The following is a 54,918-nucleotide window of genomic DNA, read 5'->3' as shown; positions in this document are numbered from 1 at the left end:
CGTCAGTGATAGAAGCTGGACTCAATATACTTAACAACTCAGCACTTCGTGCTTCGTTCGTTTCCGTCTATCTCGTCGGTATGGGGTGCATTCTAGTGGATTTCTAAAGCTTTGCAAGTGCTTTTAACTGGTTGTTTTATCGGGTGTTGTATTTTTACGCACTAAAAAGATTCAAAAATATACAACAACCAACCTAACTTAATAATTTTAAAGTAGAAATATAGATTTAATATTTCTACGTTCTTTTTTCATTACTTTTGCACTGTTGCTGCTTTAATATTCACACTGAGAATTTGAACAGGTTGTTTCGGTACATCTTGGTACGGTCCTGTACGTCCTGTCGGTACTTTAGTGATCTTATCCACCACATCCATACCTTTAGTGACCTGACCAAATACCGCATAACCTGCGTTATTGGTACTTTTATCTAAAAAGTTATTATCCACTACATTAATAAAGAACTGACTGGTTGCAGAATGCGGTAGGTTGGTTCGTGCCATCGCCAAAGTGCCACGTTTATTAGATAGACCATTACTTGATTCATTTTGAATGGCTGGTCGTGTTGATTTTTCTACAAGGTCAGCAGTCATGCCACCACCTTGCACCATGAACCCCGGAATGACGCGATGAAAAATTGTGCCGTTATAAAACTTAGCTTTCGTATAGTCTTCAAAGTTTTTTGCTGAGATTGGCGCTTTATCGTTAAACAGTTCAATCTCGATGTTGCCCATTGATGTTTTCATTTCAACAATCGTGTTATTTGCCATGACCACCATACTCATACATGTAGCCGTCACTGCAACTAAACTCTTCTTTAACATTTCGTTACTCACAGCATTCAGATGTTATTAGATTTCGGTATATTAATCGTTCAGTATAAATAAAACACTACTTCTTCTAAGAAAACGAGAATAACGATGAATGAAGCTCTAATCCTTTCTCAATTGAGTCAATTTCCACCTTGGCATTTACAAGGTGAAGCTTTTATTTTGAATTATTGGATCAGTCCGCAATTTATTCGACAATATAAAGCGTTTCGTATCGCCCCTTCACCTATTGGCCGTGTGGTTCAAGTCATGCTGGTTCGTTATCATCAATCCCCTGTTGGTCCTTATGATGAACTGCTTTTACTTGATCATCCCTTACTGAGTAAACGACGTTTAAGTTCAATTCCTAAAATTTATGTATCGACACAGATTTCGGTTGAACATGGTCAACACCTTTGGGGCATTCCGAAAGAGTTCGCTCAGTTTGATTGGCATACGCAACATGAAACAACACAATGCCAACTCAGCACTCAAAACCAAACGCTACGTTTAACCTTAACTCAATGTAAAAAGGCACGTCCGTTTTATATCAATAGTCATCACATTCCACGTTCCATGCTCAAAATACAGCAAGCATGGCAAGGTCAACGTTATGAGTTTTCTCCACAGTTTCGCGCAAAGCTAATGAAACTGAAAAAATTTGAGTGGGAAAACCATACCACCCTCTTTCCAGACTTTGGTCAAGCCAAGGCACTACAAAGTTTTTATGTCCCGAGCTTTCAACTTGTTTTTCCAGAAGCCAGAGTCCGCGTCAAATAGAAAAAATTGTTCCACGTGAAACATTATTTTTTTAACATTCATGCTTTTTTATTTAGCATTCTTATCCCAGAATTTTCTAAAGTTCTTTGCCATTTCTATGGTGATTTTTTTTGCCCGACGAGAAATGATGGTGAAGTTCACAAACCCATGGGGTTGATCGAGATAATTTTGATAATGCACCTTATTGCCCTGCTGTTTTAATTTGATGGCATAAATCTCACCTTCATCATGTAATAAATCATGACCCGCTGTAATGACATAGGCAGGAGCTAAACCTTTTAGCACTCCATAGGTAGGAGAAACTAGCGGATCATCTAAAGCCACTTGATGCTGGTCAGCATAAAAAGCAGTGACTATATCGACATCTTGCCCAGTTAAGGTGAGTCCGTCTTTATATGCAAAGAATGAAGGATGGCGACTTTTGAAATCAACCACAGGATAAATTAATAATTGCGCACTTGGCGCATAAGCTTTTGCCGCGCTTCGCTGTGCCACCACTGTACTGATATTGCCACCAGCACTATCACCTGCTACTGCAATTCGATCTTTCAAAATTTTAAGTTGACGTCGGTTTTGATACACCCAAGCTAAAGCGTCTTCACAAGATTGAATCAATAACTGCGGACTAGCTTCAGGAGCTAAAGGATAATCTATGCTTAACACTTGCACTTTGCCATGGACAGCCAAAAGTCGGCACACCTCGTCATGAGTATCTAAGCTACCCACCACAAAACCACCACCATGATAAAATACCAACATGGGAAGCTTTTTATTGGGTGCAGGATGGTAGTGTCTAGCAAAAACCGTCCCACTTTGCAGGGGTAGGCGTAAATCCTCTACCAATTTGACAGTGGTCGGCTTACTGGTCAACATTTGAATTTGATGGTCGAAGAGCTTACGAGAACGGTGAAAGTCCTCAAGAATAAAACCTGATTTACCTTGTTTATATTGTGCAGCCATCAGGCATTTTATGAATGGATCCAGTTGTTCAAAAGGATAAGGATAACCTAGCGCTTTCACTAGTCCTTCTTGGGCCGTACTTGGTAAATGATCAATTGCTCGCGCAACATGACCTTGTCCTTTTTCCATCCACTTTTGTAAAGTTTTATTCAATCCAACCATGTCAATCATATCCTTTTTTTTCGTTCTTCATATTCTCTACATGATCAGTAATTATGTGACCATTCTCTTATATAAGTCTTCACATCAAGATACATAGCAATATGCCCTATACGCTAATCTTCTTTTAAGAGCTTGTCATTGACAATTTTTATGCCGATTTAGGAGTGTTTTGCTATTCCGCTTTTGTAAGGAGACTCACCATGACTAAAAAAATAATATTGCTCTCACTCGTCAGCAGCCTATTTGTTGGTTGTGTGGCGTTTCCTGATGATGGCTATTATGACGGACGCTACGGTCACCGCTATGACTATGATGATCGAGGATATGATCGCCATGATGACCGATACGAACGTGATCACCAACGCTGGGAATATCAACAACGACAAAACCGTATTGAACGCGAACGTCGCGAGGTAGATCGAAATCGCCAGAGACATACTGAATGGGAACGCCAGAACCGCGAACAAGAACGACAACGCATTGAAGCTGAGCGCAAACAGATCGCCAATCAACGTCATCAAGACTGGCAACAGAAAAAGCGTGAGCAAGAGCGTCAACGGACTGAAGATCGACGTAAACACTCCAATAACGATCGTAAGCAACGTACCGATGATCAACGCCGCGATCAAAACAAAGGTTGGGATAACTCACGTCAAGAACGAGAAAATCGTAATCGTACATCAGACTAATGCAATAGCATGGCTGAGTAGCTTGAGTGATTTACCCTCTAAAAAAGACCTTCACGGCATCCAGTGAAGGTCTTTAACAAAGCGAATGTAAGAGAACGCTCTCTTTTAAGCTTTATTGTTGTGTTATCGCAGGTGTAGATTGGATCGGTTCAACCTGAGCAGCAGGATCCGCTTGAACCTCTACTCCAGTACTTCCCTCAACGGTTGCTGTTGCATCTGGTGCAGTGGTCACTTGAGCAGACTCAGGCGCTGTAGTAGTTTCATTTGAGCTACAACCAGCTATTGCAAATGCTGAACCTAAAAGCGCTAGAGACAATAATGCAGTTTTCTTCTTTAACATCTTTTGATTTCCTTTTACGTCATACAAAATAGCAAAGCCAAACTTTGCCCTGCCTATCTTTGTTAAATCCAAAAACTTTTACACACATCTTGAGTTGTAGTTTCTACAACTCCCAGTACAACTTGTGCAATTTTTTATTAACCTATAAAAATTGAAAACAACTCAAGTCTAGATCAAAAAGATTCGTTTAACTTTCTGATTCTGCATTCATTATATCGCTTGTATTTCATATTTCGGAGCAGCAAGACATCACTGCAAGTATTCCCCTTAATTGCAGAACTATCTTATGTTGATACACGATTAAATAATGTATTTAGCCCATTTCAAACCCAAAAGTTTAATCAAAGTAATCTTCAGGACTAAAATCAAGCAAGGATTTACATATACAGATTCAGCATTTTGAGTGCGAAAAAAGCGGATTTGAAATGTTCAATATAAAAAAGCCAAGGCTTGGGGCACTTGGCAAAAGTGTTACAAATTTAGATGCAGCCACCATGCTCTACTCTCTCTCCACAGAACATGATCACTGCGAACTATGACATTATGCGGCTACACTAAAAGCAAGTAAAACAGATAAATTTTATAAAAATTATTCAATTTAACGATCAAAAGAGCTAGAACCACCCCCCTCTCAATATCGCGTTAAATGCATCATTTATTTAAAACTGAGAACTACAGCACAACATTAAATCAATTTTTGCCCAAAATGAATGAATTAATCGCTCAATCCGCTTGAATTTTTGGCTGTTGCCCCGACCTTTTGTAGTAATCCTGAATTCAATAACGCATGGCAGTTCAGATTAACCCAGTTAACACTGATGCCTGAAGGACTGTACATGTTTAAGAACCCATTTAAACGGAGTAAATCAATGGCAACTGAGCAAAATCAAGACGCTCAAGATCTAGGGCAAGAGCAAGCGGATTCACAAACAGCGCAAACTCAAGCTGAAACGGAGCAAGCTGAAGTTTCAGTTGAGGATTTACAAGCTCAAATTACCAATCTTGAAGAAAGCTTAAAGCTTGAAAAAGCACGTACTGCAAACGCTGTATACGAAGCACAAAAAAGTGTAGAGCGTATTCAACGTGAATCTGATAAGCATAAAGACACCGTGCTAGAAAAATTCGCAAAAGAGTTACTTGACTCAGTGGATAATTTAGAACGTGCCATTAGCGCATCGGGTGAAGAGAAAACACCAATGTTTGAAGGTGTGGAACTGACGTTGAAATCGTTACTCACTGCACTGGAAAAATTTGGTGTGGTCGCAGTTGATACAGCAAATGGTTTCAATGCGGATTTGCATCAAGCAGTCGGGATTGATCCAAATGCGAAAGCCAACGAGATCGGAACGGTATTGCAAAAAGGTTATACCTTAAATGGTCGTTTGCTCCGTCCAGCAATGGTCATGGTTGGCGCATAAGCCTTATAAATTCGAGAGTTTGTGAAATTTTTTCGTCATTATCACTTGAAAAAAATTGAACGGCTCTCATATCGAATAACAAGCAAAAACATTGCAAAAATTTTTGAGGAATCATCCAAATGGCTAAAATCATTGGTATTGACTTAGGTACAACAAACTCTTGCGTCGCTGTACTTGAAGGTGACAAAGTTAAAGTTATCGACAACGCTGAAGGCGCACGTACAACACCATCTATTATTGCGTATAAAGATGGCGAAATCTTGGTGGGTCAGTCTGCAAAACGTCAGGCAGTGACTAATCCGAAAAACACATTATTCGCGATCAAACGTTTGATCGGTCGTAAGTACCAAGACCAAGCGGTTCAAAAGGACATCGGTCTTGTGCCTTACAAAATCATCAAAGCAGACAATGGCGATGCTTGGGTTGATGTAAACGATAAGAAACTAGCACCTCAACAAATCTCTGCTGAAATCTTGAAAAAGATGAAGAAAACAGCCGAAGACTACTTAGGTGAAACAGTGACTGAAGCGGTAATTACCGTTCCTGCTTACTTTAACGATGCACAGCGTCAAGCAACCAAAGATGCAGGTAAAATTGCAGGTCTTGATGTTAAACGTATCATTAACGAACCAACGGCTGCTGCACTTGCGTTCGGTATGGACAAAAAAGAAGGCGACCGTAAAATTGCAGTTTACGACTTAGGTGGTGGTACTTTTGACGTATCAATCATTGAAATTGCAGACCTTGATGGCGACCAACAAATCGAAGTGTTATCAACCAATGGTGATACTTTCCTTGGCGGTGAAGACTTTGATAACGCATTAATTGAATTCTTGGTTGAAGAATTTAAGAAAGAACAAAGTGTGAACTTGAAAAATGATCCACTTGCGTTACAACGTTTGAAAGAAGCTGCTGAGAAAGCAAAAATCGAGCTTTCTTCATCAAATGCAACTGAAATTAACTTGCCGTACATCACGGCGGACGCAACTGGTCCTAAACACTTAGTGATCAATGTAACGCGTGCAAAACTTGAAGGTTTAGTGGCTGATTTGGTTGAACGTACCATCGAACCTTGCCGTATTGCACTTAAAGATGCAGGTCTTTCAACTTCTGAGATTTCTGATGTGATCTTGGTGGGTGGTCAGTCTCGTATGCCACTTGTACAACAAAAAGTACAAGAGTTCTTCGGTCGTGAGCCACGTAAAGACGTGAACCCTGACGAAGCGGTAGCAATGGGTGCTGCGATTCAAGGTGCGGTATTGTCTGGTGACAAAACTGACGTACTTCTTCTTGACGTGACACCGTTGACCCTTGGTATCGAAACCATGGGTGGCGTGTTAACAGCAATTATTGAGAAAAACACCACGATTCCTGCGAAGAAATCTCAAGTGTTCTCAACTGCTGCGGACAACCAACCTGCTGTAGACATTTCTGTGTTCCAAGGTGAACGTAAAATGGCACAGCAAAACAAATTGTTGGGTAACTTCCAATTGGGCGACATTCCACCTGCTCCACGTGGTGTGCCACAAATTGAAGTATCGTTCGACATTAACGCTGACGGTATCTTAAAAGTATCGGCTAAAGATAAGAGCACTGGCAAAGAGCAATCTATCCAGATTAAAGCAAACTCAGGTTTGTCTGATGCTGAAATCGAAGCAATGATCAAAGACGCTGAAGCAAATGCTGAAGAAGATCGTAAGTTCGAAGAACTTGCGAAAGCACGTAACGAAGCGGATGCATTGGTATCTTCTGCTCAAAAAGCAGTGAAAGACCTAGGCGAGCAAGTAACAAGCGATGAAAAAACTGCTGTTGAAACTGCAGTCGCTGAGCTTGAAACTTCGACTAAAGAAAATGATGTAGAAGACATTAAAGCGAAAACTGAAGCTTTACAAAACATCATTATGCCGATCACACAACGTGCTTATGAAGCGGCGCAAGGTCAAGGCGGTGCTGAAGGTTTCGACCCAAATGCATTCGGCGGTGACGCTGGTCAACAACAAAAAGCGGACGATGGCGTTGTAGATGCTGAGTTCACTGAAGTGAAAGATGACAAAAAATAATTTGTCTCTTTAATAAAAAACCGCGCGAAAGCGCGGTTTTTTATTACCTAAATCACGTTGTGTCGTATTCCACTTTTACATTAGCCTGATAAAAAATTTAGAACTTAACCACCCATGAAAACTTTACAGTTGGGACTCATCGTCCTCATTACAACCTTCGGTTCTGCTTGTACCACAATAAACCCCTCCGTAGAAGCAGCTAAAAACCAGCAACAGCAAGGTACGCAACGGCAGATCCAACAAGCCTTCGATCAACTCCAAACCACGGGGGTGATTGTCATTAAGGATCAACATGGCTTACACAGCTACGGCAATGACCTAAGCCGCGCTCAGACACCGTATGTGCCCGCTTCTACCTTTAAAATGCTGAATGCCTTAATCGGACTAGAGCATGACAAGGCAACCATTAACGAGGTATTTAAATGGGATGGTCAAAAGCGTAGCTTTCCTGCATGGGAAAAAGACATGACTTTAGGACAAGCCATGCAAGCATCTGCCGTTCCAGTTTATCAGGAGCTAGCACGGCGCATTGGTCTAGACCTGATGCAAAAAGAAGTGCAACGCATTGGATATGGCAATCAACAGATTGGCACCGTTGTCGATAATTTTTGGTTAGTCGGCCCACTGCAAATTACGCCTGTCCAAGAAGTCCTTTTTGTCGAAAAGCTGGCAAATAAAAAGCTTGCATTTAAACCAGAAGTGCAACAGGCGGTACAAGACATGCTACTGATTGAACAGAAACCAAATTATAAACTTTATGCAAAATCAGGTTGGGGCATGGACATAGAACCGCAAGTTGGTTGGTGGACAGGCTGGGTAGAATATCCCGATCGTGAAAAGGTCTATTTCTCTTTAAATATGCACATGAAAACGGGAATTCCAGCCAGCGTACGTGAGCAACTGGTTAAACAAAGCTTGACTACATTGGGTCTAATTTAAAGCCCTTAATCTGACGCATTTTTATTTGGCAATCATCCTTTTTAAGCTAAAGTAGTTAAAAACAACGATCTATGAATAAAATATGCGTCTCATTGTATTGTTTGCTCTACTTGGCTTTTTAGGGATGATTTTTTATCAAAATCTGCAACATCCTCAACTTCGGCTCAATCCATTGTTAGATCGCATCACCCACCCTTTCGATCAACGTATTCGCTATCGGATTGCAGAAATTGACCCTCGTTTTAACCTAAGTGAAGTAGAACTGAAACAGATCAGCCAACAAGCCACTGATATTTGGAAACAAGGTCTCGGAAAAGATTATTTTGTTTATGACCCTGATGCTCGACTCAGTATTCATCTCATTTATGATCAAAGACAAGATGAATCACTACAACGCCGTGATCAACTGTCTAAACTCACGCAAAATGAAGCCAGTATCAGCCAAAAGAATAGTGAACTCAAAGCGATGCAAGAAAATCTCGCACGTCACGAAATCGCTTTAAATATGCAACAACGCAGTCTACAAGAACTCAACCAAAACTATAACGCCATGATCCACCAGTACAATCAATATGGTGGCGTGCCTGTCGCACAACAGCCTGCGGTACAACAAAGTTTAGCGCGACTTCGTGAACAGCAAAACTTTTTAGAACAACAAATTGCAAGCTTTAACACGCGTGTTAACGAATATAATCAAAGAGTGAATGAACTCAATCGCTTAGATCAAGGCCTTAATCTTGCGATTGATCAGTTTAATCAGCGTTTTCAACCCCGGCCATTTGATAAAGGTCTGTTTAATGGGCGAGAAATTCACATTTATGAGTTCGAGTCAGATGATGACCTACGCATGACCTTGGCACATGAATTTGGTCACGCCTTAGGCATGAAACATCATAATGACCCCAAGGCACTGATGTATCCCATGTTAGAAGAACAAGATATGCAGCATTTTCGTTTACAAAGTGCCGATATTGCGTTGTTTAATGCCCGTTGAAGTGGTGGTTTACTAAAAATCCCTAGTTTTAATGGGAGTATGAAATACAATCACAGCACATCTTGACTCGGGTTCGTGTTATTGTAAATAATTGAATATCCACTAGAAGCTTTGGAGACGAATGTGAGTTACTACCATATCTTAATCGAAGTAAATGACCACATCAGTACGATTGAAGAAACTCGTGATATCGAAATCTTTGATATTGTTGAGATTCAACCTTATCTCCATTCTATTCTATTGCCCTATTTCAACGAGCAACTGTTAGAACTTGAAGATGAGAATTTAGAGTTTAAGGATATTTTACATCTGGAAGTGAAACAGACGCTTTTGCCGATCAATGATTTGATTGAAGAAGAACAGAAACTGTTACCGAGTGACACCGATGTCACGATTACTGCCTATGAAGTTTTTAATAACCGAGACTTAAGCCAAGATGTCACCACGATTATTTTTGACTTACTCGATGCAATTAAACTCGATTGAAAGCGAATGATTGCACATAAAAAAGCCCTCATCATGATGAGGGCTTTTTTAATCCGGTCAGGTTTAGATCGAGAACGATGAACCACAACCACAGGTCGTTGTTGCATTTGGGTTTTGCACGACGAAACGTGAACCTTCCAAACCTTCAATATAATCCACCACTGAACCGACCAAATATTGATAACTCAATGAGTCAACCAACATTTTCACATCACCATTGATAAATTCTGCGTCGTCTTCATTTTGGTTTTCAGCAAAGTTAAAACCATAAGAAAAACCTGAACACCCACCGCCCGTAACATATACACGGAGCATTAAATCTTGATTCCCTTCACTGTCACGTAATTGACGTACTTTATTTGCGGCATTGTCGCTTAGTTCAAGTGCTTGGGCATTCATCTTAGATTCCTCAGTTCGGTTCAGCTGTCTTTCAAATCAAAAAGACCATATTTCGAGTATAGCATACTCAATATATGGTCCCTATTTGAATATTTAAAGTCAAATCAGACTAATTTTATCAAGATTGTTTGTAATTCTCATCTTGTAAGCCACATTCAAAGTTTTTCGCTGCTTGCTTACAACGGAATTGCCATAACAGTTTCATCATTCGCTTATCGTAAATACCGCGGTTGGTGAGATCAATCCGTGCTTCACGCATCATCTTTTGATAGCCAGGTTGATCGGCTGCAGGCACCTGCATCCAATATTTTTGTGGGATTTCGGCTTTCATTTTACCCAAAATACCAAATGCACGCGGTAACTGTCCTTTGACCCATTCCCGTGATTTTTGTCCATAACCTGCAGGGAATTTATCCGGGCGAATAATGATATTCCCTGTGACCTGTAAAATCGGATAATTCACAATCGCCCCTTTCGTTCCTAAACCTTTATGTAATTCCAAAGGTTTAAACACGGCAGCAGGTGCACCAATAATATCAACCTGACCATTATTAAACTTAGCCCCAAAGTTAGTGACATCAGCACTGACAGCTTGTGCACCAATTTGTTGAACCATGACTTTTTGTGCTTGATCATAGTCTAAAACCGCAATTTTCTTGCCTGCGGCTTTCGCTACGGTATTGATGCTACGGTCATTCACCAATAAAAAAGCGTCTCCAACGGGGATCACACCTGCGACCTCGTACTTACCATTGACCATATATTTAGCAAAAGCTGGGCTGGCCAAGCCTTGCATGACTTTTACTGCTAAATTGAGATCGGGAATCGCACCAATCGCGTCGAGTGAACCTGTAAACGCATTAAATTGACGCCCACGCATACCTGTGACACTAATGGCATCACATTTTCCTGCTTTAAAATCCTCAGCAATCACAGCTTCGTTTTGGCCTACACGCAGTTCAATATCCGCCCCCCAGTTTTTAGCCGCCAACTGATAATCTTTCATCAAGCTATAGACATCACCATTTTTTCCGACCAAGTCGAAGACACAAACCACTTGTTTGGCCTGTGCCATCGCTGTTGCAGAAATGACTAATGTCCCAACACTGAGGCTTTTCATCCACTGTTTCATACATCTTCCTTTAGACTTATTGTTGTTTATTGTGATGAGCCATTCACTTGTGCTCTTTGTTATTTTTTGATGCCTCGAATGAAACTTCACTCGGTTCACAACCACTCATTTCCTACACGCTATACAAATTAGCTGCGTCAAAACCATTTAAATCTGTCGATTAAAAACAAAAAAGAAAGCTCAATTTAAACTGAGCTTTCTTAGAACACATTGGGAAAATTATTCACCGCCCAGTGAGCATTCAAAGTTGGCTTTATCCACCGAGCAACGGGCTTTTTTCAAGACTGACATCATCGCTGGGTCATAAATGCCTCGTTTGGTCATATCCATCCGGCCATCACGCAACATTTTTTGATATTTGGTTTTGTCTTCTGCGCTGAGATTCATTTTGTATTTTGCAGGAATGCCTGCTTCTAAACGGCCTATCATCGCGATGCTTTTCGGTAGGTTTTTCACAAACCAATCTCGCGATTTTTGCCCAAAGCCTGCGGGAAATTGATCTGGGCGAATCACAAAATCAGCGGTCACTTGTAGTACAGGGAAGTTAAACATGGCACCATTTGTGCCTAAACCTTTATAAATTTCTAGGGGTTTATAAGCATAAGCAGGTGCGCCGACCATATCGACTTGACCATTATTAAACTTTGCCACAAAGTTAGACACATCGGAAATCACTGCTTGCGCACCGACGCGTTGTACCATGATTTTTTGCGCATCGTCATAGCCCAAAACCGCAAACTTTTTGCCCGCCGCTTTTTCAATGGAATTAATGCTTTTATCTCGTACAAAAATAAAAGCCGAACCTAAAGGTGCAATCCCAGCCACTTCGTATTTTTTACCTCCAAGATTGGTCACCATTTTTGCCGCATTACGTTGATCCAATGCAAAAGTAATCGCACGTTGTGCAATGGCATTGCTTGGAGCACCACCCAATGCATCAATAGAACCGACAAATTTATTGTACTGGCGCGCACGCATAGCGGTCATAAACACGCCATCACACTTACCTGCTTTAAAATCGTTGTCGGCAACGGCTTCATCTTGACGAGGGATTAAATTAATTTCAGCCCCCCAGCCTTTTGCAGCTAGAGCCCATTCTTGCGCCATTTGATAGGACTCACCTGATTTGCCAAGCAAGTCAAATACACAGATGTCCACTTTAGCCGCTTGTGCCGTCGACGCCACACCCAAAGCAGAAAAAGCAGCGAGTGCGAGGGTTAGTTTTTTCATTCTTATGTCCTTGTTCATTTTGTTGTTTGACAGGTGTCCATACACATGCAAAATATTAAGCAAGTTAAAATTAAAAAAATAGAGCATTTACTCAAAAATCACTGTCAATTGGGCAAATTTTTTTGCTTTTCTCAATCTCTTATTTTCGGATGATTTATAAACTACTTTAAATTCATCATTTTAGAATAAAAACCAGTATCATCCGCTTTACATGAATAATGCTTAATATTACAAAGAAATACAGCTTTTCGCCTTATTCACCACCCAATGAACATTCAAAGTTGGTGCGTTCAACCGTACAACGGGCTTTTTTCAGCACGCGCATCATGCCTGGGTCATAGACTCCTTGTTTGGTTAAATCAATGCGCCCTTCGCGTAGCATACGCTGATATTTTTCTTTATCTTCTTTACTCAGTTGCATTTTGATTTTGCTTGGAATGGCAGCTTCTAGTCGCTGCACCATGGCAAAGGATTGCGGGATTTTTTGTAAAAACCATTGCCGCGATTGCACGCCAAATTGAGCAGGAAAACGCTCGGGTCTGACAATTAAATCTGCAGTGACATTAACTACAGGAAAGTTAAGCATGGCCCCTTTAGAGCCTAGACCTTTTTCAATTTCTAGTGGTTTGTAGGCATAAGCAGGTGCGGCAACCACATCCACTTCACCTGTATTAAACTTTTTTATAAAGTTGGAGATATCCGACATCACAGGAACAGCGCCTACCCGCTCTACCATCACCCGTTGTGCACGGTCATAATGCAGGATGGCAAATTTTTTACCTTGCGCTTTCTCAATAGTGTTCAAACTTCGGTCTTTGACAAAAATATAAGCTGAACCAATTAAGCCAATGCCTGCCACTTCATAGTTTTCCCCTTGTAATGTGGTGGTCATGCGTTTGGTATTTCTAGGATCGAGTACATATTCCACGGCCTTTTGTGCAATTTTATTGCTCGGCACTCCGCCTAAGGCATCAATCGAACCGGCGAACTTGTTATAGGTGCGCGCGCGCATTGAGGTCATATACACCGCATCGCATTTATCATTTTGAAAGGCCTTATCGGCCAAGTCTTCGTCCTGAAACGAAATCAACTGTACCTGTGCGCCCCATTTTTTACTGACCAAAGCCCATTCTTCTAAGAATTTATAAGATTCACCTGCTTTACCCAGTAGGTCAAACACACAGACTTGTTGCTTCGCCTGCACCATACTGGAGAAAGCGCACAGTGCGAGTGTCGATAAAATAAAAATTCCTTTTCTTTTCATTATTATCCCTTCATGTTTTTTGTTTTACTGGGGAAATATATCTGTGTGCTATTTCTCAATATAGGTCAAAAAAGGTCAACTTTTAGCTTTCCGACCAAAGGTCAAAGGGTTTCATCCTCCCCTTAAAAGTAACTATTCAAGATTTCAGTTCAGATAAATTTTGAATGTTTAGTCTTTTGCTGACGCATCCATTAGAATAGGCGCACCTTTTTCTGATATTTGATAGTTCCATGATTCAGCTTGATCAAGTTTCATTGCGCCGTGGTGGACGAGTGTTATTTCAAAAAGCCTCCATGCAAATCCATCCGGGTTGGAAAGTTGGTCTCACCGGTGTCAATGGTGCTGGAAAATCAACTCTGTTTGCTGCGCTCTTAGGCTCAATCGGTCCTGATGATGGCACCCTAAGCCGCCCTGCTGTATGGACAGTGGCGCACATGGCGCAGGAAGTAAAAGCCTTAGATATGGCTGCGATTGATTTCGTCCTGACCGGTGATGAAGAGTATTGGAACATTCAACAACAGCTTAACCATCCTGAACAGTTAACTGACACTGAACTGGCTGATTTACATGGCCGATTCGATGAAATTAACGGTTATTCGGCACCTGCTAAAGCCGCTCAGCTTATGGCGGGTCTGGGTTTTATGGAACATCAAAACCAACTTTTGGTTTCGAGTTTCTCTGGTGGATGGCGGATGCGTTTAAACTTAGCGCGTACCCTAATGAGCCGTTCGGATCTATTATTACTCGATGAACCGACCAACCACTTAGATCTCGATGCTATTTTATGGTTAGAAGATTGGTTAAATGCCTATACGGGTACCCTGATTTTAATTTCGCATGACCGCGATTTCTTAGATGCCATTACCAACCGTATTTTGCATATCGAAAATCAAGAACTCACCCTCTATAGCGGCAACTATTCTACCTTTGAAACCACTCGTGCAGAACGTTTGGCACAACAACAACAAGCCTATGAAAAGCAGCTCGAAACACGGGCACATATTCAAAAATATATTGATCGCTTTAAAGCCCAAGCCACTAAAGCGCGTCAGGCACAAAGCCGAATTAAACAACTGGAACGGATGCAGTTACTTGCCCCTGCGCATGTCGATACCCCGTTTACCTTTAGCTTCCGTGAACCCACCAAAATGAGTTCGCCACTGCTCACTCTAGAGCAGGCTGATATTGGTTATGGCGATAAACTGATTGCCACCAATATCAACCTACAAATCACCCCGACGAGCCGAATTGGCTTATTGGGGATGAATGGTGCAGGTAAATCAACCTTAATCAAATCTTTGGTCGGTGATTTACCTTTACTCGCAGGACAACGCAAAGCTTCCGAACTGCTGAATATTGGCTATTTTGCACAGCATCAAATGGATTCACTAGATGAATCGGCTAGCCCAATGCTGCAATTGGCACGAATTGCAGATAAAAAAATCAGTGAAGCGACCTTACGTGCCTTTTTAGGCAGTTTCGGCTTTAGTGGCGAACGAATGGATACCCCTTGTGAGAGCTTTTCAGGTGGTGAACGTGCGCGTTTGGCATTGGCTTTAATCGTGTGGTTACGTCCCAATGTCTTGATTCTAGACGAACCGACCAACCATTTAGACTTAGATATGCGCCATGCCCTGACCATGGCTTTACAAGACTATGAAGGTGCAGTGGTCTTGGTTTCACACGAACGCCAACTGATTGCCAGTGTGTGCGATGACCTCATTTTAGTCCACGCTGGAAAATCCATAGAATTTGAAGGCGATCTTCACGATTATGCCAACTGGTTACGTCAAGCGCGCCTAGAGATGATTAAACAAGGTGGACAAATAGCACCTGTGGTGTCTAAAGTCAGTGAGCAAAAAACGCTCATTTCCAAAGTGGATAAAGAAGCGCAGCGTAAATTGGCTGCACAGCGCCGTGAACAAACGCGCCCGATTCGTAAAAATATCGAAAAATGTGAAAGCCTGCTGGCAAAGCACCAGCCACGCTTAGTCGACATTGAAAGTTTACTCGGTGATGCTGGCCTATATGACGCTGCACGCAAAGATGAACTCATGAAACTGATGAATGAGCAAACCGAACTTAAAAACCAAGTCAATGAAGCTGAAGAACAAATGCTAGAGCTGATGATGGAACTTGAAGAGCTCGAAAGTTCATTCGAAGACTAAAACATTCTATCTAACACAACTACTACTGCCCGTGATGCACAAGCATCGCGGGTTTTTTATGCTTTTTCGTTTTTATCGGCGGACTTTGGCTGAATGTTTTTCAAACACTCTCCAAACTGACCTCCTTGATATAAAAATCAATCCAGCTTCCCATCAAGAAAATTATATATTTTAAATAAAACATATACTTATAAAAAATAATAACTATTGTTTAGATATTTTTAAAAAGCAATTTTTCAATTATTTAATTCTGCTAAATTAATGGAATATTCAATCATGTAAACTCAAATAAACTTAATTATGCGTGTCCAAAGCACAATTTTCTGTAGCAAAACATCTCGGCCACTAAACAACAGCAACATTTCAAATTATTCAAAAACAGTTTGTTTTGAATTTAAAAGGACAAGGTAAACAGGAAAGCGGTTTTTAAATTCAAAAAATATCACAACTTTTAAATTTAGATTCTTCAGATCACATCCATTGTGGATAAAATTATACGTATTTTGACACCTAATATAAAGCGTATTTATATTTTGTCCACAGCTTGGTGATGCTTATTTATTCGATTCTTTTAGCTAAAGTTAACCCTTTTTCGCCGTTTTTCTTTAATTTAAAATGGCTCTTTTCGCCTTTAAAAAACGTAATTCTTGTATTTTCCAACCCCGATCGAAGATCCATGTTTCTTGGATTTGTTGGCGATTTTCAACCAAACCAATCAAAACCTGACAGCGTGTTTGGTCTCGGTTAAACTCAAATTCTTCAAATTCGACATCAGGTTTTTGAGGTTTCCAAACCCCATTTTTCACCGCATGTGCGATCTTTTCATAGCGTGTATAGTTGCTTTCTACACGATCGGCTTGCTCATAGACCACTTTAAAATGCTCATCTTCATATTGAGCTAAAACTTCATAATTACCGGTGAAAAATGCATTCACCCAAATGTCACGTACTTGTTCTAGTTGGTTATCCATCATAATGACCTCACATTTTGCACTGTGCAAAAAGACTTGATACTTACATCATGACATCGCTATAAGTCAGTTTAATAACATTGTACATTGCTTATATTTTATTCAAAAGCATAAAAAATGCTGTAAAAAAAAGCACTCTAACGAGTGCTTTTTTCTATGTATTTTGTAAAGCGTTTAAGCATCAATATCCGCATTCAGTGCATTCTCTTCAATAAATGCACGACGTGGTTCCACGTCATCACCCATCAAACAAGAGAACATACGATCAGCCTCAATCGCATCCTCAATCGTCACTTGCAGCATGTTGCGGTTTTCAGGATCCATTGTTGTTTCCCAAAGCTGATCCGCATTCATCTCACCCAAGCCTTTATAGCGCTGAATCATCATACCGCGACGTGAATCAGACAAAATATGCTGCCAAACTTGATGGAAATTGGTGACTGCAATTTTACGATCACCTTTTTGCAGGTAAGCACCGTCTTCAAGCAGCGTGAACCAGCTCTTAGAGTTTTTCAGCAAGCGTGCATATTCACCTGAACCCAATAAACCCGCATCTAGTAAATAACTATGCGGTAAATTGTGTACATAAATCGTGATACGAGGCAAATAAGTCTCGATCTTTTGACCATCTGCCAGCTCTTTTTCAAACATTTCTAAGCTCAGCTCAGGACGCAAGCTTGGCTGAATTTCTGCCACAGCGCTACGCACTTGCTCAGCCCACTGCTCGACATAAGCTCGGTCATGATTGTGATCAAGCTTAAAGCCTTCCACAGAAATCAACGCATCTAGAACACTGGCAGGATAACGAACTGTTAGACGCTGCAAGCTCTTCTGAGACGTTTGATAATCTGCAATCACATTCGCCAAAGCCTCACCACGAATTGCAGGTGCAGCTTCACTAACGTGTAATTCAAGCTCATCAATTGCGTTTGAAATTAAATAGGTTTCAAGCGCATCATTATCTTTAATATATTGCTCTTGTTTGCCTTTTTTCAGCTTGTATAACGGTGGCTGTGCAATATAGATATAACCACGTTCTACTAGCTCTGGCATTTGGCGGAAGAAGAAAGTCAACAATAAGGTACGAATGTGCGAACCATCCACGTCCGCATCGGTCATGATGATGATTTTATGATAACGAAGTTTATCTGGGTTGTACTCTTCACGACCAATACCACAACCTAATGCCGTAATCAGCGTGCCCACTTCTTGTGATGAAATCATCTTGTCAAAACGCGCACGTTCCACGTTTAGGATTTTACCTTTCAACGGTAAAATCGCTTGCATCTTACGGTTACGACCTTGTTTCGCACTACCACCCGCAGAGTCACCCTCGACCAGATACAATTCAGACAATGCAGGATCTTTCTCTTGGCAATCCGCCAATTTACCAGGTAAACCAGCAATATCTAAAGCACTTTTACGACGCGTCATTTCACGCGCTTTACGCGCCGCATCACGGGCACGAGCTGCATCAATAATTTTGCCTGCAATGGCTTTTGCCGCTTGTGGGTTTTCAAGCAAATATTCAGAGAATGATTTATTCATTGCCTGTTCAACCGCCGGTTTCACTTCACTTGAAACCAACTTTTCTTTGGTTTGTGAAGAGAACTTCGGATCAGGAACTTTCACTGAAACAATCGCAGTTAAACCTTCACGAGCATCATCCCCTGAAACGGCTACTTTCTCTTTTTTGAGTAAGTTTTCATTTTCCATGTAGCTGTTTAAGCCACGGGTTAAGGCTGCACGGAAACCTGCTAAATGCGTTCCGCCATCTTTTTGTGGAATGTTGTTGGTGAAGCAACGGACATTTTCTTGATAAGTATCATTCCACTGCAATGCCACTTCGACCCCAATGCCATTTTCCGCCTGTACGGTAAAATGAAAAATGTCATTTAGATGTGTTTTGCCTTGGTTAATATATTTCACAAACTCAGACAGACCGCCTTCGTAGTCAAACACATGTTCCGCATGAATACGCTCATCGCGCAAAACGATGCGCACGCCTGCGTTCAAGAAAGACAATTCACGTAAACGGCGTGCCAAAATATCGACATTGAAAATAGTCTGACTAAAAGTTTCAGCACTTGGCCAAAAACGTACAGTTGTTCCTGTCGTTTCGGTATCACCAATTACCGCTAAAGGATAAACAGGATCACCATGTTTGTATTCTTGTTGGTGAATATGGCCGGCACGGTGAATCGTCAATTCTAACTTACGTGACAATGCATTCACCACAGATACACCTACACCATGTAGTCCACCTGAAACCTTGTAACTATTGTCATCAAACTTACCGCCTGCGTGCAGAATAGTGAGAATAACTTCTGCTGCAGAAACCCCTTCTTCAGGGTGAATATCGGTCGGAATACCGCGCCCATTATCCGATACACTGACAGATTCATCTTCGTGAATCGTCACCAAGATTTCATCACAGTGACCTGCAAGCGCTTCGTCGATCGCATTATCCACCACCTCAAACACCATATGGTGTAAGCCTGAACCATCATCCGTATCACCAATATACATACCTGGACGTTTACGTACTGCGTCCAATCCACGTAATACTTTGATACTAGAGGAATCATAAGCTTTTTCTGTGGTTTGTTCCGTTTGAGAAGCAGCTTGTTGATCTTCTGAACTCATGGTTTCTCCCTAGCGAAAAATAGGTCTATCCCGTGATGGGTAAAATCTAAAATCATTGTGCGACAACTTGAACTTGACCATTTTCAACACAGAATAATTGATAAGAAATAGATAAATCATGTAAGTGATTTTTGACTGATTCATACTCTAAAGTGGTAATAAAAACTTGACTACCTAGTTGGCTCAATCGCTCAATTAAACGTTGTTGTGCTGTTAAATCTAATTCTGCTGTCAGATCATCTAATAATACCACAGTTTCCTTATTACAGGCATGCAGCATTGCAATCTGTGACAGTTTTAAAGCTATGATTAACAGCTTTTTTTGTCCCCGTGAAAGCACCACGTCTGCATCACCTAGGCTTGTTTTTAAACGTAAATCTGCCTTATGCGGCCCATATTCCGTATAGCGGCGGTCAAGGTCTTTTTGATGGTGACTTTGCAAGTCATGCAGTAACCCTACATCGGTGTGAAACCCTGGACTGTATTCCAAGTCAACCTGAATATGTGGCAAAAGTTGTTTTAAATCTTGCTCAAAAAAGTCCTTCCATTGCTCAACAATACTCACTCTTTGCGAATGTAGCATTTCTCCATAATCACTGAGCATTTTGTTCCACGGTTCCAAGTCTACCAAACTTAAATTTCGTCGTGTTTTAAGTAAACTGTTCCGTTGTTTTAAGGCACGCGAGTAATATTGCCATGCATGATAAAACTCTGGTTCCACGTGGAACATCAACCAATCGAGTAGCTGCCTTCTCGGCTTCGCACCATGATCAATAATATCGGTACTTTGTGGATCAATCAGTTGTAGGGGAAGAATTTTGGCTAACTGCCCTTGGGTGGCAATGTTGTCACCATTGACCTTAATCAACTGTTCACCTGACAACAGCTTTTGCATGCCAATCTTTTCTGTACTGGACTGCGCGAAAATTATGGCATCTTGGGTATCGGTTTGAATGTAGTTTTTAGGAATATGGGTACGGAAGGAGCGCCCTGTCGCCAGCAGATGGATGGCTTCCAAAATTGAGGTTTTGCCTGAACCATTTTGCCCATAAAAAACATTAAACGGTTGCAATCCATGGAGAGCAACCGTCTTTAAATTTCGAACACGTTCGATATTTAAACGCGTAATTTGCATGCGTCAACCTAAGTCTTAAACACGCATTGGCATAACAACATAAGTCTGATCTTGATGCGCAGGGTCTTGAACCAAAACCGACTGATTGGCTTCGGTCATGGTCATAGACACATCATCACCATCCAATGCGCCTAATACATCCAAGATATATTGTGCATTAAAAGACATTTCCATTGGTGCATTACTATATTGAATCGCCAAGTCTTCTACGGCTTCATCTTGTTCTGGGTTATTCGCACGAAGCTGTAGCGTATCGGCATCAAAATTTAAGAACACACCACGTAGTTTTTCATTACTTAAAATCGAAACACGTTGTAAAGATTGCTTAAAGACATCATGTGCAATTAAGACATTTTTATCACCACCACGTGGAATCACACGGCGATAGTCAGGGAATTTACCATCAATCAGTTTCGTCGTGAAACGAACAGTGGTTTCACCTTGTTCTTTGTCACGACTAGCAATTGAAATGGTCACATTCAACAGCTCACGACCAATCAACAATGCCAATTGCTCATCTTCAATGCTCAGTAGACGTTGTAATTCAGCTACAGCTTTACGTGGCACAATGGCTTGGATCAACTGGGTTGCATTTGAGCTGGCGACAGTTTCACACAGCGCCAAACGGTGACCATCAGTCGTGACTGCACGTAATTGATTGTTATCAATCTCAAGTAAAGTCCCTGTAAGGTAGAAACGTACGTCTTGTACCGCCATAGCAAAAGCAGTTTTTTCAAATAAACGCTTTAATTCACGCTGCGTCACCGCTACTTGGGTGCCTTGCGTGTTTTCTGTGCTTAAAAGTGGATAATCTTCAGCTGGTAAAGTCCCGAGAACAAAACGACTATTGCCTGACTTTAAAATACAGCGTTGATCTTCAGTAATCTGTAAGTCAATTAAGGCTGCTGTTGGCAAAGATTTACAAATATCCATCAACTTACGTGCAGGAACAGTTGTTTCACCCGCTTGTAAACATGCCCCATCAGCAAGTGTGGTACTGGCAACCAGCTCAACCTCTAAATCAGAGCCTGTAATGGTCAAAGACTCTTGATTTACTTGAACTTTGACATTTGAAAGAATGTTTAAAGTATGGCGACGTTCAACCGCTCCTACGACATGTGATAGAACATTAAGTAAGCTTTCTTTCGCGATTTTTAAACGCACGATACATTCCTCGAGAAACTGAAGATAAAAGAATAAATAAAAGTGTTTTTAGCAGTGTACTATGCGGCAGAACATGCCGCATTGCAAGAACAGAATTTGAACAACCACACTTAACTTTGTAGTAAGCGCTGTAAGTTTTTATAGTCCTCATTGAAGATCGGATCTTCATCTCTCAGACTGACCACTTTTTCACAGGCATGCATCACCGTACTATGATCACGCCCACCAAAAGCCATCCCAATTTCAGGGAAACTGTCGCCCGTTAACTCACGCGCCAAACCCATCGCCAATTGGCGTGGGCGTGCATAAATACGGGTACGTTTAGGTCCAACCAACTCTTTCAGTGGAATTCTAAAGTACTCACTCACCACACGTTGAATATTTTCAGTACTGATGGTTCGTGCACGAATCGCCAAGACGTCTTTTAAAGACTCACGCACGACATCTAAGTCAATCGCTGTGCCTTTAAAGCGGGAAATGGCCACCACTTTATTCAACGCACCTTCAAGCTCACGAACATTAGCAACGACTTGTTGTGCAATAAACAAGGCACAATTTCGCGGCAGTTCGACGTCATTGCTTTCTGCTTTTTTCAGCAAAATTTCAATTCGTGTTTCAATATCTGGTGGTTCAACCCCCACCGATAAGCCCCACGAAAAACGTGAAACCAAACGAGGGTCTAATTCAGTCAATTCTTTTGGATAGCGGTCAGAAGTCAAAATAATTTGCTTAGACTCATCTAAAAGTGCGTTAAATGTATAGAAAAACTCCACTAAACTTGCCTCTTTTCCTGCAAGTAAGTGAATATCATCGACCAATAATAGATCTAAAGATCGGCAATTTTTCTTAAATTCTTCCACTTTGCCCTGTTGCAAAGAGCTGACAAAATCCTGCACAAAACTTTCAGCCGTCATATACATGACGCGCGCATTAGGCTTGGCTTGCAATAAAGCATTACCAACCGCCTGCATTAAATGCGTTTTACCCAATCCAGTCGGACCATATAAAAATAATGGATTGTGCTGAGAAGCCCCCAACTGAGTCAAAACCTTACGACATGTTTCAGCAGCCATCTGGTTTGAACGCCCCTCAACAAAAAGTGAGAAACTAAATAAAGGGTTAAGCTGACGTTTACGATTATTTTTAGCAGGACTTTCGTCTTTTTCTTTTTTAGGGCGCTGCACAGGCGTAGGTGCTGACTCTAAAGCTGCAGTTGTGGTTGCAGGTTGTTCAGCCGCAGATAAAATCGCCCCAGGTCTTGAATCGACTAAAATTTCAACCTTACGCACACGTCCTTCAGAGAGTTGTTCAACTAAAATAGTAATCAACTCAAGATGGTGTTCTTGAATGTAACGTGTCCAATAGGGATTCGGCGCATACAGACGTAATGTGTCATTTAACTCTTCTGCAACTAAAGGGCGTATCCACATCGTAAAGACATTCCCAGATAGCTCTTGTCGCAAGCGAGTTAAGCAGTCCGTCCAAAGCATGTGAAACCCCTATTCATTCCATCGATAATTAATAAAAACACGAAGCACCCACCGAAGCGGGTCGCCATTCTAACCAAGTTATCCACATCTGTCATGGGAAATTCTGTCGATATTGCTCAAAAAGACTACTTATAAAAACAAATTTAAATTCAAATGCTATTGTGGATAAGTTTATCCTCAAGCTGTGGATAGAATATAGCATAAAGTTATCCACAAACTATTATTTTTATAAAAACAACTTTATCCACACCATATAATTATGTTTTTTAAATAGAAAAGTGCAATTTCCACAGAAAAACACAGCCCTAATAGTAATAAATTTAAATTTATAAATTTGAATTTATTTATAAGAGCGCTGTTTTTTGGGGATAACTTCGCTTGAGATATGAATTTAAATTTAAAACATTACAATGTAATTGAATTTAAACAACTGTGGATAATTATGTGAATAATCTTGCTGATAACTTATATCACTTTAATAAACAATAATCTAGCTTGTGTATAATAAAAAAACGCTGTGTATAAGAGATTTGAGCTTTTATTGCAGGGATACATTAAAAACAAGTTAATTTTGCAAGAAAATCTGTTTTTCATTGACAGCTCAAGCAATGAACACTAAAATCGCGAACCTTCATTGAATGATCATTTTTGGAGTTTCGATATGAAACGTACATTCCAACCATCTGAATTAAAGCGTAAGCGCGTTCATGGTTTCCGTGCTCGTATGGCTACTAAAGCTGGTCGCCAAGTATTAGCTCGTCGTCGTGCAAAAGGTCGTCACAGCTTAACTGTTTAATCAATAGTTAACGCTTAAAGCGATTTTGGGTGTTATGACTACACTTTATGGCTTCAGCACAGAGGTTCGTATTCGCTGTGCTGCCGATTATAAAAGTGTCTTCGATGGTGCGCTTTTTAAAGTGCATCAACCCCATTTCTTATTTCTAGCAAAACTGACCGAACAACCTCATAGTCGTTTGGGTATTGTTGTTGCTAAAAAGAAAGTGCGTCGTGCACACGAAAGAAATAGAGTAAAACGTTTGGCTCGCGAAAGCTTTCGCTTGCATCAACAGCAATTAACTTTAGATATTGTGGTTATGCCTAAAATGGGGATAGAAACAGTGCCTAATGCAGAGTTGCACCAGCAATTACAATTTGCTTGGCAAAAATTACAACGTCTTGCCAAAAAGCATCAAAAAATAGCTCCCTCCCTGCAAAAGTAGAGATGGCCAATGGTCCGGTTACTGCATTGGTTAATTCGATTTTATCAAATTGCGATTAGTCCTTTACTTGGACCGCGTTGTCGTTATATCCCTACATGTTCTCAATATTCATTGGAAGCAGTCCATACACATGGTGCTGTGCGTGGTGTGTGGTTGGCTACTAAACGTATTTGCCGTTGTCATCCTTGGGGTGGATCGGGGTATGACCCTGTTCCAGCTAAAAGGATTCGTTTTATCTCTTTTCAGCAAATAGATTCTCAAAAGCGTCTGCTTGCTGTACCCTTTCGTGATTGTTTCTTGAACCAAAATCACTCTAACCACTTGGGGTAATAGATATGCAACAATGGGCCAGGTTTGCCATTCTCGGGGCCATGTTTGTTGTCGCTTATTTGCTTATTTTGGCTTGGCAAAAAGATTATGGACATGCGGCAACTCAGCAACAGCCTCAACAGGCTGCTGTAGTTTCGCATGAAGTATCTGCAGATTTGCCAAATGCTCAAACGGCTTCAGCAGCGTCTGATATGCCACAAGCAAATATCGCGACTCAGCAACCAGTTACAGAAGCTAAAGCATCTGTAAATCAACAGCTTATTTCAGTACAAACTGACCTTTATCATCTTTGGATTAACCCTAAAGGTGGTGATATTGTTCGTATTGAATTGTTAAACCATGACAAGAGCAAAGACAGCAATGAAGCATTTGTCATGCTGGAAAGTGATGCGAAACGTACTTATGTGGCGCAGTCTGGTTTAATTGGTCTTAATGGTCCAGACAGTAATCGTAGCGGTCGCCCAATGTATGAGATTGAAAAATCTGCTTATACATTGAATGATGCCAAAGCGGTTCAAACGGAAGATGGTAAAAGCATCAAAGTGTTAACTGTACCGATGGTACTGAAAACAGCGGATGGTGTGGAAATCATTAAAACCTTTACCTTCAAGCAAGGTGACTATCCTATTGTTGTGAACCATAAAGTGGTGAACCGCAGTGGTCAAAACTGGCAGGGTCAAATGTTTGGTCAACTCAAACGTGACAACTCTGAAGATCCAGGTAAGTCAGACCAAGGTATTTTCACATTGGGCACTTTCTTAGGTGGTGCTTGGGGTTCGCCAGATGAACATTATAACAAGCTGAAATTTGCTAACTTCAATGAAGAAAAATTGAATGTTGAAGCGAAAGGTGGCTGGGTTGCTATGGTTCAGCACTATTTCGTCAGTGCTTGGATTCCAGGTGACTTAAAGCTTACGCAAGGTAACGGTCAACCGTATGTTGCAAAATTAGAATCGCGTAAGTCGACTGATGATATGAATATCATTGGTTTTACTTCACCAACAATTACTGTGCCTGCAGGAACAGTGGCTGAGATTGATGCGACTTTCTATTCAGGCCCTAAAGTTCAATCTGAGCTAAAAGAATTAGCAACAGGTTTGAACCAAACTGTTGATTATGGTTGGTTATGGCCAATTGCGAAATTGTTGTTCTTGGGTCTTGAGTTCTTCCACGGTTTAGTGGGTAACTGGGGCTGGGCAATTATTCTGTTAACGGTCTTGGTGAAACTGATTCTGTGGCCATTGTCGTCTAAGAGCTATCGCTCAATGGCGAAAATGCGTGTTATTGCACCTGAAATGCAACGTATGAAAGAAGAGTTCGGTGAAGACCGTATGCGCTTCTCTCAAGAAATGATGGCACTGTATAAACGAGAACAAGTCAATCCGCTTGCTGGTTGTTTGCCATTGTTATTACAAATGCCAATCTTCCTTGCATTGTACTGGGTATTGATGGAGTCTGTTGAACTTCGTCATGCACCATGGTTACTTTGGATTCAAGATTTGTCAGCAATGGATCCGTGGTTTATTTTACCGCTGTTGATGGGCGCAACCATGTTCATTCAGCAGTCTTTAAATCCACAGCCTGCAGACCCGATGCAAGCCAAAGTATTCCGCATCATGCCGATTGTTTTTACAGTCTTTATGCTGTTCTTCCCTTCGGGCTTGGTGTTGTACTGGATTGTCAACAACAGTATCACGATCATTCAACAAACGTTGATCAACAAATCTGTTGAAAAAGATCGCTTGAATAAGGAAAGTGCGTCGAGCTAATCGAGGCAACTTTTCGCGAAAAGCTGAATAAATCCGCTTAAGATGGTAATCTTAGGCGGATTTTTCTTTGCGCGTTTTTAAGATTTTTAGGTGAATGTTATGTACAACCGAACTACGATTGCTGCCATTGCAACACCACCTGGGCGTGGTGGTGTCGGGGTCATTCGCCTATCTGGTCCTAAATCGTACGAGATTGCACAGGCCTTGACTCAAAAGGACTTACCGAAAGCGCGTTTTGCAGGTTTTCGCCAGTTTTATGATGCATCTGGTGAAGTGATGGATGAAGGCTTAGCGATTTGTTTTCCGAACCCGAATTCGTTCACTGGTGAAGATGTGGTTGAGTTGCAAGGGCATGGTGGCCCTGTGATTCAAAATGCTTTACTGGGACGTTTGTTGGAGCTTGGTGCAATTGCTGCAAAAGCCGGTGAGTTTTCCATGCGGGCTTTTGAAAATGGCAAACTGGATTTGGTACAGGCGGAAGCGATCGCTGACTTGATTGATGCGACATCACAAGCGGCTGCACGTTCTGCAGTACGTTCATTACAAGGCGCATTTTCAACTAAAGTAAATCGCGTGCTGGAGCAATTGATTCATCTACGTTTGCATGTGGAGGCTGCAATTGATTTTCCTGAAGAAGAAATTGATTTTCTTGCGGACGGGAAAATTTTAAATCTTTTAGATGGTGTTACGGCTGCCGTGAACCAAGTACAACAGTCAGCGCGTCAGGGACAGTTGTTGCGTGAAGGTTTACAAGTAGTCATTGCAGGGAAACCGAATGCGGGTAAGTCATCACTACTCAATGCTTTAGCGGGCATTGAACGGGCCATTGTGACGGATATTGCAGGTACGACGCGGGATGTCTTACATGAAAAAATTACCCTGAATGGTTTACCTATAACACTAACCGATACCGCGGGTTTGCGTGAAACAGGTGATATTGTAGAAAAAGAAGGGATCCGCCGTGCCATTAAAGAAATTGAGCAAGCCGATCTGTTACTTTTGGTTTATGACTTAAGTCAAGGTGAAGACCCACTCAAACTGGCGCAAGCATATTTTGCTGAGCATATTGAACCGAAACGTTTAATGCTGATTGGCAATAAGTGTGATTTGACGGAAACAACATCACATATCGAAGATTTTAACGGCTTCCGTCATATTATGGTTTCGGCCAAGCAAGAAACTGGCATTCAAGCGCTCATAGAAGCGATTACAGCGCATGCAGGCTTCCAGCCAGAAGAAGATACCTTTATTGCGCGCACACGCCATTTAGACGCAATGAAACGCACTCAGCTCTATCTTGCTGAAGCCCGTGAACAATTGGTGGTGTATAACGCAGGTGAGTTAGTCGCAGAGTCGCTCCGTTTGGCGCAAAATGCCCTCGGTGAAATTACAGGGGACTTTAGTGCGGATGATTTACTTGGGAAAATTTTTGGATCGTTCTGTATTGGAAAATAATGCTGACATTTAGCATCGTGCCTATTTAGGTAGATGGATATAAAAAAGCACTCAGTTTTAAAGGCTGGGTGCTTTTTTATACATAGGATGGCTAGTGCTGCTATTGAGCTTCTCTTTGGCACAAAAGTTTATGAGATTCCTATGCTGTAAGAAGCCAATCAAAAGGTAATTCGGCGGTAATCTCGATATTCGGGTTTCCACACATGCGCCTCAATGGCTTTTTGCAAGCTAGCTTCATCCATCAATGGGGCAACCCCTTCCCGTATCGCGGCAAGCCCTACCTGCAAGGCGATAATTTTAGAGATGTCCTGAATGGCATCAATACTTGGCAGTAAATCATGGTCTGGGTTTTTCAGCATGGGTGAACAGCTGGCTAAAGCATTACTCGCGGCCATTAACATCAGGTCGGTCACGCTTTGTGCACCTGCGGCAATGACACCTAGACCAACCCCAGGAAAAATATAAGCATTATTGCACTGAGCAATGGGGTAAATATGGCCTTGATGATGTACTGGTGCAAATGGACTGCCTGTTGCGATTAAGGCTTTACCCTCTGTCCATTGAATAATATCTGTGGGGAGCGCTTCAACCTGAGAGGTGGGATTGGACAAGGGAAAGACGATCGGGCGTTCACAGTTTTCAGCCAGTGCGCGAATAATCTCTTCGCTAAATAAGCCAGTTTGTCCTGAAACTCCGATTAATACTGTGGGTTTGGCATGTTGAATGACTTCGAGCAGAGAAATCTCTGGCGCTACATTTGCCCATGTCTCAATGGCACGCAAAGGCTGAGCCAACTTCCTTTGAAAATCGAGTAAGTTGGGCTGCTGTTCAGTCATTAAACCAAAGCGATCCACCAAATAAAGACGTGAGCGTGCATCAAGGTCGCTGAGCCCTTCAACTTTCATTTGTGCAATAATTTGTTCCGCAATACCACAGCCTGCTGAACCTGCACCTAAAATAACAATCGTTTGATCTTTTACCTGCTTTTTCACCACATGAGATGCTGCAATCAGGCTAGCTAACGCTACAGCCGCCGTACCTTGAATATCATCATTAAAACAACAGATTTGTTCACGGTAGGTAGTTAGTAAAGGCATGGCATTTTGCTGAGCAAAATCTTCAAACTGAATCAGGGCCTTCGGCCAGCGTCGTTGAATGGCACGAATCACATCATCGATAAATTGATTGTATTCATCGCCACTAATACGGGGGTGGTTCCAACCCAAATACAGCGGATCGTTGCGTAACTGTTGGTTATTGGTCCCAACATCCAGCGTAATAGGCAAAGTATAGGCTGGACTGATGCCGCCACAGGCAGTATAGAGCGACAGTTTACCAATGGGAATCCCCATGCCGCCAATGCCTTGATCACCTAGACCTAAGATTCGCTCTCCATCAGTCATCACGATAACTTTGACATTTTTACGGTTGACGTTGTGTAGAATTTCATCAATATGCGCGCGATCTGGGTAGGAAATAAAAATGCCACGATGTCGGCGATAAATATCGGAAAAACGTTGGCAGGCCTCACCCACAGTTGGAGTGTAAATGATCGGCATCATTTCACTTAAGTGATGTTTGAGCAGATGGTAAAACAGAGTTTCGTTGGTATCTTGGATATTGCGTAAATAGATATGTTTGTTGATGTCATCATTAAAAGATAAATACTGCTGATAGGAGCGGCGACTTTGTTCCTCAATGGTTTCGATCACGTGTGGAATTAGGCCGTGTAAATTGAAGGTATTGCGTTCTTGTATTGAAAATGCAGCTCCTTTATTCAACAACGGCAGTTCTAAAAGTGAATGAGCTGCATAGGGAATATAGAGCGGTTTTTTTATGGTTACATGATCCATCATGAGCTTGATCTCGTTACATCGATTGCAATGTCCGTATTCTGCTGAAAGAAGTATGGATTAAACGTCGAGACGTTGTGGTGAATAGGGACACAAGTGAAGAGAAATGCCTGATTTGGCTGTGATGTGTCTGACCAAATGCAGGCTTAGAGTTAAAATAAAGAGAGATAGACAACACCAAACAGGATCGTTTGAGGTGCTGTCTGTAAAGCACTATTTAATAAAACTCAGTTCTTTACTAATTCGATCCAGCACTGGTTTCTTTTTGGCTTGGAACTGGGTTTTATTTTGCTGAATAAGATTATTGCCATGAGTATCAATCGAGATGATCAGCGGGCCAAATACCTTGACGCGGTTAATCCATAAGGTTTCAGGCATCCCGAGGTCTTGCCATTCAGCGCCTTCAATTTCCTCGACTTGAGTGGCTGCCAGTACCGCACATCCTCCAGGGAAAATCGCATGGACTGCTTTGTGCTCCTGACAGCCTGCGACAGTCTCAGGGCCCATGCCACCTTTACCCACAATCAGTTTCACCCCAGTTTGTTTGATAAATTCGCGTTCAAATTTTTCCATACGCATACTGGTGGTGGGCCCAATGGAGACCATTTCAAAACCGCCATCATCCTTTTTACGCACGATGGGGCCAGCATGGAAAATCGCACTGCCTTCTAAATTCACGGGAAGTTGTCGACCTTGTTCAATTAAGCGGCGATGTGCCACATCACGACAAGTAACTAAACGTCCAGTTAGATATACCACGTCACCAATTTTAAGATCGGCTAAGTCTTCATCACGTAATGGGGTGGTCAGTACTTTTTTCATAGCACAACTCCTTCGTGTGACAGAATTTCATAAGACATATCAGGGTTAATTTTAATTTTGCCACGGCGGTGTGCCCAGCAACCGGTGTTGACTGCCACGCCAATGGTGGATGGGTGACGAGCCGAAGACTCAATATTGACGCCCATGACGCTGTTATTGCCTGTTAAGCCCTGTGGGCCAATGCCAATTTCATTCAAGCCTTGTTCCAGCAAGTCTTCCATCAGTGCAGCACGAGGGTTATCACTTCTTGAGTCTACAGGGCGCATAATGGCCAGTTTGGACAAGCGTGCAGCGGTTTCAACTGAAGTGGACACCCCGACACCGACCAGTAACGGTGGACAGGCATTCACACCACGTTCGGTAATCACATCCATCACGAACTCAGCTACACCTTCGTAGCCTTGACCAGGCATCAAAACTTTAGCTGCACCTGGCAAGGTACACCCACCACCTGCCATATACACATCGATGGTACAGGTATCCTGTTCAGGGACGATGCGCCAGTCTAGCCACGGAATTTGGGTGCCCGTATTGGTGCCCGTGTTTTTCTCATCAAAGGTTTCAACTGCATTGTGGCGCAAAGGTCCTGTACGGGTCGCTTCTTCGGTCGCTTCACGTAAAATTTCCTGTAACTCACCCAACAGTGGGAAATGCGCACCCGCTTCAACAAAATATTGAATCACGCCAGTGTCTTGGCAGCTGGGACGGTTTAGTCGATCTGCTGCTTCTTGGTTTTCATCCATTGAATCATAAATTGATTTGGCCAATGGGTTGGTTTCCAATGTTTTCAGCTCAATCAGTTTGCTTTTGACATCTTTGGGTAAACGTTTGCCAATATAGGCTGTAAATTTGGCCATGGTGTCCGTGAGGGACTGTACGGCAAGTTCTTTGTCCATGGGAGGCTCCTTGTTAAGCGTTCAATTCGCTCGAATATCGAATAAGGTAAAAATGAAGATCATGAATTACTCAATTCAGCAGAATTGGCTTTATTTTTTTGAGTAAAACTTAAAACGAGGGTCAGGACGGTAGATAAAATCAGCAGACCTGCGACGAAATACAAACCGCCTGCAAAGCTTCCAGTTTGATCTTTAACCCAACCGATCATGGCTGGACCCGCAAAGCCGCCTAAGTTCCCAATCGAGTTAATGGTTGCGATGCCTGTCGCTGCTGCTGCACCCGATAGAAACATGGTTGGCATGCTCCACAGTGGTGGTTTAGAGCAACTGATGCCGACATTAACAATGGTGAGTGCTGCAATCAGGCCAAACATACTGCCAGTACTGGCTGCAATCGCGAGCCCCACAGCTGCGGTTAAACAAGCCAAAGCCACATGCCATGTGCGTTCATTGGTTTTGTCGGAGTGACGTGACCACAAAATCATGGCAACAACAGAGATAATAGGAGGAATGGCGTTCAATAGACCGACGGTCATTGAGCTGACACCCAGTTCTTTAATGATTTGAGGTGCCCAAATGCCAAGGGTATACAGCCCCGCTGAGGTACCGAAATAAATGAGTGCCAGAGCAAGCACACGTGGATTGGCGAGTCCGCGTAAAATACTGTGATGCTGTTGCCCCCCCTTATTGGCATCTTCTGCTTGCATGGTTTTAACCAACCATTCACGCTCATCGGGTTTTAACCACGCGGCTTTTTCAGGTCGATCTGTCATGTAGAAAAACACTACGACGCCTAGGATCACCGCAGGAATGGCTTCAATCAGGAACATCCATTGCCAACCTGCTAAGCCCATGATGCCGTGCATTTCCAGTAATGCTGCTGAAATAGGAGAACCAATCGCCGTGGCTATAGGGGCGGCAGCCATAAATAAGGCAATTACCCCTGCTCGGTTTCGTGCAGGGAACCAGTAGCTTAAATACAAAATAATGCCAGGGAAAAAGCCTGCTTCGGCGACACCGAGTAAAAATCGCATAACATAAAAGCTGGTTGAACTTTCGACAAAGGCCATCCCGCCAGCAATAATGCCCCAAGTCACCATGACCCGTGCAATCCAAATACGAGCGCCGACTTTGTGCAAAATAATGTTGGAGGGAACTTCAAAGAGGAAATAGCCCAAAAAGAAAATTCCTGCGCCAAAACCGAGAATCGAAGCGGTAAAGCCCAAATCTTCTTTCATGGTAATGGCAGCAAAACCAATATTGACTCGATCAATATAGGCAATTAAATATAAAATCATGATAAACGGCACAATACGCCAAGTGATTTTGCGTAGCGTCCGTTTCTCGATATCCATGTCCATGGCTTATCTCCATATCAGTAGCGATTACCTCCCGATTCGGTCGAAGTCACACCGCAATCGAGTTTGGCGAAAAAGCTCCCCGTTTGTGCACCGTTGTCCTTACACGGTGGACTTTATGACTCACTCAAGTTTCCTTGCTTGGGTGAGATATGTTGTTTGGGGGGTAACGTGATAGCGATATTAGAGGCTTTGCAAAACCGATGAATCGATATAAAGTTAAATCACTCTTGCAAAAAACTGAATAATCATGAGCTCAGATACCGAATTAGCATTTTTTTGTTTACTAATAAAACAGGGCAGTCTGGTTGCAACAGCGCGTGAGTTGAATTTAACACCCCCTGCTGTGTCCCGACGTCTGACACAAATGGAAGAGCGTTTAGGGGTTCGGTTATTGAATCGGACCACCAGACGCATCAGTTTGACCAATGAAGGCGAAATTTATTTTGAAAATGCTTCGCGAATCTTGAAAGAAATTGAAGAAATGGAACAGCAAGTGGCGCGGAGTCGTACCACCCCTAAGGGCTTGCTGCGAGTGAATGCCCCGTTTGGTTTTGGTCGAACCTACATTGCTCCTGCGATTTCAGACTTTGCGCGAAAATTTCCAGATATTGAAGTCCAGTTACATCTGACCGATCGTCCGATTCATCTGCCGAATGATGCGATTGATGTCTCGATTCACTTTGGGCAGGTACCAGACTCACGACTAATTGCGAAAAAAATTGCGGCCAATCGACGGCTTCTATGTGCTTCTCCGCGTTATTTGGCACAAGCTGGGATGCCACTTACGCCACGCGAACTGACCCTGCACCAATGCATTGTGTTAAGACAAAACGATGCGGCATATGCGAACTGGCGTTTAACTCAAGGGGATAAGGAAGAGACAGTTAAAGTGCATGGAAAATTGAGTAGCAATGATGGCCAAGTCACCATTGGCTGGGCACTCGATGGCCATGGTATTTTAATGCGCGCTGAATGGGACGTGGCCAAGTATTTAAAAAGTGGTCGTTTAGTCCAAGTCTTGCAGGACTATGAGACACCGCCTGCCGATATCTATGCGATTTATATGGATCGGCTCGAGCACTCACCAAGAGTGTCCTATTTTTTAGAACATTTAAGCCAGTATTTAAATGAACATACTGACTTAGCCCATGCCAACAAGAAAAGAACCTAAGTTATAGCAAGGATCGACTGAAAAATGGCATCTGAAGAACGATCTAAATCCAAATGATTTTGGCTTCACTCTTCCTATGCCGAAGCCAAACGTATACTGCCCTTATGTGCAAACCATAGATAAAAACACAATAAAGCGATGGCAATGCAAAAGCTAATGACCCCGAAACGTAATCCAAAGTGATCAGCCAGATATCCTACGGCCACAATGGGCACAATCGTACCCAAATAACCAATAAAAAGATAAGTCGACATCACTGCAGCACGATTCTCTAAGGTAGTCATGGCATGAATGAGACCAAAGGAACCAATCAATGTTAGGCCATGTCCGACACCGACGAGAAAATCACTGATAAAGAAAAATGTACTCAGTTGAAATAGCATACACAGCGCCAAAATGCCTAAGCTTGCGATCAAGGTGATTAAGCCATAGTTGAGGCACTTATAAGCAGGAATGCTTCTAGCAAAATATTGCACCACGGCAGAGACAATTAGAATGCTAGTAATGGCTGAACCGCTGATGAGGGGGCCGTGCCACGGCAAAATATCCCGCACAAATGAAGGGGATAAGGATGCAAATAAGCTAAACGCAGCAAAGGCACTAAATGCGGTAAATCCAACAATCAAAAACAACTGATGATATTGCACTGCTGGTCGGAGTAGTTTCGGAGCAAGACTAAAGGGCTGCACTGTAAACGTGGGAGATTGAACCCAAAATAAGCCAAAGAAACACACTACAGCACCAAGAATAACGGGGAGATAAGGGCTGACCAAAGGGTATTCTGAAAATTGAGCAATCAGGCCACCAATCAGTGGGCCTAAGCCAAAACCTACTGCGGTAATCATCGAACTCAGTTGTGGCGCTATTTGTTGATGACTTTTCGGTACGGTATACATTAGTCCCAATAAAGCTGAAGTGGTCATCAAACCAGACGCAATACCAATAATAAAGCGCCCCAAAGACAGGATTAGAGCATTAGAAGCATAGACAGAAATCACCAATCCCACGGTGATAAATACCAGCCCCACTTGTAAGGTACGTAGATAGCCGATGCTATTACTGGTCCGTCCAAGAAAGAGTAATGTGGCAAGACAGCCGAACATATATGCCACAAAAATATAGGTGATTTGGCTCGGCAGTAAATGCCATAAGGCTTGGTATAGGGGGTAAAGCGGACTGGCCAAAGCTGTCCCCATTGTTCCCATCATTAAAGCAAGGCTAACCATGCAAAATGGACGCCAAGAAGTGGTTGTTGTCATGCAAATGCCATGAGGCTCTCTGTCAAAACAAGTGATCTGTTTAAACAGTGAGAAGAAAATGATAGAGAGCAACAGTGTATCGGCTTGAGGAAAAAATGGTCAACTAAAAACTTGAAAAAGAACGCAATAAAACTTAGCCGTAACGTTTCAGCAGTTTTAAGAACTCAGCTAACTCTTCTTCATTGACCTGTTCTGCATGTGCTAAAACATGATGGCGTAAGTGTGCTTCAACGAGTTCATTCATTAGCCCATTGACTGCACCTTTTATGGCAGCAACTTGTTGTAAAACATCGATACAACTGGCTTCTGGATGCGCAATGGAGTGCTCAACAGCGTTCACTTGCCCTTGTAAACGTTTTACGCGGTTTAAAATTTTTTTATCTTTATGCAAATGACTCAACACATTGCTCCAAAAAATAAATATACTGTATGGGAGTATATTGGTGAATGATTTTAAATGCAAAATAGCCCATCACGTCAGCACACGCATCATTTTGATGAAGGTAATCCACTGGCCCAAAAACGGATATTAATCGCGACCATTTTAACGGCAGTCATGATGTTATTAGAAGTGATTGGTGGATGGATTTTCCAATCAATGGCTTTACTAGCAGATGGTTGGCATATGAGTTCGCATATGCTGGCACTGGGTTTAGCGTATTTTGCCTATCGTGCTGCACGGCATTATGCCCATGATCAACGCTTTAGTTTCGGCACATGGAAAATTGAAATTCTTGCTGGTTATAGTAGTGCAATTTTGTTGATGGTGGTGGCGGGTTTTATGGCTTTTCATTCAGTTGAACGCCTATTTTCTCCTGTACAAATTCATTATAACGAAGCAATTCCAATTGCGATTTTAGGCTTATTGGTTAATTTAATCTGTGCATGGTTGCTGCACGATGGCGACCATCACCATCACCATCACCATCACCATCACCATCACCATCACCATCACGCTCATGATCATGCAGCAGAAGTACATGCCCATCATCATGATTTAAATCAGAAAGCTGCATTTATGCATGTGGTGGCAGATGCTGTGACGTCTATTTTTGCTATTATTGCTTTGATTTTTGGTAAGTATTTTGGTTGGGATTTTCTTGACGCTGCCCTTGGGATTGTGGGGTCAATATTGGTGGCAAAATGGGCATGGAGCTTAATGCAAGAAACGGGAAAAACCTTGTTAGATGCTGAAATGGACCATCATGTGGTGGAAGAAATTCGCGAGGTGGTGGCAGAACTACCACAAACGACTTTGACCGATTTACATGTTTGGAAAGTAGGTAAAGGCAAGTTTTCATGTATTTTAGCTTTAGAAACAACATCGGATTATTGTGCAGATCAGGTGCGTGAGATGCTGTCGATTCATGAGGAAATTGTTCATGTTTCAGTCGAGATTAACTCTATTTTATTTGATGTTCCACGTGAAACTTTGGTCGGTTGATCGTTCTGTCATGTTGGGTTTCGGTAAAGCATAAGAAAAAATGATTCAATGCTTGAATAATACACTCTACACTAGCGCCGTGGTTCTCCGATTGAAAGAGCAAAAAGTGATGATAAAAAAACTGGGTTTGGCACTACTTACAAGTGCAATTGCAAGTATGAGTATGGCCAGTGTAGAAAGTGTTCAAGCCAACTTAAAAAAGAATTATCCAAATATTAATGTTCAAAATATTCAAAAAACAGAAATGTCGGGCATTTATAGCGGATCTTTAGATGGCGAAATTGTGTATTTAGGTGAAGCGGCTGAGCATGTGATTGCAGGTTCAATGGTGCGCTTAAAAGATCAGAAAAATTTAAGTGCAGCTTTATATGTGCAACAAAATTCGCTCGATTGGAATAAGCTGCCGTTAAAAGATGCCATTAAAATGGTTAAAGGCAATGGGAAACGCCAATTGGCTGTTTTTTCAGACCCGAACTGTCCTTACTGTAAGCAGTTAGAGGCTGAGTTGAATAAGCTGAATGATGTGACCATCTACACTTTTATTTACCCCATCAAGGCACAATCAGTTGCACCATCGAAGCAAGTATTTTGTGAAGCAGACCCTGCCCTTGCGTGGAAAAATTTGATTGCGAAAGGAACTCAGCCGACATCGAAAAAACCGTGTGCTAATCCAATTGAACGTAACTTACAATTGGGACAGAGCTTAGGCTTACAAGGAACGCCCGTGGTTATTTTCTCAAATGGTTTTAAAGTGAATGGCGCTGTGCCTTCAACCACCATTGAAAATATGTGGCGTGAACTGGGCTTATAATAGTCCAAATATAAAAAGCACCTGCAAAGGTGCTTTTTTTAATGGATGTTTTAGGCTTTTTTAGTGACCATGTTATAGATGAATAAAATAATGATGGCCCCAATAACTGAAGCAATAAAGCCTGCTGCCGAGCCTTCACTATAGAGACCAAGTAAACGACCGCCATAGGTAGCTAAGAGTGAACCTGCAATCCCCAGTAACGTGGTAACAATGAAGCCTGCTTTATCATCACCAGGATGAATGGCACGCGCGATGAGACCTGCAATAAAACCTACGACAATAGCAACAATAAGTGACCACATGAGCCAACTCCTTTTTTATCATGTCTTTGTTTTTAAATCATGTGCAAAAATATCATCGGGTATAATGCGACTATGCAGTAGAGTGAATCTGCTAAAAACTGTATGTTTTATGTACTTATGTGATAGTGAAAATAAAAAAGTGGCTTTCGGCCACTTTTTTCTCGATAGGTCTTAAAGACCAATTTCACCAATAAAGGGCAAATGACGGTACTTTTGGTCGTAGTCTAGGCCATAACCAACGATAAATTTATCTTCAACGTCAAAACCTAAAAATTTCACATCGAGTTCAATTTCACGGCGTGAAGGCTTACTGACTAAGGTGCATAGCTCAATTGAGTTTGGAGAACGTGTTTCTAAAATTTCTAATACTTTGCTCAAAGTGTTGCCTGAGTCGATGATATCTTCAATCACTAAGACATCTTTACCGCGAATTTCACCATCTAGGTCTTTTAAAATTCTTACATCACGTGAAGATATCGTACCGCCGCCATAACTCGATACCGTCATGAAATCGAGTTCATGTGGTTTTGAAATGCTACGACATAAGTCTGCCATGAAAATGACTGAACCACGTAATAAACCAATCAGTACGAGTTCCTTATCACTGTTTGCATAATGCGCATCAATTTGTGCACCAAGCTCTTTTACTTTCGCTTGAATCTCTTCAGTAGAAATCATTACGCTCATTTGAACGGTCATGGGTAGATACCTAAAAATTAAAAAAAATCAAAAATAAAAAAGGCGTTGACCTGCAACACCTCTATATATGCATTAATTTTAATATATCTCTAAACGAGATGCACCCCCTTTTGCCCGCTGAAAATGTAATCATTGCATTGTAGGCGGGATGCAGCTTGGTTTAGAGGCAAAAATCAAAGTCGTTTCAAAACTTGATTAACCGCTTAAATTTTTGCTATTTGCTGCTTAGTCTTGCAGATAAGCCTTCTGACCAAAAATATAAGTCGCATGAATATTGCGGTCATCACCCATAGTCATCAGAGCAAATAAAGCATCTTCAATCCCTTTTGCACGTTGTTGACGTAATGCTTGCAATGCGGTTGCTTTGAGGTCGAGCACCACAAAGTCGGCTTCTTTGCCTATATTAAAGTTACCGAGCTTATCATCCAAGCTCAGTGCTTTGGCACCGCCCAGCGTAGCGTGGTAGAGCGACTCAAATGCGGACAGTTTATCACCTTGAAGCTGCTGCACTTTATAGGCTTCATTCAGTGTTTGCAGTTGGTTAAAAGAGGTCCCTGCACCAATGTCTGTACCAAGCCCAACTTTTACCTGCTTTTCCCAAGTCTTGTTTAACGGAAATAAACCACTACCTAAAAAGAGGTTGGAGGTCGGACAGAAAGCAATGGCCGAGTCAGTCTGATGCATGCAGTCCCACTCTGCGTCTTCTAAATGCACGCAGTGGGCAAAGACCGAATGTGAACCGGTTAAGCCAAAGTGATGATAAACATCGAGATAGCCTTGCTGTTCTGGGAATAAGTCTTTCACCCAAGCAATTTCATTTTTATTTTCACTTAAATGCGTATGCACATATACATCTGGGTATTCAGCTTTGAGCTGCCCTGCTTTAGCCAATTGCTCTGGTGTTGAGGTTGGGGCAAAACGTGGCGTAATTGCATATAGATTACGGCCTTTGCCATGCCATTTCTCAATCAGTGCTTTAGAGTCTGCATAAGCACTTTCAGGTGTGTCACACAGATCTTCAGGTGCATGACGGTCCATCATAACTTTACCTGCGATCAGACGCATCTGGTGCTGCTCTGCCGCTTCAAATAGTGCATCGACTGATTCGCTATGCACAGTACAGAAGACTAAGGCTGTGGTGGTGCCATTTTTAAGCAGTTCTTGCACAAAGAATTGGGCAATCTGGTCGGCATAGGCTTTATCGGAAAATTGTAATTCGGTTGGGAAAGTATAGGTATTGAGCCATTCGAGGAGCTGTTCGCCATAGGCCCCCACCATTTCTGTTTGTGGAAAATGAATATGGGTGTCGATAAAACCCGGCACAATCAATTGTTCAGGATAGTGCTGAACCTCGACGCCAACAGGAAGGTGCTGTTGCCCCTCCTGCCAAGATCCAAACCATTGGATTTTGCCATTGTGGCTAATCAGTAAACCATCTTCTACGTAACGCACTTGGTCGTGAATTTCACGCGCTTGGGCAACCGTATTCTGAATATCTAGGAAGCGACCGCGAACCGCCGTCGTTGCAACTACAGAAGACATTTTAAACCTGCGTTTTGACTTTTTTTCGATTGATTGTACCGCAAACTGGATATTTTTCACGGCTATTTACGGAAGTTTTTTTATGCTATGCATAAGTACACGCTTTGGACTTAAATGATTCAATCTATTCGCAAAATTTTGCTGAGAAAGTCTTTATCTTTAAATGCTGAGTCAGTACAGTGTCGGCATTGATAAAATAAGAGACCATGACCCGCATGTATTTTTGGAATACCAAAGCATTAGCACATGAATTATCTAGCAATACCCTCGATAAAAAGCATTATAAAAATTATTACTTAGTCACCGCCTTATTGGTTTCAGTGGTGTATTACTACGGCATGTATTCACCCTATGGTGATGTTCGTGTGATTGGTGTTGAGGGACTTTTGACCTTATTGATTATGTATATTGGGATTCAAAGCACTTATAAAGCCAATGGCGGCGATGAGGGTGAGCATTTCTTAGGTCGAATCACAGCCTTGTCTTTTCCCATTCTGGTACAAACCACTGTGGCTGGTGTGGTGTTTGGTGCAGTGTTATTGGGGCTTTATTTTGCTTTTAATCTAGAAGGCACGGCGTTTGATCATTGGTATGAATGGACTATTTCGCTATTTACCATCTTCCTGCAAATCTTATTTTTTACGCGTTTGGTGTCTTATATGAAGCGGGTTAAAGCACATACCATTTAAGCTTGAAAAAAATATTGTCTTCGAATCTATGCCTGTCAGTTTTAGAGTTGACAGGCATTTTCTTTTTCAATTTAAACTTTAATTGTTTTTGCAATACAGATTTTTTAATTATAGAACGTGAGCAGGTTTTGCAGAGGACAAATGCTTTCTTTACGAAACTTCGCTTCTCATTTGGCGAAACAAAAGAATAAATGAGCTCCCAGTATTGAACTTGAAAAAGATAAGATTCCGCCGTGAATAACCTAAAAGTGATAGTGCTTCTACTAAAACGCCTGAGCAGAGCCGTATTACTTTTTGGACACTTATTTTAAATAGGTGATTTAGAGTGCCACTTTATTCCACAAAATAATGCGCAGCAAAATGCGCATCATTGCCAATCACATCAAACACATCTTCGCGCAGTGACATTCCCGCACATTCATCCCCGACCATCCAAAGTCCCAAGGTGGGCAGCATGCCTTCATGCAACGGCGTTTTTACCCAGCGTTGCATGACATAGCCATATTTATCGTAGTCATCGAAGTAAAAACTACCTGAAGCTGCGCCACAATCGACATTGTTTTGTAGGATATGAATATTTGCGCCTTCGCGCGCTAAGATGGGCTTACGCACCCATTTCCCTGCATAGTGGGCGTGTGCATCATAAGCATGGGTTTCTAACAACAATGGATGATTTGGAAAGCGTTTCCATAGCTCGATCAACAGGGCTTTATTGGAGAGCAGCATTTTCCAACACGGTTCAATCCATTCAGTTTCGGGTTTGAGAAACTGCGAAAAACTTTCTTCCCAAATCCATTCCCACGGATACAGCTTAAATAAATGCTGAATCTCTTGCTGATGTAAATCGACGAAGGCTGTGCCATTCCAACCGATGTTTTCCATCGACAGTTCGCTGACATTTAAGCCTGCCTGAAAAGCAGTATCCATGAGGTATTCTAAATTGCCCCAATCTTCACGCCCTGCTTCTTGGCAGGCTGCAAAATGGACACGGCTACGCGCAGGATAGAGCTGTTTCCAGCGCTCAATTAGCTTTTCATGAATGCTGTTGAACTGATCACGGTTTGCAATGTTTTCGACCTGTTCAATCCAATGCCACTGTGCAACAGAGGCTTCGAGTAAACCTGTTGGCGTATCAGCATTGTATTCCAGCATTTTGATGGCTTGACCATCATAGGCAAAATCGAAACGGCCATAGAGCATCGGCGCTTGGTTATTCCATGAGTGTTCAATCAAAGGAATCGCTGCTGGAGGGATTTGAAAATATTCGGGATAATGACCGCGTTGAATCATATCCCCTGCCACTTCAAGGCACATCTGGTGTAATTCGTTCGAGGCATCTTCAAGCTGTTCAATTTGCTTGAGGCTAAACTCATAAGCCACCCCTTCTGACCAATACATTGAACCATCTCGGGATGGCAAGTTGTAGTAGTCAAAACCAATCTCTTGATGTGCTTGTTGCCAGTTTGCACGCTCAGGCAGTAGAACTCGTTTCATGTATTAACCTCCGAACGAGCCTCCGCCACGGCCGAAGCCTCCCCGAATGGGTTGGGATTTGGCATGGCTAAAAACGTGAGTCGAGATTTTGGGTGCGCCTGTCGAATGTCGTCCACGTGCTTTCATGACTTGACCTAAGTAACGTACTTTACGATTATTTTTATAATATTGTGGGCCGATATAAACCCCAGTAGAGCCACTGTAGCTTGACGAACTCTCTTCGTTGGCAGGTTCGCACAGTTCAAAATGCCAGTCTTGGTAGCAGTTGTATTGGTTATTATAAACATCCTGTTGTAGGGTTTTAGAGCCGCTACATGCCGTGAGTAAAACCGGCACCACAACAAGAGTTAATTTTTTGGTACGCATGGATGAGCAACCTTCGGGTTGTTTTATTTTTACAGGTAAAACCAAGGGTTTTAAGCCCGCTTATCATAGGGAGCTGTCTGCACAAAGTACAGTACATTTACACAGAAAATCATAGGATTAAGTCTTATGCATACTAAAATTTGGTCATAAAAAAGCCTTCACAGTGGAAGGCTTTTTTAAAACATTAGAGGGTGGTTTGATGATGTTTCTTACTGTATCGAATTGACAAGATCGCAGTAATGCTCAGCACCAACACAATAAAGCCCAGTGAAATCCAAATTGGCATATGGAACACATCCAACATGAGCATCTTAAAGCCAATGAACACTAAGATAATACCTAAACCATACGGGAGATAATGCATCTTGGTTGCTGCACCAGACAACAAGAAGAACATCGCACGTAGACCCAAAATCGCCATTAAGTTTGCAGTCAATACGATAAACGGATCAGAAGTCACCGCGAAAATTGCAGGAATGGAATCCACTGCGAAAATCACATCCGACGCTTCAACTAAAATCAACACCAAGAATAGCGGCGTTGCCCACAACATCCCGTTTTGACGCACAAAGAATTTATTGCCGTGCATTTGCGGGGTAATCCGCATATGTTTACGTAGCCATTTTAAGATGGCCATATCTTCGATATTGGTTTCTTCTTCGTTTTGTCCTTTGAAGAATTTGAAGCCCGTATACACCAAGAACGCACCGAAGATATATAGAATCCATGAGAACTCTTGCACGAACCATGCGCCAATAAAAATAAAGATGGTACGTAGAATAATCGCGCCCAAGACACCGTAAAGCAGTAATTGGCGTTGTAATGCAGGTGGGATGGCAAAAGCAGCAAAGATCATCAGCCAGACAAAGACGTTGTCGACGGCTAAAGATTTTTCAAGTAAATAACCTGCGAAGTACTCCATGACCTTGGTATTGGCCACAGTGACACCTGCAGTTTGTTGTAAATACAGCCAGAGACCTGCACCAAAGAGTGATGCGACGGAGACCCACGCAATACTCCATAACGCGGCTGTTTTGATTTTAACTTCTTGGCCTTCTTTTTGTTTAAAGCCTAAAAAGTCGATCAGTAGCATCACGGTAACAATGCCGAAAAAAGCAAGGTATAGCCATAAATTGCCGATAGATTCCATGAAATCCTCCACATCCAGCAATCGGCCACAAAAAAACCTTGACCTGCTGCCAGATGAAATAAAACATCTGTGACAACATGATCAAGGTCTTGCCTACATTTTAGCGTATGTAATTTGTGCGCTAAAATGCTCAGATACCGACTTTTTGCAAAGTGTAATGACGATAATCTGACACGTGAAAGTGATGCATGGCATGGATTTTTCACGTTTGGAGGAGGCTACTCCCCTTGTTCAACATAAATTTGGTTTTGGATTTGATCCAAAAGTGAGCTAAGCATCGCATATTTTTATGGTTTGAGCAAATATTAAAGAAAATTGTAGATGAAATATAAATGAGACAAAATTTTGCTTCAATTTGTGGCAAGCTAAAAAAAACAGTAAACCGAAGAGGAATAATAATGAAAATTCAACATCAAGAAACAGGTAGTAAAGGCGAAGTTTTTGTTGAGCAAGAAAACGAGCGTGTGGCGGAAATGACTTATAGTTGGGCTGGGGATGATAAATTTATCATTGACCACACTTGGGTCAGTGAGTTACTGCGTGGGCAACATGTGGGGCGTCAGTTATTGGATGTTTTGGTTAACTTTGCTCGTGATAAGGGCGTGAAAATTTTACCTTTGTGTCCTTTTGCCAAATCGGTATTCGACAAAGATCCATCTATTCATGATGTTTTATTCCACTAAGATAGAAAACTATAAATCAATCCATTCAATGAGTGTGCTATGCAATTTCAACATGTAGATCGTGATCAAAAAGGTGAGTTTTTTTTAAATAATGCAGACGGTCAGCGCATTGCTGAAATTAGCTATATTTGGCGGGACGAGACAACCATTGATGCCAACCATACTTGGGTCGATGATTCACTGCGGGGGCAAGGCGTAGCACGTTTACTGTTAGATACTCTGGTTGATTTTTCACGTGAGAAAAACCTTAAAATTATCCCGACCTGTTCTTATGTCGATGTGATGTTTCGCCGTGAGAAAAGCTTTGAGGATGTTGCGGCTTAGTTGTTCATGGCATTCACTACGGTTTTAAGCGTTAAGCTAAAATGAGATCAATATAGCTGCTATTGCAGTTCTAATTTGTACTTTGCAGTGCTGAAGATAATGGAATTAAAGTATATGAAGACGCTTTTATCTATTGGTCTATTTAGTTTAGTTGCCCCCTTATTGCATGCTGAAGACTGTGTGAAATTTGAGGAAAAGGCAGAACAAAAAGAAGTCCAGATCATCCCACGTTGGGGCATGAAAGTGATTGTTCCAACCAGAGTGTATTTTCATTCAGCACCGAGTAATGCTTGTAAAATTAAAGATCTGTTTATGATTAAAAATGACCATATCACTGCTTATAGCACCTATGATGATGGCCAAGAACAGTGGGTTTCGGTCATGTATTTCAGCAAGCGTTTGGGAGACACGGTTCAAGGTTGGGCAAAACTAAAAGACTTTGAATATACGGGCACGATGTCTGGTTTTTAATTGAATAAGCTTGTAAAAAAACCGCAGATTGAACTGCGGTTTTTTTCGTCTAAGAGAGAATAGCTTATTCTGCGTTTAAGGCGCTGATCAATTTCTGGTGTAAACCACCAAAGCCGCCATTAGACATGATCACGACCGCATCGCCCTCACCTGCATCACTGACAATGGTCTGGATAATGTCATCTAATGTACGTGCAACTACGGCCTTGTTCGGTGCGGCTGCAATGACAGGTTGTAAGTCCCAGTCCAAACCTTCTGGCTGATACCAAATCACTTCATCGGCCAAACGTGCAGAGTGCGCAAGTCCATCTTTATGGCTTCCCATGCGCATGGTATTTGAACGAGGCTCAATAATTGCCCACAATTTACGCTCGCCTAAACGCTTACGTGCGCCTTCTAGCGTAGTATCAATTGCGGTTGGGTGATGGGCAAAGTCATCATACACTTCAACGCCACGCACCGTGCCTAAAAGCTCCATACGGCGCTTCACACCACCAAAGTTAGACAGTGCTGCGCACGCTGTTTCAATGCTCACGCCAACGTGTTCAGCCGCAGCGATAGTCGCCAATGCATTGGCCACGCTGTGCTGCCCTGTCATGTTCCATTGCACGATGCCTTTTACCACGCCGTGTTGGAGTACTTTAAAATGTGAACCATCCGCACTCAGTTGTTCGGCATACAATTCAGACTTGTCGTGAGCCTCTAAAGAGGTACGAACCACAGGTGTCCAACAGCCCTGTTCTAAAACTTCATCAATATTGCTTTCAGTAATAGGCGCAATAATACGACCTTCGCTAGGAATGGTACGAACCAAGTGATGGAATTGTTTTTGAATCGCTGCTAGATCATCAAAAATATCGGCATGGTCAAATTCAAGGTTATTTAAAATGGCTGTTTTGGGATGGTAATGCACGAACTTCGAACGTTTGTCGAAAAAGGCAGAATCATATTCATCAGCTTCGACACAGAAGTATTTGCCAGCACCTAAACGTGCACTTTCAGAGAAACCTAAAGGTACACCGCCAATGAGGAAACCTGGCTCTAAACCCGCCTGATCCAATACCCAAGCCAACATGGTGGTGGTGGTGGTTTTGCCATGCGTGCCTGCTACGCCAAGTACGTGTTTACCTTGAAGTACATGATCGGCCAAAAATTGCGGGCCTGAAATATACGGCAAGCCTTCATTGAGCATGTATTCAACGGCATCAATCCCACGTTTCATCGCGTTGCCCACGATGACCAAATCAGGATGAGGTTGCAAATGACTGCGGTCATAACCTTGCATTAAGGTAATGCCTGCATTTTCGAGCTGGGTGGACATAGGAGGATAAACGTTTAGATCAGAACCCGTCACTGTATGGCCAAGATCACGTGCTAAAAGCGCTAAAGACCCCATAAAGGTGCCACAAATACCCAAAATATGCAGATGCATTCCGCCTCACTCCACTGCTTTTATAGACACATCACGTATTGTTGGTGCTGTTGTCGTGATTAATTCGATGTGAAAGCAACCATAGCAAGGCGCTTAGCGAAAAGATAGTGATTCTTGTATCTAATCGTTTAATTATTCTGCGGCTTGAACAGCGCTTTTATTTTGTAAAAAAACCATCTGAAAAGTGCAATATTTGCTGAATTTTTTAATGAAAAACGTAAAATAAATGTTCCTAATTCCAGTGAAGTTTCTTCATGTCCCTACCCTTTATTTTATTGATTATTGCCAACTGTTTTATGACACTTGCATGGTATGGACATTTAAAATTTTTACCGGGGGTGCCGCTTTGGCAAGCTATTTTATTTAGTTGGTTCATCGCGTTGGTGGAATATAGTTTTATGATTCCTGCGACCCGTATGTTGTCACAGCAAGGCTGGTCGATGGGCGAAATGAAAATCACCCAAGAAGTGGTGACGTTATTGGTTTTTGTCCCCTTTATGCTTTTCTTATTCAAACAGCCTTTTAAGCTCGATTATTTGTGGGCGGGACTGTGTTTATTCGGTTGTGTGTATTTTGTTTTTCGCAGCCAATAAATCAAAAAATGAGCTACTGCCCTATTTTTATTTAAGTTTTATGCTACGCCATAAAAAAATAAGAAAAATCTGCATTTAGTTTTACGGTTAAATTTTGGAGAGCTGAAAAATCAGTCTATAATACGGGGCTCTTATTAAAGCTTGGCGCTAGTCGAGATTTATCTCTCTTAACTATCTCTGGAAACATTGCAATGAATGCGGCCGCTTCACAAGACACTCCTCTCGTTGGAATTATCATGGGTTCTCAATCAGATTGGGCCACTCTCGAACACACTGCTAATATGCTTAAGCAACTTGGCGTCCCATTTGAAGCGGAAGTTGTGTCTGCGCACCGTACGCCAGATCGTCTTTTTGAATATGCTGAACAAGCACGTGACCGTGGTATCCAAGTGATTATTGCAGGTGCAGGCGGTGCGGCGCATTTACCAGGAATGTGTGCGGCGAAAACTGATTTACCTGTACTGGGTGTACCAGTGAAGTCTTCGATTTTAAACGGTGTTGATTCACTGTTATCCATTGTACAAATGCCAGCAGGTATTGCAGTGGGCACCTTGGCGATTGGTCCAGCAGGTGCAACCAATGCTGCGATTATGGCAGCGCAAATTTTAGGTCTAACACGTCCTGAGATTGCAAAAAATGTAGCAGATTTCCGTGCTGCACAAACTGACAAAGTCGCAAGCAACAATATTCCAGGCCAAGCTTAATACGGGGCATTCCTCATGAATAAAACCATCGGTATTTTTGGTGGTGGGCAGCTGGGTCGCATGATGGCGCAAGCGGCTTTGCCACTAAATATTCAATGTACATTCTTTGATGTGAGTACAGACTGTCCTTCAGCGGCTTTAGGAACGGTGATTTCAAGCAAAACTGAAAACGGTTTACAAGACTTTATTGCTAGCGCAGATGTCTTCAGCCTTGAGTTTGAAAATACGCCTTTGTCTGATGTTGATGTTTTGACCAAGCAAAAAGATATGCATCCGCCACGTCAGGCTTTAGCCATTGCACAGCATCGCTTGTCTGAAAAAGCGTTATTTGATGCGCTTGAGATTCCTGTTGCACCTTATAAAGCGGTAGATTCACTAGAAAGCTTAAACGCTGCGGTTGCTGAGTTAGGTTTACCGATTGTGCTGAAGACAGCCACAGGCGGCTATGATGGCAAAGGTCAGTTCGTATTGCGTTCTGAACAGCAAATTGAACAAGCGTGGGCTGAATTGGGCCCTGCAGGCAGTTTAATTGCAGAAAGCTTCGTGACCTTCTCGCGTGAAGTTTCGATCATTGCGGTACGTGGCCAAAATGGTGATGTGAAAACGTGGCCATTGGCTGAAAACCATCACCATCATGGTATTTTGTCACACTCGATTGTCCCTGCACCGAATAGTGCGGACTTACAACCTGTTGCACAAGACTACATCACTCGCCTATTGAATCATTTGAATTATGTTGGTGTGTTGACCTTAGAACTGTTTGTTACAGACCAAGGTTTGTATGCCAATGAAATGGCGCCACGTGTGCATAATTCAGGACACTGGTCGATTGAAGGCGCAGTATGCTCTCAGTTTGAAAACCATATTCGTGCAGTCGCAGGCTTACCCTTGGGTTCAACTGAAGTGGTTCGCCCTACGGTCATGATCAATATTATTGGTCAGTATCCACAGTCTGAACAAGTCTTGGCCTTAGAAGGTGTACATCTACATCTTTATAATAAGCAAGAACGTGAAGGTCGTAAGATTGGTCACCTGACTTTAATGCCGAATGACATTGCTCAACTTACGACGCTATGTCGTCAGTTGGCGAAAATTTTACCGAATCCATTGGCACTGAGCGAAGATATGACTATCTAAAGCTTCAGTTGTTGTTAAAAAAGGCGATCACAAGAGTGGTCGCTTTTTTATTTGGATTCATTCAGGCATGATTGCACCTCTTCGATAAAAGTAACCGTTAATCGGATCAAAATTAAAATAAATTGCGTGTTTTTTATCCGTTTAGATAAAATCAGGGCATAGAAAAATAAACTGAAAGCAAAATAAAGCGAGTTTTGTACAGAGATGCACGTTTAAAACAGAGCCCACAATTGAATGTGACACTGATTTTCACCTAAAAAAGCTGAACCAGCAGAAATCTCAGTTAACTTGATTCTGTGGATATCTTTTTAGGCGTGTTTTGAATTTAAAAAATAGAAGTAAAAAATTTGAATTCAAAAGCGCATTTTAAATTTAAATCGAATGTTTAAATTTAAAAGCCTTGATGCTGTTTGAATTTAAATTCAAAAGAATAAATTTAAAGACCGCTGAATGAATTTAAAGTTTTGAATTTGAAAATGTTGAGTTTGGTTTCTGATGGTTGATTCTTTTTATATTGTTGATTATTAACATTAAAGATGAGTTGTGGATAAATAAATTCAAATCAAGATGATTGAATTCAAAGCACGTTTTGAGCTGGAGTTTGTTTTTGAATTCAACGGCTGAGACTTGTGGTGTTGTGGATAAGTGATTTTAAATTTAAAAGATGATTTTGAATTTAAATTATTATCAATATTCATTTACGTTTTGATTCAGAAAAGTGAAATTGAAAGTGTTAAGGTAAAACGCATAATTTAGAGATAAAGAATCATTAGGGATTTTATGCACCGTTTTGCTTTTCTTTTAGGTTCAATTTTTTTAGCGGTGACTCAGGCAAATGCTGAGCTTATTATTAATGGTCAAAAAGTTGCGGGCGGTTCAAATGTCGCAAGCTCCGATTATAGCCCTCAGAACTCGTTTCAAAGCTGTATTGCCAACTTAAAAAGCCAAGCGATGGCGAATGGTGTGTCTGCATCCACTTATGATCGCTACACGCAAAATTTAACGCCTGATTATTCTGTGATTGAAAAATTAAATTACCAACCTGAATTTTCCACGCCGATTTGGGATTATTTGTCAGGATTGGTGGATGATGAGCGTGTTGCGGTCGGTCAGCAAAAATTGGCGCAGCATCGTGACGTGTTGAATCGGGTTGCGGCAGCGTATGGTGTGCCTGCGGAGACCGTGGTTGCTGTGTGGGGTGTTGAAAGTAATTTTGGCGATATTTCAGGTAAATATCCATTATTACAAGCTTTAGGCACATTGAGCTGTGAAGGACGCCGCCAAAGCTATTTCCGGGGTGAGTTTTTTGCCGCGATGCGCATTTTACAGCGTGGCGATTTAACTGAGTCGCAACTGAAAGGCTCGTGGGCAGGCGCGTTTGGTCATACCCAGTTTATGCCATCGACGTATGAAGAGCTGGCGGTAGATTTTGATGGTGATGGACGCCGTGATTTGGTGTCGAGTACCACAGATGCTTTGGCATCAACAGCCAATTTCCTCAAAAAACGCGGCTGGCAAACAGGGCAACCTTGGGGATTTGAAGTAAAAAATCCACAAGCGATTTCTCTGAGTGGTGAAAGTCGTCGCAATAAGAAGTCCTTATCTTACTGGATGCAAAATGGCTTGGTACGCGCAGATGGCTCAGCGTTAATTCAAGGCAATTTATCCTCTAGTTCGCAAGCGGGGCTGATGGCACCCGCTGGTGAAAATGGTCCACTGTTTTTAGTGTTTAAAAACTTTGATGCAATCTATAGTTATAACGCAGCAGAAAGTTATGCATTGGCGATTGCGCATTTGTCAGACCGATTACAAGGGCAAGGCGGGTTTAGCACAACTTGGCCAACCGATGATGCAGGCACTTCGCGTTCTGAACGTCGTGAAATTCAGCAGTTTTTACTGAACCGCGGCTATGATATTGGCGCGGTGGACGGTTTGATTGGTGATAAAACGCGCCAAGCGATTCGACAGGAGCAGATTCGTTTAGGTTTAAGTCCGACGGGACGAGCAGGGCAACAAATCTTAAAAGCCTTCCGTCAGGAAAATGCCAAGTTAATGATGCGTTAACATTAACAGGAAAAAATCGTTGATATAGATAAAAAGCCAGTCAGGTGAATAACCGACTGGCTTTTTTGATTTGCTTATGTTGCGTCTAAAGGACTAGAAGCGCGGTGATGTTTAAACCGCAGTAATCGTTCCAAGAATACGGTCGCCCTGTGCGCCTGTCACTGCGGGTAAGTTGCCATTGAGTTGCTGGATAAAACGCATGGCCAACCAAGCAAAGGCGGTGGCTTCCACCCACGTTGGGGCTAAGCCAATCGCGGAGGTGGTTTGGACAGACCAATTGTGCTTACGTAAGCGCCAACGTAGTTGTTCTAAAAGGTGTGAATTATAGGCACCACCACCACAGACGTAGACTTCACCGGTATCCATGTCAGAGCGATAGATGGCTTTTTTTATGGCACGTGTGGTGAGCTTCATTAAGGTAGCTTGAACATTTTCAGGGCTGTCTTCAAGCTCGTCGTATTCAAGGTCATTGCGCCAGTCGGCAATTTGTTCATCTAACCATTCGAGGTTGAAGTCTTCACGGCCAGTGCTTTTCGGTGGTTCTTTGGAAAAATATTCATGAGATTGTAGGCGATCAAGTAGGCTGCGAATCGGATGGCCGTAAGCTGCCCAATTGCCATTTTCATCGTAAGGCTGTCCAGTAAAGCGTTCACACCAAGCGTCCATTAAAATGTTGGCTGGGCCTGTATCAAAACCGTAGACCTGATCAGGTTGGCCTGCGGGCAACATACTGACATTGGCGATGCCACCTAGGTTTAAGATGACGCGATGAATGCTTTCATGTTGGAACATATCTTGGTGAAACGCAGGAACCAGCGGGGCACCTTGTCCACCTGCGGCCATATCACGACGTCGAAAGTCTGAAATCACCGGAATTTGGGTGATTTCAGTGATGATGTTTGGGTCACCAATTTGCAGGGTAAAGCCATGCTCTGGGCGGTGGCGAATGGTTTGTCCATGTGAGCCAACAGCTTTGATTTGACTACGATCTAAATGACTTTGTTCAATCAGTTGATTGATGCCTTCACCAATCATTTTTGCTAAAGCCACATCTGCCTTACCCATACGGTCGATTTCGTTGTCACCAGACAAAGTGAGTGCCATCAGTTCATCGCGTAAATCGGGATCGAAAGAAAGAGTGAGGGTGGCATGAAGCTGCAATGGATCAAAAGAAGCAGCAACAATATCAACACCATCCATGCTGGTGCCGGTCATTACCCCAATATAGATCGCTGTCATGATTATTCTAAAGCCTGCAATGTGCTGAAAAAGTGTTAGTATATCGCACAAATTGAATAACTGATGTGTTTGGGTTTTGTGATGTCAAATTTCCTGCCGGCTGAAGAACAACTTGCTCTCATTCAACGAGGCACGCATGAAATTATTTCTGAAGAAGATCTTCTGAAGAAATTAAAAGAAAATCGTCCTTTAAAAATTAAAGCGGGCTTTGATCCGACTGCGCCTGACTTGCACTTGGGGCATACGGTTTTAATTAATAAACTGAAAACTTTCCAAGACTTAGGTCATGATGTGACCTTCTTGATTGGGGACTATACCGCGATGATCGGTGACCCGACGGGCAAAAGTGCAACACGCCCACCATTGTCGCGTGAGCAAGTACTTGAAAACGCAAAAACCTATCAAGAACAGGTGTTTAAAATTCTTGATCCGAATAAAACCAAAGTACGTTTTAACTCAGAATGGTTTGCAACCAAAACAGCGGCTGATTTAATTCAGTTGGCATCACAGCAAACGGTTGCACGTATGCTTGAGCGTGATGACTTCACCAAGCGTTATAACAACCATCAACCGATTGCAATTCATGAGTTTTTGTATCCATTGGTTCAAGGTTATGACTCGATTGCTCTTGAGGCAGATGTGGAGTTAGGCGGTACAGACCAAACCTTTAACTTATTGATGGGGCGTACACTTCAGGGTCGTTATGACCAAGAAGCGCAAGTCTGCATTACGGTGCCCATCCTCGAAGGTTTAGACGGTGTGAACAAAATGTCTAAGTCTTTGGGTAACTATATTGGGGTATTTGATGCACCAGGGGCGATGTATCAGAAAGTTCTTTCGATGCCAGATGCTTTAATTGAACGCTATTTCGATTTACTCAGCTTTAAATCCGTTGAAGAAATTAAAGTCCTGCTAAACGAAATTGCTGAAGGGCGTAATCCACAAGAAGTGAAGAAAATTCTAGCACTTGAGTTGGTAGAGCGTTTTCACGGTGCAGAAGCTGCAGAAAATGCACATAAAGGTGCAGGCAACTTGATTACTGAGGGTGAATTACCCGAAGGGACACCAGAAGTAACCATTTCACGCGCTGAATTTGGTGGCGAGTTGTTTATTGCAACGATTCTTCGCGTAGCGGGCTTAAACCCAAATGCTGCAGCGGCAAAAGATGCCGTGGGTCGTGGTGCGGTCAAAGTTGACTGGAAAGTGGTTGATATGAGTTTCTCTGTTAAAGAAAATGTCACTTTAATTATCCAGTCGGGTAAAAAAGCCATTGCAAAAGTCACTTTTACGGACTAATGCTATTCATCTATAAATGTTAAGTTGTTGATATAAAAGCAGGCTTCGGTCTGCTTTTTGTTTTTTATGCGTTATAAAAAAATCAAATAACCAAATTCAAAAAAAACCTTATAAAAACAATACTTAAATTTTCCCTTAAATATTGCAATTTAAAATGAGAGTGTATAAGATTTCAACGTCTAGTTTGTGTTTTAACATATCTAGAGGGTCAATAGGAATAACTCTCCACAGTTTTCAAGTCTCTTCCCCAAGGGACTTTTTTTAAGATAACTATAATAATGACATCTATGGATCAGATAACGATCTAACTCAGAGGAAGAGGTTTTGGGAGAGATCTCTTCCTTTTTTATTGGCAAAAATTTAGTTTTTAAAATCAATTACACGCAGACAAAGAACGAATTGCCATAGATGTTGAGTACAACGGACTCATTTAATACGAGTTCGTGATATAGCACTGTGTTTTTACTTATATCCAGATACTTCGTATTATTAAGTTTTATCGCAAATATTGTTGCAGCACTGTTTTGAATTATCTTGAATGAGGTATAGATAGAAGAGGGCTTTTTATTATTTGCATTAAATAAAAGACAAAAGAAGTATTTGCGCTTATGGAAAGCAGAGTCCTTTCACATTTTTAACTGGAAATGTGGGGGAATATAGTGATTTTGGGATGTAATGTTTGTACTCAATATAAAAGAGCGACATCTTTAAAAAAAATACTGTCTTGAAATATACAAATCAAATGAATCGCGGAATGTTCAGTCTGAAAAGGGTTGCTCAAAATTTACTGGAAATAGTGGCAAGCCAAAAATAAAGCCTACTGATTGAATTTTAAGCCTGAAAATAGATTTAAAGATTGGAAACGAAAAGCTTATCTTGTAAAAAATAAGAGAAAAAATTATAAATATGATCAAAAAATAGATGAAAAATACGATTTTTGCTGGGTTTTGTAGAAAAAACCAACGCCTGTTTCAAATAAGTGAATTTGGGGGTTGCAAAGCTTTAGAAATCCACTAGAATGCACCCCATACCGACGAGATAGACGGAAACGAACGAAGCACGAAGTGCTGAGTTGTTAAGTATATTGAGTCCAGCTTCTATCACTGACG

Annotated in this window: 51 protein-coding genes; 25 read left to right on the top strand and 26 right to left on the bottom strand. The window is 41.9% G+C overall.

Annotated elements, in window-relative coordinates:
* Positions 1–251 precede the first annotated feature (251 nt).
* Complete coding sequence (locus ACE01U_RS15010) at positions 252–821, bottom strand: peptidylprolyl isomerase (RefSeq protein ID WP_086210899.1); 570 nt, start codon at positions 819–821, stop codon at positions 252–254.
* A 96-nt stretch (positions 822–917) separates the two neighbouring features.
* Here ACE01U_RS15010 and ACE01U_RS15005 point away from each other — a divergent pair, with 96 nt between their 5' ends.
* A complete protein-coding gene (locus ACE01U_RS15005) occupies positions 918–1,586 on the top strand; it encodes an acetoacetate decarboxylase family protein (protein ID WP_395579840.1) in 669 nt (222 codons plus the stop codon).
* Positions 1,587–1,634: 48 nt separating this feature from the next.
* Here ACE01U_RS15005 and ACE01U_RS15000 read toward each other — a convergent pair whose 3' ends face one another.
* Positions 1,635–2,708, bottom strand: coding sequence for an alpha/beta hydrolase (locus ACE01U_RS15000; protein WP_395579839.1), 1,074 nt, complete (start codon positions 2,706–2,708; stop codon positions 1,635–1,637).
* A 200-nt stretch (positions 2,709–2,908) separates the two neighbouring features.
* Between ACE01U_RS15000 and ACE01U_RS14995 the strand changes: the two genes are divergently transcribed.
* Positions 2,909–3,397, top strand: a complete 489-nt coding sequence (locus ACE01U_RS14995; protein ID WP_395579838.1) for a hypothetical protein — start codon at positions 2,909–2,911, stop codon at positions 3,395–3,397.
* Between the two features lie 112 nt (positions 3,398–3,509).
* Here ACE01U_RS14995 and ACE01U_RS14990 read toward each other — a convergent pair whose 3' ends face one another.
* Positions 3,510–3,737: a hypothetical protein gene (locus ACE01U_RS14990; protein ID WP_086210896.1), complete on the bottom strand. Its 228-nt coding sequence runs from the start codon at positions 3,735–3,737 to the stop codon at positions 3,510–3,512.
* Between the two features lie 869 nt (positions 3,738–4,606).
* Between ACE01U_RS14990 and grpE the strand changes: the two genes are divergently transcribed.
* From grpE to ACE01U_RS14965, 5 genes are all read left to right on the top strand, one after another.
* Positions 4,607–5,155: a nucleotide exchange factor GrpE gene (gene grpE / locus ACE01U_RS14985; protein WP_119065037.1), complete on the top strand. Its 549-nt coding sequence runs from the start codon at positions 4,607–4,609 to the stop codon at positions 5,153–5,155.
* Between the two features lie 119 nt (positions 5,156–5,274).
* Positions 5,275–7,215 (top strand): molecular chaperone DnaK, encoded by a 1,941-nt coding sequence (gene dnaK, locus ACE01U_RS14980; RefSeq protein ID WP_086210894.1) that lies wholly within the window; start codon positions 5,275–5,277, stop codon positions 7,213–7,215.
* A 114-nt stretch (positions 7,216–7,329) separates the two neighbouring features.
* A complete protein-coding gene (gene blaOXA / locus ACE01U_RS14975; protein ID WP_395579837.1) occupies positions 7,330–8,154 on the top strand; it encodes an OXA-211 family carbapenem-hydrolyzing class D beta-lactamase in 825 nt (274 codons plus the stop codon).
* 82 nt (positions 8,155–8,236) lie between these two features.
* On the top strand, positions 8,237–9,148 hold the full coding sequence (locus ACE01U_RS14970; protein WP_395579836.1) for a matrixin family metalloprotease: 912 nt from the start codon (positions 8,237–8,239) through the stop codon (positions 9,146–9,148).
* Positions 9,149–9,259: 111 nt separating this feature from the next.
* Positions 9,260–9,634: a hypothetical protein gene (locus ACE01U_RS14965; protein ID WP_171264512.1), complete on the top strand. Its 375-nt coding sequence runs from the start codon at positions 9,260–9,262 to the stop codon at positions 9,632–9,634.
* 63 nt (positions 9,635–9,697) lie between these two features.
* Here the strand turns inward: ACE01U_RS14965 and erpA are convergent, their stop codons facing one another.
* From erpA to ACE01U_RS14945, 4 genes are all read right to left on the bottom strand, one after another.
* Positions 9,698–10,033 (bottom strand): iron-sulfur cluster insertion protein ErpA, encoded by a 336-nt coding sequence (erpA, locus tag ACE01U_RS14960; protein ID WP_086210890.1) that lies wholly within the window; start codon positions 10,031–10,033, stop codon positions 9,698–9,700.
* A 118-nt stretch (positions 10,034–10,151) separates the two neighbouring features.
* A complete protein-coding gene (locus tag ACE01U_RS14955) occupies positions 10,152–11,153 on the bottom strand; it encodes a putative solute-binding protein (protein ID WP_395579842.1) in 1,002 nt (333 codons plus the stop codon).
* Between the two features lie 231 nt (positions 11,154–11,384).
* A complete protein-coding gene (locus tag ACE01U_RS14950) occupies positions 11,385–12,395 on the bottom strand; it encodes a putative solute-binding protein (RefSeq protein ID WP_086210888.1) in 1,011 nt (336 codons plus the stop codon).
* Between the two features lie 253 nt (positions 12,396–12,648).
* Positions 12,649–13,659, bottom strand: coding sequence for a putative solute-binding protein (locus ACE01U_RS14945; RefSeq protein WP_395579835.1), 1,011 nt, complete (start codon positions 13,657–13,659; stop codon positions 12,649–12,651).
* 230 nt (positions 13,660–13,889) lie between these two features.
* On the opposite strand from ACE01U_RS14945, the gene ACE01U_RS14940 reads away from it, so the two are divergent.
* Positions 13,890–15,827 (top strand): ATP-binding cassette domain-containing protein, encoded by a 1,938-nt coding sequence (locus tag ACE01U_RS14940; RefSeq protein WP_291375404.1) that lies wholly within the window; start codon positions 13,890–13,892, stop codon positions 15,825–15,827.
* Positions 15,828–16,432: 605 nt separating this feature from the next.
* Here ACE01U_RS14940 and ACE01U_RS14935 read toward each other — a convergent pair.
* The 5 genes from ACE01U_RS14935 to dnaA all read right to left on the bottom strand — a co-directional run bounded on the left by ACE01U_RS14935 (position 16,433) and on the right by dnaA (position 23,233).
* On the bottom strand, positions 16,433–16,801 hold the full coding sequence (locus ACE01U_RS14935) for a hypothetical protein (protein WP_151707199.1): 369 nt from the start codon (positions 16,799–16,801) through the stop codon (positions 16,433–16,435).
* Between the two features lie 171 nt (positions 16,802–16,972).
* Complete coding sequence (gene gyrB, locus ACE01U_RS14930; protein WP_086210885.1) at positions 16,973–19,444, bottom strand: DNA topoisomerase (ATP-hydrolyzing) subunit B; 2,472 nt, start codon at positions 19,442–19,444, stop codon at positions 16,973–16,975.
* Between the two features lie 52 nt (positions 19,445–19,496).
* Positions 19,497–20,579, bottom strand: a complete 1,083-nt coding sequence (gene recF, locus ACE01U_RS14925) for a DNA replication/repair protein RecF (protein ID WP_086210884.1) — start codon at positions 20,577–20,579, stop codon at positions 19,497–19,499.
* Between the two features lie 15 nt (positions 20,580–20,594).
* On the bottom strand, positions 20,595–21,743 hold the full coding sequence (gene dnaN / locus ACE01U_RS14920; RefSeq protein ID WP_086210883.1) for a DNA polymerase III subunit beta: 1,149 nt from the start codon (positions 21,741–21,743) through the stop codon (positions 20,595–20,597).
* A gap of 110 nt (positions 21,744–21,853) precedes the next feature.
* Positions 21,854–23,233: a chromosomal replication initiator protein DnaA gene (gene dnaA / locus ACE01U_RS14915; RefSeq protein ID WP_086210882.1), complete on the bottom strand. Its 1,380-nt coding sequence runs from the start codon at positions 23,231–23,233 to the stop codon at positions 21,854–21,856.
* A 661-nt stretch (positions 23,234–23,894) separates the two neighbouring features.
* Here dnaA and rpmH point away from each other — a divergent pair.
* From rpmH to mnmE, 5 genes are all read left to right on the top strand, one after another.
* Positions 23,895–24,029, top strand: a complete 135-nt coding sequence (gene rpmH / locus ACE01U_RS14910) for a 50S ribosomal protein L34 (RefSeq protein WP_000831329.1) — start codon at positions 23,895–23,897, stop codon at positions 24,027–24,029.
* A 34-nt stretch (positions 24,030–24,063) separates the two neighbouring features.
* On the top strand, positions 24,064–24,453 hold the full coding sequence (gene rnpA, locus ACE01U_RS14905) for a ribonuclease P protein component (protein WP_086210881.1): 390 nt from the start codon (positions 24,064–24,066) through the stop codon (positions 24,451–24,453).
* Positions 24,454–24,462: 9 nt separating this feature from the next.
* Entirely contained in the window at positions 24,463–24,783 is a 321-nt protein-coding gene (gene yidD, locus ACE01U_RS14900) for a membrane protein insertion efficiency factor YidD (RefSeq protein WP_086210880.1), read from the top strand.
* A 5-nt stretch (positions 24,784–24,788) separates the two neighbouring features.
* Positions 24,789–26,552: a membrane protein insertase YidC gene (gene yidC, locus ACE01U_RS14895; RefSeq protein ID WP_119065033.1), complete on the top strand. Its 1,764-nt coding sequence runs from the start codon at positions 24,789–24,791 to the stop codon at positions 26,550–26,552.
* A gap of 99 nt (positions 26,553–26,651) precedes the next feature.
* Positions 26,652–28,007 carry a tRNA uridine-5-carboxymethylaminomethyl(34) synthesis GTPase MnmE gene (gene mnmE / locus ACE01U_RS14890; RefSeq protein WP_291375231.1) on the top strand — a complete coding sequence of 452 codons (1,356 nt, stop codon included), beginning with the start codon at positions 26,652–26,654 and terminating at the stop codon, positions 28,005–28,007.
* A gap of 158 nt (positions 28,008–28,165) precedes the next feature.
* On the opposite strand, the gene ACE01U_RS14885 is transcribed toward mnmE, so the two are convergent.
* The 4 genes from ACE01U_RS14885 to ACE01U_RS14870 all read right to left on the bottom strand — a co-directional run bounded on the left by ACE01U_RS14885 (position 28,166) and on the right by ACE01U_RS14870 (position 32,939).
* Positions 28,166–29,863 (bottom strand): NAD-dependent malic enzyme, encoded by a 1,698-nt coding sequence (locus tag ACE01U_RS14885; RefSeq protein ID WP_395579834.1) that lies wholly within the window; start codon positions 29,861–29,863, stop codon positions 28,166–28,168.
* Between the two features lie 210 nt (positions 29,864–30,073).
* Positions 30,074–30,682, bottom strand: coding sequence for a L(+)-tartrate dehydratase subunit beta (gene ttdB / locus ACE01U_RS14880; protein ID WP_395579833.1), 609 nt, complete (start codon positions 30,680–30,682; stop codon positions 30,074–30,076).
* Complete coding sequence (gene ttdA, locus ACE01U_RS14875) at positions 30,679–31,578, bottom strand: L(+)-tartrate dehydratase subunit alpha (RefSeq protein ID WP_062031161.1); 900 nt, start codon at positions 31,576–31,578, stop codon at positions 30,679–30,681. The genes ttdB and ttdA overlap by 4 nt, the downstream gene beginning before the upstream one ends.
* 59 nt (positions 31,579–31,637) lie before the next feature.
* Positions 31,638–32,939 carry an MFS transporter gene (locus ACE01U_RS14870; RefSeq protein ID WP_094148879.1) on the bottom strand — a complete coding sequence of 434 codons (1,302 nt, stop codon included), beginning with the start codon at positions 32,937–32,939 and terminating at the stop codon, positions 31,638–31,640.
* A 247-nt stretch (positions 32,940–33,186) separates the two neighbouring features.
* Here ACE01U_RS14870 and ACE01U_RS14865 point away from each other — a divergent pair, with 247 nt between their 5' ends.
* Positions 33,187–34,110, top strand: a complete 924-nt coding sequence (locus ACE01U_RS14865; protein ID WP_063454560.1) for a LysR family transcriptional regulator — start codon at positions 33,187–33,189, stop codon at positions 34,108–34,110.
* A gap of 74 nt (positions 34,111–34,184) precedes the next feature.
* Here ACE01U_RS14865 and ACE01U_RS14860 read toward each other — a convergent pair whose 3' ends face one another.
* Entirely contained in the window at positions 34,185–35,369 is a 1,185-nt protein-coding gene (locus ACE01U_RS14860) for an MFS transporter (protein ID WP_489752748.1), read from the bottom strand.
* Positions 35,370–35,502: 133 nt separating this feature from the next.
* Positions 35,503–35,769 (bottom strand): metal/formaldehyde-sensitive transcriptional repressor, encoded by a 267-nt coding sequence (locus ACE01U_RS14855; protein ID WP_086210901.1) that lies wholly within the window; start codon positions 35,767–35,769, stop codon positions 35,503–35,505.
* 57 nt (positions 35,770–35,826) lie between these two features.
* Between ACE01U_RS14855 and dmeF the strand changes: the two genes are divergently transcribed.
* Together dmeF and ACE01U_RS14845 are read left to right on the top strand one after the other, a co-directional pair.
* Positions 35,827–36,813: a CDF family Co(II)/Ni(II) efflux transporter DmeF gene (gene dmeF, locus ACE01U_RS14850; protein ID WP_395579832.1), complete on the top strand. Its 987-nt coding sequence runs from the start codon at positions 35,827–35,829 to the stop codon at positions 36,811–36,813.
* A 109-nt stretch (positions 36,814–36,922) separates the two neighbouring features.
* On the top strand, positions 36,923–37,624 hold the full coding sequence (locus ACE01U_RS14845; protein ID WP_087528464.1) for a DsbC family protein: 702 nt from the start codon (positions 36,923–36,925) through the stop codon (positions 37,622–37,624).
* 50 nt (positions 37,625–37,674) lie between these two features.
* Here ACE01U_RS14845 and ACE01U_RS14840 read toward each other — a convergent pair whose 3' ends face one another.
* The 3 genes from ACE01U_RS14840 to guaD all read right to left on the bottom strand — a co-directional run bounded on the left by ACE01U_RS14840 (position 37,675) and on the right by guaD (position 40,167).
* The gene (locus tag ACE01U_RS14840) at positions 37,675–37,926 is read right to left on the bottom strand and encodes a GlsB/YeaQ/YmgE family stress response membrane protein (RefSeq protein WP_086210876.1); all 252 of its coding nucleotides are present in this window, start codon (positions 37,924–37,926) and stop codon (positions 37,675–37,677) included.
* A 171-nt stretch (positions 37,927–38,097) separates the two neighbouring features.
* Entirely contained in the window at positions 38,098–38,625 is a 528-nt protein-coding gene (hpt, locus tag ACE01U_RS14835) for a hypoxanthine phosphoribosyltransferase (RefSeq protein WP_086210955.1), read from the bottom strand.
* A gap of 225 nt (positions 38,626–38,850) precedes the next feature.
* The gene (gene guaD, locus ACE01U_RS14830) at positions 38,851–40,167 is read right to left on the bottom strand and encodes a guanine deaminase (RefSeq protein ID WP_395579831.1); all 1,317 of its coding nucleotides are present in this window, start codon (positions 40,165–40,167) and stop codon (positions 38,851–38,853) included.
* 215 nt (positions 40,168–40,382) lie between these two features.
* Between guaD and ACE01U_RS14825 the strand changes: the two genes are divergently transcribed.
* A complete protein-coding gene (locus tag ACE01U_RS14825; protein ID WP_110975408.1) occupies positions 40,383–40,856 on the top strand; it encodes a hypothetical protein in 474 nt (157 codons plus the stop codon).
* 333 nt (positions 40,857–41,189) lie between these two features.
* On the opposite strand, the gene ACE01U_RS14820 is transcribed toward ACE01U_RS14825, so the two are convergent.
* From ACE01U_RS14820 to ACE01U_RS14810, 3 genes are all read right to left on the bottom strand, one after another.
* Entirely contained in the window at positions 41,190–42,350 is a 1,161-nt protein-coding gene (locus ACE01U_RS14820; protein WP_395579830.1) for a glutathionylspermidine synthase family protein, read from the bottom strand.
* Between the two features lie 3 nt (positions 42,351–42,353).
* Entirely contained in the window at positions 42,354–42,716 is a 363-nt protein-coding gene (locus tag ACE01U_RS14815) for a hypothetical protein (protein ID WP_291374023.1), read from the bottom strand.
* 184 nt (positions 42,717–42,900) lie between these two features.
* Positions 42,901–43,866 (bottom strand): TerC family protein, encoded by a 966-nt coding sequence (locus tag ACE01U_RS14810; RefSeq protein WP_086210951.1) that lies wholly within the window; start codon positions 43,864–43,866, stop codon positions 42,901–42,903.
* Between the two features lie 398 nt (positions 43,867–44,264).
* On the opposite strand from ACE01U_RS14810, the gene ACE01U_RS14805 reads away from it, so the two are divergent.
* From ACE01U_RS14805 to ACE01U_RS14795, 3 genes are all read left to right on the top strand, one after another.
* On the top strand, positions 44,265–44,549 hold the full coding sequence (locus ACE01U_RS14805) for a GNAT family N-acetyltransferase (RefSeq protein WP_087528469.1): 285 nt from the start codon (positions 44,265–44,267) through the stop codon (positions 44,547–44,549).
* Between the two features lie 39 nt (positions 44,550–44,588).
* Positions 44,589–44,873 carry a GNAT family N-acetyltransferase gene (locus tag ACE01U_RS14800; protein ID WP_004697494.1) on the top strand — a complete coding sequence of 95 codons (285 nt, stop codon included), beginning with the start codon at positions 44,589–44,591 and terminating at the stop codon, positions 44,871–44,873.
* A 114-nt stretch (positions 44,874–44,987) separates the two neighbouring features.
* Positions 44,988–45,344: a hypothetical protein gene (locus tag ACE01U_RS14795; RefSeq protein ID WP_395579829.1), complete on the top strand. Its 357-nt coding sequence runs from the start codon at positions 44,988–44,990 to the stop codon at positions 45,342–45,344.
* A gap of 64 nt (positions 45,345–45,408) precedes the next feature.
* Here ACE01U_RS14795 and mpl read toward each other — a convergent pair whose 3' ends face one another.
* Positions 45,409–46,776, bottom strand: coding sequence for a UDP-N-acetylmuramate:L-alanyl-gamma-D-glutamyl-meso-diaminopimelate ligase (gene mpl / locus ACE01U_RS14790; RefSeq protein WP_110975404.1), 1,368 nt, complete (start codon positions 46,774–46,776; stop codon positions 45,409–45,411).
* 254 nt (positions 46,777–47,030) lie between these two features.
* On the opposite strand from mpl, the gene ACE01U_RS14785 reads away from it, so the two are divergent.
* The 4 genes from ACE01U_RS14785 (at position 47,031) to ACE01U_RS14770 (ending at position 51,274) form a co-directional block, all read left to right on the top strand.
* A complete protein-coding gene (locus ACE01U_RS14785) occupies positions 47,031–47,369 on the top strand; it encodes a DMT family protein (protein ID WP_004977754.1) in 339 nt (112 codons plus the stop codon).
* Positions 47,370–47,560: 191 nt separating this feature from the next.
* On the top strand, positions 47,561–48,073 hold the full coding sequence (purE, locus tag ACE01U_RS14780) for a 5-(carboxyamino)imidazole ribonucleotide mutase (RefSeq protein ID WP_004697498.1): 513 nt from the start codon (positions 47,561–47,563) through the stop codon (positions 48,071–48,073).
* 15 nt (positions 48,074–48,088) lie between these two features.
* Complete coding sequence (locus ACE01U_RS14775; RefSeq protein ID WP_395579828.1) at positions 48,089–49,210, top strand: 5-(carboxyamino)imidazole ribonucleotide synthase; 1,122 nt, start codon at positions 48,089–48,091, stop codon at positions 49,208–49,210.
* Between the two features lie 780 nt (positions 49,211–49,990).
* On the top strand, positions 49,991–51,274 hold the full coding sequence (locus tag ACE01U_RS14770) for a lytic murein transglycosylase (RefSeq protein WP_395579827.1): 1,284 nt from the start codon (positions 49,991–49,993) through the stop codon (positions 51,272–51,274).
* 111 nt (positions 51,275–51,385) lie between these two features.
* Here the strand turns inward: ACE01U_RS14770 and ACE01U_RS14765 are convergent, their stop codons facing one another.
* Positions 51,386–52,513 (bottom strand): anhydro-N-acetylmuramic acid kinase, encoded by a 1,128-nt coding sequence (locus ACE01U_RS14765; protein WP_395579826.1) that lies wholly within the window; start codon positions 52,511–52,513, stop codon positions 51,386–51,388.
* A gap of 63 nt (positions 52,514–52,576) precedes the next feature.
* Here ACE01U_RS14765 and tyrS point away from each other — a divergent pair, with 63 nt between their 5' ends.
* A complete protein-coding gene (tyrS, locus tag ACE01U_RS14760; protein WP_110975401.1) occupies positions 52,577–53,809 on the top strand; it encodes a tyrosine--tRNA ligase in 1,233 nt (410 codons plus the stop codon).
* Positions 53,810–54,918: the final 1,109 nt, after the last annotated feature.

The sequence above is a fragment of the Acinetobacter halobius genome (assembly GCF_044130335.1).
In the GTDB taxonomy this organism is placed as follows: domain Bacteria; phylum Pseudomonadota; class Gammaproteobacteria; order Pseudomonadales; family Moraxellaceae; genus Acinetobacter.
The sequence above is the reverse complement of the archived record's forward strand: the minus strand, read 5'-3'. Positions and strand labels throughout refer to the sequence as shown.

Bases quoted from the DNA above. Each gene is read 5' to 3' on its own strand.
- ACE01U_RS15010 (WP_086210899.1), bottom strand. From the start codon at position 821: ATGTTAAAGAAGAGTTTAGTTGCAGTGACGGCTACATGTATGAGTATG.
- ACE01U_RS15005 (WP_395579840.1), top strand. From the start codon at position 918: ATGAATGAAGCTCTAATCCTTTCTCAATTGAGTCAATTTCCACCTTGG.
- ACE01U_RS15000 (WP_395579839.1), bottom strand. From the start codon at position 2,708: ATGGTTGGATTGAATAAAACTTTACAAAAGTGGATGGAAAAAGGACAA.
- ACE01U_RS14995 (WP_395579838.1), top strand. From the start codon at position 2,909: ATGACTAAAAAAATAATATTGCTCTCACTCGTCAGCAGCCTATTTGTT.
- ACE01U_RS14990 (WP_086210896.1), bottom strand. From the start codon at position 3,737: ATGTTAAAGAAGAAAACTGCATTATTGTCTCTAGCGCTTTTAGGTTCA.
- grpE (WP_119065037.1), top strand. From the start codon at position 4,607: ATGGCAACTGAGCAAAATCAAGACGCTCAAGATCTAGGGCAAGAGCAA.
- dnaK (WP_086210894.1), top strand. From the start codon at position 5,275: ATGGCTAAAATCATTGGTATTGACTTAGGTACAACAAACTCTTGCGTC.
- blaOXA (WP_395579837.1), top strand. From the start codon at position 7,330: ATGAAAACTTTACAGTTGGGACTCATCGTCCTCATTACAACCTTCGGT.
- ACE01U_RS14970 (WP_395579836.1), top strand. From the start codon at position 8,237: ATGCGTCTCATTGTATTGTTTGCTCTACTTGGCTTTTTAGGGATGATT.
- erpA (WP_086210890.1), bottom strand. From the start codon at position 10,033: ATGAATGCCCAAGCACTTGAACTAAGCGACAATGCCGCAAATAAAGTA.
- ACE01U_RS14955 (WP_395579842.1), bottom strand. From the start codon at position 11,153: ATGAAAAGCCTCAGTGTTGGGACATTAGTCATTTCTGCAACAGCGATG.
- ACE01U_RS14950 (WP_086210888.1), bottom strand. From the start codon at position 12,395: ATGAAAAAACTAACCCTCGCACTCGCTGCTTTTTCTGCTTTGGGTGTG.
- ACE01U_RS14945 (WP_395579835.1), bottom strand. From the start codon at position 13,659: ATGAAAAGAAAAGGAATTTTTATTTTATCGACACTCGCACTGTGCGCT.
- ACE01U_RS14940 (WP_291375404.1), top strand. From the start codon at position 13,890: ATGATTCAGCTTGATCAAGTTTCATTGCGCCGTGGTGGACGAGTGTTA.
- ACE01U_RS14935 (WP_151707199.1), bottom strand. From the start codon at position 16,801: ATGATGGATAACCAACTAGAACAAGTACGTGACATTTGGGTGAATGCA.
- gyrB (WP_086210885.1), bottom strand. From the start codon at position 19,444: ATGAGTTCAGAAGATCAACAAGCTGCTTCTCAAACGGAACAAACCACA.
- recF (WP_086210884.1), bottom strand. From the start codon at position 20,579: ATGCAAATTACGCGTTTAAATATCGAACGTGTTCGAAATTTAAAGACG.
- dnaA (WP_086210882.1), bottom strand. From the start codon at position 23,233: ATGCTTTGGACGGACTGCTTAACTCGCTTGCGACAAGAGCTATCTGGG.
- rpmH (WP_000831329.1), top strand. From the start codon at position 23,895: ATGAAACGTACATTCCAACCATCTGAATTAAAGCGTAAGCGCGTTCAT.
- rnpA (WP_086210881.1), top strand. From the start codon at position 24,064: ATGACTACACTTTATGGCTTCAGCACAGAGGTTCGTATTCGCTGTGCT.
- yidD (WP_086210880.1), top strand. From the start codon at position 24,463: ATGGTCCGGTTACTGCATTGGTTAATTCGATTTTATCAAATTGCGATT.
- yidC (WP_119065033.1), top strand. From the start codon at position 24,789: ATGCAACAATGGGCCAGGTTTGCCATTCTCGGGGCCATGTTTGTTGTC.
- mnmE (WP_291375231.1), top strand. From the start codon at position 26,652: ATGTACAACCGAACTACGATTGCTGCCATTGCAACACCACCTGGGCGT.
- ACE01U_RS14885 (WP_395579834.1), bottom strand. From the start codon at position 29,863: ATGATGGATCATGTAACCATAAAAAAACCGCTCTATATTCCCTATGCA.
- ttdB (WP_395579833.1), bottom strand. From the start codon at position 30,682: ATGAAAAAAGTACTGACCACCCCATTACGTGATGAAGACTTAGCCGAT.
- ttdA (WP_062031161.1), bottom strand. From the start codon at position 31,578: ATGGACAAAGAACTTGCCGTACAGTCCCTCACGGACACCATGGCCAAA.
- ACE01U_RS14870 (WP_094148879.1), bottom strand. From the start codon at position 32,939: ATGGACATGGATATCGAGAAACGGACGCTACGCAAAATCACTTGGCGT.
- ACE01U_RS14865 (WP_063454560.1), top strand. From the start codon at position 33,187: ATGAGCTCAGATACCGAATTAGCATTTTTTTGTTTACTAATAAAACAG.
- ACE01U_RS14860 (WP_489752748.1), bottom strand. From the start codon at position 35,369: ATGACAACAACCACTTCTTGGCGTCCATTTTGCATGGTTAGCCTTGCT.
- dmeF (WP_395579832.1), top strand. From the start codon at position 35,827: ATGCAAAATAGCCCATCACGTCAGCACACGCATCATTTTGATGAAGGT.
- ACE01U_RS14845 (WP_087528464.1), top strand. From the start codon at position 36,923: ATGATAAAAAAACTGGGTTTGGCACTACTTACAAGTGCAATTGCAAGT.
- ACE01U_RS14840 (WP_086210876.1), bottom strand. From the start codon at position 37,926: ATGTGGTCACTTATTGTTGCTATTGTCGTAGGTTTTATTGCAGGTCTC.
- hpt (WP_086210955.1), bottom strand. From the start codon at position 38,625: ATGACCGTTCAAATGAGCGTAATGATTTCTACTGAAGAGATTCAAGCG.
- guaD (WP_395579831.1), bottom strand. From the start codon at position 40,167: ATGTCTTCTGTAGTTGCAACGACGGCGGTTCGCGGTCGCTTCCTAGAT.
- ACE01U_RS14825 (WP_110975408.1), top strand. From the start codon at position 40,383: ATGTATTTTTGGAATACCAAAGCATTAGCACATGAATTATCTAGCAAT.
- ACE01U_RS14820 (WP_395579830.1), bottom strand. From the start codon at position 42,350: ATGAAACGAGTTCTACTGCCTGAGCGTGCAAACTGGCAACAAGCACAT.
- ACE01U_RS14815 (WP_291374023.1), bottom strand. From the start codon at position 42,716: ATGCGTACCAAAAAATTAACTCTTGTTGTGGTGCCGGTTTTACTCACG.
- ACE01U_RS14810 (WP_086210951.1), bottom strand. From the start codon at position 43,866: ATGGAATCTATCGGCAATTTATGGCTATACCTTGCTTTTTTCGGCATT.
- ACE01U_RS14805 (WP_087528469.1), top strand. From the start codon at position 44,265: ATGAAAATTCAACATCAAGAAACAGGTAGTAAAGGCGAAGTTTTTGTT.
- ACE01U_RS14800 (WP_004697494.1), top strand. From the start codon at position 44,589: ATGCAATTTCAACATGTAGATCGTGATCAAAAAGGTGAGTTTTTTTTA.
- ACE01U_RS14795 (WP_395579829.1), top strand. From the start codon at position 44,988: ATGAAGACGCTTTTATCTATTGGTCTATTTAGTTTAGTTGCCCCCTTA.
- mpl (WP_110975404.1), bottom strand. From the start codon at position 46,776: ATGCATCTGCATATTTTGGGTATTTGTGGCACCTTTATGGGGTCTTTA.
- ACE01U_RS14785 (WP_004977754.1), top strand. From the start codon at position 47,031: ATGTCCCTACCCTTTATTTTATTGATTATTGCCAACTGTTTTATGACA.
- purE (WP_004697498.1), top strand. From the start codon at position 47,561: ATGAATGCGGCCGCTTCACAAGACACTCCTCTCGTTGGAATTATCATG.
- ACE01U_RS14775 (WP_395579828.1), top strand. From the start codon at position 48,089: ATGAATAAAACCATCGGTATTTTTGGTGGTGGGCAGCTGGGTCGCATG.
- ACE01U_RS14770 (WP_395579827.1), top strand. From the start codon at position 49,991: ATGCACCGTTTTGCTTTTCTTTTAGGTTCAATTTTTTTAGCGGTGACT.
- ACE01U_RS14765 (WP_395579826.1), bottom strand. From the start codon at position 52,513: ATGACAGCGATCTATATTGGGGTAATGACCGGCACCAGCATGGATGGT.
- tyrS (WP_110975401.1), top strand. From the start codon at position 52,577: ATGTGTTTGGGTTTTGTGATGTCAAATTTCCTGCCGGCTGAAGAACAA.